This is a genomic window from Winogradskyella sp. SM1960 (genome assembly GCF_020179375.1).
Lineage (GTDB): Bacteria > Bacteroidota > Bacteroidia > Flavobacteriales > Flavobacteriaceae > Winogradskyella > Winogradskyella marina.
In genome coordinates, this window is the sequence record NZ_JAICBG010000004.1 from 346,029 (window position 1) to 396,089 (window position 50,061).

Genomic DNA, 50,061 nt, shown 5'->3' on the forward strand with positions numbered 1-50,061 from the left:
ACAAGATGAATTAGGCTGTTATTTAACACTCGATGTTACCATAACGGAACCGCAACCTGTAATCTTAAGTATTGTTCCAAACTCATTAATCCCAGAAGTTTGTACAGGTGAACTTGAAGGTGAATTTAGTATTGCTATTTCAGGTGGAACATTACCATACAGTGTCAGTTTAGATGATTATGATGGTACTTACACAACAGGAAACGCTACGCAAACCGAATTTTATTTTACAAATTTAGGCGGTGGTGATCATATTGTATTTGTAAAAGATGCTGAAGGATGTGAATCTGAATGGAATATCACGTTCCCAGAATCAGTTAGCATTTTACCAGAAGTTGTTATTGAAAATATTTGTGACAACAATATACAAGGCAATATTGTAACTGTGACTGTAGATGCTTCTATTGAAGACCCTACCCTTCTCGAATATTCTTTAAATGGTGGCCCATATCAATCTGATAATGTATTTACAAATTTACCAGAAGGTACAGGGTATTATATTGATGTAATGCACGAAAATTTATGTGTTCAACGTACCGACTTATTCGATATTGATACCGTAGCCCCTGTAACGTTAACATTGGCTGAAGGTGGATTAAATGAATTCATAGCAACTGCCTCTGGTGGTAGAGGTGATTACCAATACACGTTGAACGGAGAAGATGTTGGCTCAGAAAACACTTATATCATTACAGAGTCTGGTTTATATACTGTAATCGTGACCGATAGTAGTGGTTGTTATGCAACTGCACAAATAGAATTAGAATTTCAAGATATATGTATTCCAAATTGGTTTACACCAAACGGAGACGGAGAATTTGATACATGGGCACCAGGATGTACTGAAAATTATCCAAACCTAACCTTCGATATTTTTGATAGATACGGTCGTAAAATTGCCACATACCGTGTTGGTGAAGTTTGGGATGGAAAGTATATGGGTAATGAATTACCTACTGGAGATTATTGGTTTGTTGTTCAAACGAATGACGCTTCACACGACAAAGAGTTTGTTGGACATTTTACACTTTATAGATAATAGCTAAGCACATTTTAAAGATAACATCATGAAAAAAATCACCCTATATTTTCTTTTTTTGGTCTTCGCACAAGGTTATGGCCAAGAATTAAACTTACCAGTATTTACGCAATATTTAGCAGATAATGACTTTGTTATTTCGCCAACGTATGCCGGTATTGGAGATAATTTAAAAATTAGAGCAAACGGATTAACACAATGGGTAGGTATAAAAAATGCACCAGATAATCAATCTGTATATGCTGACTTTAGGATTTCTAATCGTACAGGTATTGGTATTTCTGCTTACAACGATAAAAATGGAAACACACGTCAAAAAGGAGTTAAGTTTTCTTTTGCGCACCATTTAACATTAGATTATAAGACAAAACAATTTTTATCTTTCGGATTATCTTACAACATTAATAGTTTTAGAATTGACATTGAGAATTTTAATACCACCTATGATATTCCAATATTAGATCCATCAATTACAGATGATAGATCGCAATCTAATAATAATTTTGATGCTGGTATTTTGTACCGATGGAAAGCCTTTTACTTAAGCTTTAATGCCAATAATATTTTGAATAAAGATATCGATGACCATTTAGGTATTGAGCCAAGTAAACTTTTAAATTATCAATTATATACTGGTCTTGTTATAAAAAGTAACAATAACAAAGATGTAGAATTTGAGCCTTCTTTATTTGTGCAAATGTTTGATAGTGACAATCGATCTAGTACAGATATCAATTTTAAATACCGAAAATTTAATAGAAAAGGAGATTATTACTTTGTAGGTGGTTCTTATCGTTTTCTTAACGATCAATTCTTTAAGCCTTTAAACGTCGGTCCAATAGGAGGTATTACTTTTAATCAATTCTTTTTTGCGTATTCCTACCAATTAACAATTAATGATTTATCTGGTTTTAATTCTGGAACACACATGGTAACCATTGGGTTAGACTTTTTACAAGGTGCTAGTAACTGTGCTTGTACAAAAGGAACAAGCCAGAGTTATTATAGGTAATAGATGACACAAAAACTAAACAATCGGTAAATGTTAGTCATCTAATTACAGGTATTTATATCGTAGAGTTAGAAACTGCTCATGGAGATAAACGCATACAGAAACTCATAATTAGATAGTTTTAATTAACGACTTTAAAAACGCAAAATCAAAATTCGATTTTGCGTTTTTTTTGCTCTAAACTAAGATTCATAAGATTAGAAAAATGGGTTTACGTTAATAAATATTGTGATTACGTTAAGTACAGAATAAAGCATTACTTACCTTGTTGAAACAACAAATAAAATAATTATGGAAATACTATTTGAATACCACGACGTAGCCGCAAGCGATAGACTTGAAGCACATGCCAAAGAAAAATTAGAAACCTTATTCACACGGTACGACTTTGTCATTAGAGCTGATGTCTTTTTTAAAACAGAGAATACAAGCAGTGATGACACCGGTAAAAAGTGTGGCATTAGATTAAGTGCACCAGGTCCTCGCCTATTCGCAGAATCTTCTCATGATAGTTTTTTAGATGCTATATCTGAAACCGTTAAGGAGTTATCACGTCAATTAGAAAAACGAAATGATAAAATGAAAACGTATTAATAAATGAAAGGCAAAATGGGAGTAATTAGTAGAGATAAAAACCAAATAAATTGTATTTATGCCAACGATTCAGACTTTGGAAAACAGCTAGAAGGCTATTTAGAAGCCTCTGGAAAAGAAATTTTAATGATTAATCTTAATAAGACGATGCTTACACCAACGCAATGGCAAGATTTAGCCACTGATCTAAATGTTGGAATAGAACAGTTTTTAGAGCTTTCTAAGGTTGAAAATGTAGACAAAATCTCAACATTTAGCGCCAATGATTATGTTACTATATTAGAAAACAACCCTAAAATATTTAAAGGAGCAATTGTAATGAATGGTGATAAAACAGCACATATTACATCAGTAACTGAAGTTTTAGAATATTTTGATATAGATAGTACAGGAATTGAAGAAAAGTCACACTCATAAAACTAAAGGACTAATAAATCTGTTGTCAAAGTCTCCTTTGTCAAAAATATTTTTACTTTTAATGTGCTATGAATAAAAGTACATTACTACGCTATAAAGGTTTCGTAAAAACACCATCTCTTTTTAAGACGAATGATTTTACTGAGTTTAGCCAAATAGAACTAGATTCAACACCAAAACCAATAGACAACACAGCTGTATTTAAAAATCAACGGTTAGGTAAACTTGTAGAAGAATTTGTATTTCACCAACTAAAACAAGACTCCTCTGTACATTGGATTGTTGAAAATTTACAAATTCAAAAAGACCGCAAAACCATTGGAGAATTAGATGCGCTCTACGATTTTAATTACCAGCCAATTCACCTAGAAGTGGTTTATAAATTTTATCTTTACGATACTTTAAAATCTTATAATAACCCACTCTCCTATTGGATTGGTCCTAATAGGAAAGACTCACTTTGTTACAAACTAGACAAGCTAAAAAACAAACAATTTCCTTTGCTTTTTAAAGATGAAACTAAGCAACAACTTCAAGAGTATAATATTGATTCAGCAGCCATTTCTCAAAAACTATGTTTTAAAGCACAACTGTTTATACCTTATGATACTTCAAAAGTACCAATGGAGTCTTTAAACGAAGACTGTGTATTTGGCTTTTACATTTCATATGCATCTATAGCTGTTTTTAAGACATTAGGGTTTTATATTCCACAGAAATTAGATTGGCTTGTTTTACCTCATAACAATGTCTCTTGGCAAGATTATGAAACTGCAAAACATAGCATAAAAGAAGCTATCGAAGAACAGCGTTCTCCTTTAGTTTGGTTAAAATATAGTGAGACCAACATTGTAAAATGTTTTATAACCTTTTGGTAAGCATGAATAAACATAGCTATTATAAACTTTACAAACCTTATGGCTACTTAAGTCAGTTTGTAAATCATCAGACTAAACGAAAGTCTAAAAAACTATTAGGAGAGATATACAATTTTCCAAAAGATACGATGGCTGTTGGTCGTTTAGATGAGAAATCGGAAGGTTTATTGTTATTAACTACAGATGGAAAATTTAGTAATTACATAACGAGTTCTGCTATTGAGAAAGAATATCACGTCATGGTCGATGGTGTTATTACACCTGAAATTATTTCGGAATTAGAAAGTGGCATTGAAATTTCGGTGGAAGGAAAACCATACAAGACAAAACCTTGTAAAGCTAATATACTAACAGATACTTCACATATTTTTGAACGTTTTGTGCGCGATGAGCGTCATGGAATTACAACTTGGCTTTCAATTACCATAACCGAAGGGAAATTTAGACAAGTTCGAAAAATGACTGCAAAGGTTGGTTTGCCAACATTGCGATTAGTACGCGTACGGATTGGTGATTATAAGTTAGAAACCATGCAACCTGCTGAAGTTTTGCCAGTTAGTTACTAGAAACCTCTTCAGTTGTACTAGCCGTTTTCTCTTTAATTGTTACTTTTTCATTTTGAAAAATAATCCTTGCTTTCACACCTGTTAGAAGATTCCATTCTTTAGATGAAATCACATTACCTTTATCATCATACACCACAAATTCTGCTGTGTTAGGTCCAGATTCACCTTGGTTTAACGCCACAATATCAACCGTATTTTTTCCATCTACTAAATTAACTTCTACGCGTCTATAACTACTTGTAAGTAATAAGTTATTCTTTACAACGGTTCCGTTTACTAAAATCTGAACACGGTCGCCATCAGGATATTGGTGATCTCTACACACAATATTTACAAATTTAGTATCTACATTATGTTCACCTAAAAACTGATCTGACATGGTTCTAACAATACCACCTTTTACAGCTTCCTTTTTCCAACGTTTTTCATAAATTTCACTAGGGCTTTTTAAACCGTCATTTTCAAACATAGAAAAGGGCTTCTCTGTTTCTCTAATTACAAATTTTTCGTCTTCGTTCTTAGAGCTACCACTCGATTTATCGTCTTTTTTTTCAAGAATTGGCGCAACTTTAACTTTAACTAAAGCAGAGTCTTTTTTCTTCTTAGATTCTTCTGCCGGAATACGAATAGATTTCGTTTCCTTATCTTTTATAACTTGGCCAAAAACCGTTGTGCTGCAAAAAATGCAGAATATAAATACGATGATATTTATAGTTTTCACTTTTATATTATGGGTTTTAAGTATTGAATAAGTAAGTTACAAAAACCGTACCTATTTCAAAATAAAGACATATAAACGTCAATCTTTACAAAAAAAAGTTAAAACTTGCCGTTGAAGCTAATTCTTAACTTTCTATTATATTCTTCAAATAGCCAATCTTTGTAGTTTTGAGTGCTATTCATTATGCAGTAGCAGTACTGTTTTATTCTAAAAGCTATTTCGTCTTGTAGGTCTTTAGTTAACTCTCTTGCATCAAAAACATCTTCACTATTATCAATACATATTTGTGAATGTTGTGCAATAGATCGTTCTATGACTGTAAATGATTTTTGACCAGAATTAATAACGTCTTTGTATTCTGCTTTTACATCAAAATTTAATGTGTACGACTTTTTAAATTTCACCTTTAAAGAATCTGGCATCTTATACACAAAATCACGTTCTAGTAGATCGTCATCTATAATATTCTCTAAATAATAATCTGGATGTTTAAATATATGTTGCCAATCTACGGGCTGATCCCAAGCGCCAAAACGCGCCTCATTATTTCCTAAGTCTATAACTTGAAATGTATCTCTATCTTTATAAATTCGGCTACCACGACCAATCATTTGAAAATATAAGGTTAACGATCTTGTGGCTCTGTTTAAAATGATAGATTCTACAGATGGTTCATCAAAACCAGTCGTTAAGATACTTACCGACGACAAAACAGCGTCTGGTGTGTTTTTAAACCATTTTAGAATGTCTTTACGCTCTTGTTTATTGGCAGTATTATCTAAATGCCTAACGTTATACCCTGCCTTTTTAAACGTATGGTAAACTTCTTTAGATGTATAAATTCCATTATTAAAAATCAGCGTTTTTTTACCTTTAGCCAATTCCTCATATGCCAATAATAATTTAGACTGCATTAAGCTATTGGTATATAAAGCTTCTGAGGATTTTACCGTATAATCACCATTAATACCTATTTTTAATGAGGTTAACCCAACATCGTAATGCGAAACTTCAGCTTTAGCTAAAAACCCATTTTTTATTAAGGTCGAAATATCATCACCAATGATTAATTTTTTGTAGTTATCTTTCATTGGTAGCTTAATATTACTACTCAATGGTGTGGCGGTTACACCAAGAATAAAACAATTTTCAAAAAACTTAAATAGTTTTCTAAACGAATTGTAATGTGCTTCGTCAATAATAACAAGACCAACATTTTTTAATTCAAAATCATTATCAGACAAGCGGTTATTTAAGGTTTCAACCATGGCTACAAAACACTGAAAATCATCTTGATCTGGAAGTGTTTTTACCTTACTATTAATGACTTTATTCTTAACATTAAAACCAGATAATACGTTAGATGTTTGTTTACAAAGTTCAATTCTATGGGTAAGAATCACCACTTTTTTCTGATGTTGCTCCACGTAACGTCTAACGATTTCAGAAAAAATAACCGTTTTACCTCCTCCTGTTGGAAGCTGATATAAGAGATTAAAATCATCAGACTCATCTCGCATTACATCAAAAATGCGATTCAGGTCCTTGATCTGGAAATCATAGAGACTTTTCTCAGTAGCATTTTGTTGAATGGTTTCGGTTTCTGACGACATAAATTGAATTTAGTTCGATATTAATTTCGCAAAAATAGCACATTGTAAAGGTTTATGGAATGAATTGTTAACAAGATTTAACAAGATTGGTACTGTTATTGTGTTTAAGATTTTATTAACATTTAAAATATATTATTATGAAATCACTTAAAAGACATTCTGTATCGGTCAATGCAGGATCTATGGCAGACATTGCTTTTTTGTTACTCATTTTCTTTTTAGTAACGACCACTATTTCTGCAGACAAAGGTATTTTACGAAAATTACCACCTATTTGTGAAACTGGAGATTGTACTGCAGATATACCAGAACGTAACCTATTACATGTTTCAATGAATGACAAACAGCAAATTATGATTAACGAAAATAGTCTAGAACTCACTGAAATTGCTTCTTTAGTGGAAGCCTTTATAGATAATAATGGAAATAACAATTGTGATTATTGCGAAGGAAAACAATCCGTAACCTCTTCAGATCATCCTAAAAAGGCCGTTATTTCTTTGAGTCATTCTGCTGCTACCAAATACGATTTGTTTGTGTCCGTTCAAAATGAAATTACAAAGGCTTATTACGATTTAAGAATGCGTTATGCTAAACAAGTCTATAATAAAACACCAGATCAATTATCAAAAGCCGAATTAATTGAAGTGCAAAAGGCCTATCCTTTTATAGTTTCAGAAATTATGGTTAAACGTTCTCATTAGAAATTGAATCATTACTTTGGATACAATATTCAATCTTAACTTTCTTTTTGCCCCAATTTTTTGCTTTGTTTACATCGTTATCCATATAAATATCAATCCGTTTTCTCCAGCGACGATTCATTTTATCTTTAACCGTGTATAGACTATCAAAACCTTGTATTTTTACTTTGGTGTTATGTACTAGGCCAGAATCTAATAAATCTCGTGAAACCGCAATGTATCGCAATCCAGGTTTTAAACTATCGCCAAAAGCGGTGATATTTGGATTAGAGTTGGTTTGGTATGCTAAGGAATTGTATGCCGTAGCAGTTACTAAAATAGTGTTTGTGATACATTTATCTTCTGCTCTTGTATTGCAGTTATACAAGCTAAGACAACAAAGAATAATAACAAAATGATGTATTTTCATAGTTATAAAGATACATTCAATTTCGTTAATATTTGTTAAAAACGTATTATGTTATGCATGGTACTGTAACAAATATAAAGTTTCGTCGTCTATTTAGTATAACCAATTAAAAAACAAACATTATGAGAACTTTAAACAACAATCAATTATCTAGTACTACGTCTGAAACAAAAAGTTTTAACTGGAATAAAAAACGACGTTACAGATAACAGCATAAGACATAATTTCATCAATCAAAAAATCAATTAATATGAGAGTTTTATCCAAAATTGTCAATACATCTAATAGTTTAGATGATGACTTAAAAACCATTAAACTTTAACATTAATAAAAGCAATTTAGAGTTTAATAAAAAGGTCAGTTTCCTGTTAAAGAAACTGACCTTTTTTTATGAATTCTATTTTGAGTTCTTATTTTTTAATAAATTTTTGTGTCATAGAACTCGTATTGGTAGATAATTTTATAAAATAAATCCCACTTTGATAGTTTGATATATTCAAAATATGAGTGTCATTACTTCTTAAATCCCCATTACTAATTTTCTTACCTAAAGTATCAAATATTTCAAAACTTACATCTTCATTTAAATTATTCAAATCAATATTTAAGTTGTTATTTACAGGATTAGGATATAAATTAATTAAACCATCTAAACTAAATTCATTAACGCTTAACGGGTCTTGTACATTGAATGTTACTGATTCAGAAGCCGTAAATTCACCACCTGAAATTATCTCATTATCATTTTCATCTCTTAAGCTATATGAGCCAGTACCATATGTACAACAAATACCATCACCTTCTTCGTCGTAAATGGTAAACGTATAACATTCATTAAAACTCGGAATGGTAATAATTTCTTCGTATGATGTAGGATTATTTGAATCAAAATAAACTCCACTATCCACAATTACCCCCGAACTATTAACAAGGTCCCATGAAGTTTCATAACCATAATTATCCGTTAAAAGGTCAAAAACGATTGTATTTGTTGCATATGCAGATGATACATCAAAATTAACGGCAAATGTGTTATTGGTTGTGTTTTCATCTGTGGTTCCATTTGGGTTTGAAACGTTAATAGTAAATATGTGATTACTTGCACTTAAATTAGAATAGACAGGTGTTGCTACCACAACACTTTCTCCATTAAGTAAATTACCTGTCCAGTTTACTGTAGTACTAGTTTCAGAATCTATAAAGTATGAAACATCTGCAGATGTTAAAGTTAAATCTCCTGAGTTTATAAGTGTTACTTGAGGTGTAAAATCTTCTCCACATAATTCTGTTGGGATACCAGCCCCAGCCGTAACTCGCGCATCATTATCATACGTTTGTAATTGAGGATACACGTCTACGAAGTTAAGACCAGTGTTCCCAGGGTCTAACCAATCTTTAAGTCGTGATGAAGCTGTAGGACCATAATCCCAAGCAACACCAAAGCGTCCATATAAATCAAAACCTCCATTATCATTTGTGCCTGAACATGAAGCAGTTCCGCCAGAAAGCATACCTATTAAATGACCATTTTCATTAAACAAACCAGATCCAGATGAACCTCCTTCAGTAACACCTAATTCCCAATCATTTATTCCCCACATTTGTGTTGTAGGATTGCCATTAAAAAAGGTCGATGTTCTAATCGCACCTTCATCGTTTCTAGATACTTTTTGAATATCACCACTTGGATGATGAATACCAAAGGTAACAGAAGGAACTTCCGTTGTAGATTTATTCCAACCTGCCCAAACTACATCTGGGTTACTGTCAAAAAAACTGGCATCTGTAATTTCAACCAATTCCATATCAGATTGAGAATTTTGAGCTCTAACTATAGAACCACTAACCGTTTGATTAAATGTTCCATTAGTACTATTAGTAAATGTACCACAAGATGGGTTTGGGCTTCTCCAGTTAAAACGAAATGCCCAGCTACCTTCTCCTCCACTACAGTGATTTGCGGTTAAAAAATAAGGAGTTCCATCGTTGTTCGTATTATTTACAAGAGTACCAGAACAAAAACTAGCACCTCCAGCAAGCAACAGTCCACCAGCTTTTTTTACTTCTTCTTTTCTAGTATCTATATCAAATGGATCTGAAGCTGGTGTAATATCACAATCCACATCGTGATTACAAGCACCTGAATCATTTAGCGCTTTTTGATACGTTTCTGCAGTTCGGTAACCATGAACAACAGAGCCAACCGTAATTTTAGCGTTACCAGAAACATTTGCAGGCTGATAATACTCTATATAAGCTACATTACCTTTAACTAACCATGTCCCTAAAACTTCTTCAGGGTTATTGTTGTGATGTGTAAAAGGTCTTAATAAATCCGTTTTATCACTATTATATACATAGAGTTTTGCTCCTTCGGGAATTTTAAATACATCGAACATAAAATTTAATGAATGTGCTCCTTTAGAGGTGTAAGCCATTCTCCAAATCTGGTCTCCATTTTCTAAAGTTGTCCATTCACCTACGTCATTAAAGTTATGGTCCACATAAAGATCATGTCCAAATCTCCAAGGAATAGATTTATTTTGGTCATTAATTTTATCTTCTTCTTGTAATTTTTTCAAATCGAAAGTAGGAAGCGTAAAAGGGGTTAAATCAGTCAATGAATTTTGACTCCAACTAGGTGGTTTAATGTCTTCTGGAAATTGTTGTGCAAAAGAAAATGAACTGACAAATAAGAATGCAAAAAGTAGTTTTAATTTCATATTTTATTTTTTTTTTAGAAATGTAAAAATACAGAATTAATAACTTTTTCAAATTATTTTTAGGTTTTTGGTATAAATGGTACCTAAAATTAAGATTTCTATAAATAAAATACAGTTTGCTTTTAGTCATATTTCTAGTTACTTTTAAAAAAACAAATCAATCATGTACAAAAAATCTATATTATATTTTAGTTTAATACTTATGATAAACACGAGTTGCAAATCAGAACCTTCAAAAAAAGATGACCTCTTAACTAATGCCCAAGCGATACATGAACGTGTGATAACATTGGATACACATTGCGATATCAATGTGAAAAATTTTACAGACTCACTTAATTACACGCAAGATTTAGACACACAAATTACCTTACCAAAAATGAAAGCTGGTGGTTTAGATGTGGCATGGTTCATTGTTTATACAGGTCAAGACTCATTAACTGAAGCTGGATATAAAAAAGCCTATGACAACGCAATGTCTAAATTTAATGCCATCCATAACTTAGTGAATGAGTATGCACCGAACGAAATAGAACTAGCGGTAACGTCTGCTGATGTGAAACAGATACATGCAAAAGGTAAAAAAGTAGCTATGATTGGAATAGAAAACGGCTATCCTATAGGATTAGATGTTAGCAATGTTGAGAAATTTTATAATCTTGGTGCGCGATATATGTCATTATCTCACAATGGACACAGTCAGCTTTGTGATAGTAATACTGGAGAAGAAGACGATGTTTGGTTACATAATGGACTAAGTGATTTAGGAAAAGAAGTTGTTACAGAAATGAATCGTGTTGGTATGATGATCGATGTTTCTCACCCTTCAAAAGAAGCGATGAAACAAATGGTAGCATTGAGTAAGGCACCAATAATTGCATCGCACTCTTCTGCAAGAGCCTTGTGCAATCATAGTAGAAATTTAGATGATGAACAATTAGGCTGGTTAAAAGAAAATGGAGGTGTTGTACAGACGGTCGCTTTTAAGTCGTATTTGAATACCGAAAAACAAAACGCTCATAATGACGCTATGGAAGCGATACGAAACAAAGTAATAGATTCTTTAGATATTACATGGTACAATAGGAGTGCCTTTAGAGCGTTAGATGAAATATCTCAAAAAGAATTTTTAGAAAACAGGAAAACTGTTATGGATATTACTAAAGAAAAAATAAATCAAATAGAAGATTTTCCAGCAGCAGTAAATGTTATTGATTTTGTAAACCATATCGATTATCTCGTTGAAAAAATAGGCATTGACCATGTTGGTATCAGTAGCGATTTTGATGGTGGTGGCGGAATCGAAGGTTGGTCTGATGCTTCAGAAACCTTTAATGTAACTTTAGAATTGGTAAAACGTGGTTATACAGAAGCCCAAATTGAACAACTTTGGAGTGGTAACTTATTGCGTGTATTAGATGATGTAGAAGCCATAGCAAAAAAGATTCAGGTAGAAAGTTAATTCCTTTATGCTATTTAAAATATAAGAGCCAGCAAATTTGCTGGCTCTTATATTATATATACTTTGCTTCTAGTATCTTAAAAGTTCTAATAAAGCCGCTTCAAACTTCCCTTTAGCCATATATTGCTCTTCTAATTGCCCAATAAACGGTATAGGTGTTTCCATACTCGCTACACGCTTTACTGGCGCATCTAAATATTCAAAACAGTTTTCCATTAACATTGCAGAAAGATCGCTAGCAATTCCGCCAAATAAAGAGTCTTCTTGAAGTATAATAGCGCGTCCTGTCTTTTTAACGGAATTAATAATAGTTTCCTTGTCTAAAGGTTGAAGTGTTCTCAAATCTATGACATCAGCCGAAATATTAGGATTTTTTTCTAAAGTATTTAAAGCCCAATGAACTCCAGATCCATAGGTAATAATCGTAACAGCGTCACCTTCTTTTAAAACGGCGGCTTTTCCAAAAGGAATCGTAAAATAATCGGTAGGTACATCTTGTCGAATACTACGATACAAAGCCTTGTGTTCAAAGAACAACACAGGATTAGGATCATTTATTGCTGTTGCTAATAAGCCTTTGGCATCATAAGGAAATGCCGGATACACCACTTTTAAGCCTGGTGTTTTAGTAAACCATGCTTCATTAGTTTGTGAGTGAAATGGCCCTGCAGCCACTCCACCACCACATGGCATTCTCACCACCACATCAGCTTCTTGTTGCCATCTGTAATGCGATTTTGCTAAATAATTCACTACAGGATTAAAGCCTGATGTTACAAAATCTGCAAATTGCATTTCTACAACCGATTTTATACCTGAGATAGATAGTCCCATAGCTGTTTCAACAATTGCCGATTCACAAATTGGTGTATTTCTAACGCGATCTTTTCCAAATTCCTCTACAAAGCCTTCTGTGATTTTAAAAACTCCACCATATTCTGCAATGTCTTGTCCCATAATTACAAGATCTTTATGCTTCTGCATGGATTGTTTTAAACCTTCAGAAATAGCGTCGATTAAGCGTAATTCTTTTGTGTTTTTATTTGGTGTATGGTGCTTATATTCAAATGATTTGTATACGTCATCTAATTCCGTAGTTTCATTAGGTATTATATCTGGTTCGGCATTGGCTGTGTCTAAAGCGGCATCAATTTCAGATTTAATTTCAGCATTATAAACCTCATCAATTTGTGCGGTTAAAATCTTTTTACTGAATAGAAAACTTCTGAAATTTTTAATAGGATCTTTTGTTTCCCATTCATCCATCAACTCTTGAGGTACATATTTTGTCCCACTAGCTTCTTCATGTCCTCGACGTCTAAAGGTTTTGAACTCTATTAAAATAGGACGTGGTCTTTTTCTAATACTTTCAGCTAATTTTTGAACTTTCGTATAGGTTTCAATAATATTATTGCCGTCTAAAATAAAAGACTCAATGCCATAACCTTTACCTCTATCTGCAATATGCTTACAATTGTACTGTTCATTTGTAGGAGTTGACAATCCGTAGCCATTATTTTCTACACAAAATATAACAGGTAAACTCCAAACAGAAGCCACATTAAGAGCCTCATGAAAATCGCCTTCACTCGTTCCGCCTTCACCAGAAAAAACAGCTGTAAGATTTCCGTTTTTCTTTAAAAGATTCCCCAAAGCTATACCATCTGCAACTCCTAATTGCGGACCCAAATGCGATATCATGCCTACAATATTGTATTCTTGAGTCCCAAAATGAAAAGAACGATCTCTACCTTTAGTAAACCCACTAGCCTTTCCTTGCCATTGACAAAATAAGCGATCTAAGGGAATCTCACGTGTCGTAAAAACACCAAGATTTCTATGCATTGGAAGAATATATTCGCTCGGTTTTAATGCCATAGTGACACCAACAGAAATGGCTTCTTGACCAATTCCTGAAAACCATTTTGATACTTTTCCTTGACGTAAAAGAATGAGCATTTTCTCTTCAATTAGTCGCGGTTTCAGCATATTATAATAAAGTTCTAATAACGTTCTGTCATTTAAACTTCGCTTATCATAAGCTATGTTACTCTTTGTGATTGTTGGCATGGAATGTTGTTTAAGTAATGTTTTATAGGTTTATGTTGTTGGATTCAAAGGTCACATAAAACATCAAAATTAATCACTTCCTTTTGTAAGAAGGTTTAGATATAGATATTTCAAATGTAAATAAAATTGCTTCAATAATTCAAATTAGACTTCAAATTGTCAATAAATCCTACCTGATTTTTTAGCACTATTATCGTTACATTTGTATATTGACAAAAATTTAAACACAAATCCCATGGATAGAATACCTAGTGTAGATTTAAAGGATTTCATTTCTGAAGATCCTCAGCGAAAACAAAAATTTATAAACGATATAGGAAAAGCTTATGAAGACATTGGTTTTGTAGCTTTAAAAGGACACTTTTTAGATGATACTTTGGTAGATAACTTATATGGTGAAGTAAAGAAATTTTTCGATTTACCATTAGAGGTAAAAGAAAGTTACGAGATTCCAGGAATTGGTGGTCAACGTGGCTATGTCTCTTTTGGTAAAGAAAGCGCAAAAGGAAAGAAAGAAGGCGATTTAAAAGAGTTTTGGCATTTTGGACAATATGTAGAAGATGACGAAGAACGCAGAAAAGAATACCCTGAAAATGTTGAAGTCAAAGAGTTAGATGATTTTAATAAAGTAGGAAAGCAAACCTACCAAATGCTCGAAAAAACAGCGAAGTACGTTTTACGTGCTTTAGCCCTTTATTTAAATTTAGAAGAAACCTATTTTGATAATTATATTCATAATGGAAATTCTATTTTACGACCAATACATTATCCACCAATTACTTCAGAACCTAAAAATGCGGTAAGAGCTGCTGCACATGGAGATATTAACTTAATCACTTTACTAATGGGTGCACAAGGTCGAGGCTTACAAGTGCAACGTAACGATGGCGAATGGATTGATGCAATAGCTGAACCAGATGAACTAATGATTAATGTTGGTGATATGTTATCGCGCCATTCTAACAATAAATTAAAATCTACGATACATCGTGTCATAAATCCACCTCGAGAACTTTGGGGAACATCGCGCTATTCTATGCCGTTTTTTATGCATCCTATCAGCGAAATGAAGTTAGATGTTTTAGAAAGTTGTATCGATGAAGATCATCCAAAACAATTTGAAGACATTACGGCTGGCGAATTTTTAAATGAACGTTTAATAGAGCTAGGACTTATTAAGAAATAGTCCGCAGTTCTCAGTCCACAGTATGCAGTCCATTATCAATACGTGATAGGCTAAAGATTGAAGACTGCCAACTGAAGACTAAAAACTGAAAAAATGGATTTACAAGATCAATTAAAAAACCTCTTTCCAGATCACACTCCAGAATCTACAGATACTACTGAAGATTCAAATGATGGTTTATGGCTGCAAGACGACCCTATAATTTGTAAGTACGAAAAACGAAAAGGAAAACCTATTACTATACTTGAAGGCTATACAGGGGCAACTGAAGATTTTAAGAAATTAGCAAAAGACTTAAAAACAAAGCTTAGTGTTGGTGGCAGTTTTAAAGATGACAGAATAATAATTCAAGGAGATTATAGAGATAAAATTATGACCATATTAAAAGAAAAAGGTTTTAATGTAAAACGTGTTGGAGGTTAATTAATATGGCAAAAAATTGTTTACATATTACAAATGGTAACAACCTCACTGTTTATTTAAGAGATTTAGATTTTAAAGAAGATATTGTAACATGGCAGGAGATGCTTTGTGAAGGCCCAACAATTCCGGCTATCGATTCAAGAGAATTTTTAAAACTTCGTATTGAGTTTTTGAAAGACTATTACGAGATTGAAGTGAATACCAGAGAAATTTTATCAGAATTATCTAAATTAGATGATATTGATGCTTACAGCGAAATAAACCTTTGGTTTGAGTATGATTTGTTTTCTCATATTAACCTAATAGGTGTGATTAATCTTTTGCACCAAAAAGAAATTAATAAACCACTTTATCTTATTTGTAGTGGACGTGTGGCAGGTGAAAAACGCTTAAAAGCTTTAAATGAACTTAATCCGGAACAATTAAAAGCACATTATAAGGATAGAATTCGATTAACAAAAGAAGATATTGATTTAGCAATTGCTATATGGAGAACCTATTGTGGTAAAGACCATAATATTTTAAAGCCATATATTGTTAAAAAGTCGAATTTTAAATATTTGAGTAATTGTTTAAAAGCACATTTAGAACGTTTTCCTAATCAAAAAAGTGGCCTTAGTGTTTTAGAAACCAATATTCTTACCATTGTAAAGGATAATTTTATAAAATCTAAAGGACACCTTTTAGGCTATAGCCTAAATTATCAAGGTTATTATGGTCTTATTGATATACAGCTATCTAGAATTATAGATAAATTAGATGTATTTTTTACTGAAAGTGAAACAGGAATTGTACTTAATAGAAACGGTTATAAAGCATTATTAGAACAAAACAATTTTGCAAAAGAAATACATAATGATATGGTTTATGGAGGTGTAAATCGCTTAGGCTTCCAATTCAATATCAAACAGAATAAACTTATAAAAACGATATTTTATGGCCATTAAAGATTCAGAACTTATATTAAATCCAGACGGTAGTGTTTATCATTTGAATTTAAAACCCGAAAATATATCAGATACCATCATTTTTGTTGGGGATCAAGATCGCGTAGAAAAAATCACAAAACATTTTGATAGTATTGAGTTTAGTACTCAAAAACGTGAATTCAAGACACAGACTGGTTATTATCAAGATAAACGATTAACAGTTATTTCAACAGGAATTGGTCCAGATAACATAGATATTGTTCTAAATGAGCTTGATGCTTTAGTGAATATTAATTTAGAAACTAGAGAGTTAAAAACAGAATTAACAAGTCTTAATATTATTAGAGTTGGTACTTCTGGTTCGTTACAAGATGATATTCCTGTAGACGCATTTTTAATTAGTACACATGCATTAGACATTAATGGAATGCTTCATTTTTATCAAATTGATGGGATTAGCAATCCTGAAATTGAAGATGAATTTATGAAACATACTCATTGGGATAAAAACAAAGCCAGACCCATTGTTATTAATAATAGTAAGTATTTAGAAAAGTATTTCGAAGGAGATAAAATTCACAAAGGCATGACTGGTACAGCTGGTGGTTTTTACGGTCCACAAGGACGTGTGCTACGTTTACCACTGCATGATCCTGATCTTAATTCAAAATTAGACAACTTTAGTTATAAGGATTTTAGAATTACAAATTTTGAAATGGAAACATCTGTAATTTATGGTCTTTCAAAATTATTAGGACACGAAGCCTTGTCTTTAAATGCTATTATTGCCAATAGAGCTAATGGGGATTTTAGTAAAGACCCTAAAAAAGTAGTCGATAAATTAATTTTATATGCTTTAGAGCGTATTGTGAATATTTAATAGTCGAAGTGCTTATTTAATTTAAAAATAAAAAATCTTGTTTAGCAGAAAAGATTCTGAAACAAGTTCAGCATAAAATGAAAAAAGTAAATATAGGTGGTGTCCCAGAACACTTTAATTTAGCGTGGTATTTAACTCTAAAAGATGGTGAATACAAAAACCAAGACATCAATCTAAGATGGCACGATTATTACGGTGGAACAGGTGAAATGAATAAAGCATTGCGTTCTGGTGAAATTGATATGGCGGTAATATTAACCGAAGGTGTTGTTAAAGATATCATTGAAGGTAATCCTTCAAAAATTGTGCAGACATTTGTAGAAACACCTCTAAATTGGGGAATCCATGTAGCTGCAGATTCAGAATTTAAAACAATAAATGATATTAAAGGAGCTAGAGCTGCCATTAGCAGATATGGTTCTGGCTCACATTTAATGGCTTATATCAACGCAAAAAATAATAATTGGAACTTAGAAAAAGACCTTAACTTTGAAGTCATAAAAAATCTTGATGGTGCAATTAAAGGCTTGACAAATGGTGATGCCGACTATTTTATGTGGGAAAAATTCACAACAAAACCTATTGTAGATGATGGTATATTTAGACGTATCGCCAATTTACCATCACCATGGCCTTGTTTTGTAATTGCAGTGAGACAAGAATTTATTGATAATAATGAAGACGATTTAAAAATCATTTTAGATATTATTAATGAAACAACTTCCGACTTTAAATCTATTCCTAGTATCGATAAAACGATAGCAAATCGTTACGAGCAAGAATTAGAAGATGTACAAGAATGGTTATCGTTAACAGAATGGTCGCAAAGTATTATGGATAAAAAGACACTAGATAATGTACAAGAACAACTATATGATTTAAAAATCATTTCTGAAAAAGTAGATTATGCGCAATTAATTCATGAAATATAACTATATCTTAATTAAAAACGTTATAAACAGTATGGCTTTTTAACATTTTAGAAAGGTTAGCTGGTTTATTATTAGGTGGTTGCGTATTTTTAGTTAAAGTGTTTTTAGATATAACTTTCAGAATTTCAAAAATTTAAGTACATTTGTTTATCAACGCTATTTATAACCCAAATAGATAAATATGATTGTTAATATTGTTCTGATTTTATCTTTCTTAGTTGCACTTAACTTTTTATTATTAATCTTTAGTTGTAATAAAACATCTAGGAAGACTGATAATAGAGTGCCACACTTTGCTAAATCAGAACCAAAAGCAATTATAGCAAAAACAAAACCTGCTATAACTGCCAATCAATTACCATCGAACCAACTTGCTCCAACCGGGAGTTAGTTTTACTAAAATGTTTATTTCCAAACCAATACCCTCTATTAGCACTTAATGGAGATGGATGGCCACTTTCTAAAACAATATGTTTAGAGGTGTCAATTAATTTCTTTTTCTTTTTAGCATATCCTCCCCAAAGTAAAAACACAACATTAGTTTTCTCTGCACTAATCGTTTTAATAACAACATCTGTAAATTGTTCCCAACCTTTCTTTTGGTGGCTTCCTGCCTCATGCGCTCTTACCGTTAAGGTGGCATTTAAAAGCAAAACACCTTGATCTGCCCACGGCATTAAATTACCACTTTTAGGATACGGAATGCCTAAATCGTGTTCCATTTCCTTGAATATATTTATTAACGAAGGAGGGTGTTTTATACCATCACTCACAGAAAAACACAAACCATTAGCTTGGCCTTCTCCATGATATGGATCTTGACCAATAATAACCACCTTCACATCGTTAAACGTACAACGGTTAAACGCATTAAAAATATCAGAACCTTTAGGAAAACAGGTATGGTTTTGATATTCTATTTTTACAAATTCAGCTAAATCTTTAAAATAAGGTTTTTCAAATTCAGGGTTCAAGTGGTTTTTCCAACTTTGGTCTATATTTATAGTCATATTTAAAAACAGATTATTTAGTATTAAAACTTAACTTTACCGACAAACAATTCAGAATGAAAACTCTAAAATTCCCTTCTGCTCAGACTATATTATTCATCATTGCAGGCTTAGTTACCCTTCTAACCTGGTTTGTTCCGGCTGGAAAATACGATACATTAAGCTATAATACAGCTACAGACAAATTTACACGTTTAAGCTTAGATGAAGAAATTGTATTACCTGCTTCTCAAGCCACACTTGAGGATTTAAACATTAAAATTCCTATTGAAAAATTTACGAATGGCGATATTTATAAACCCATTAACATTCCTGAGACTTATCAAAAATTAGAAGCGCAACCACAAAGTTTTTACGATTTTGTAAAATCACCTATAAAAGGAATTATTGAAGCAGCAGATATTATTTTCCTAGTGTTAATTATTGGAGGTTTAATAGGCATACTCAACAGTTCTGGTGCTTTTGATGCAGCTATAGGTCAGCTCGCTATAGTTCTAAAAGGTCGGGAATCTTTACTCATTGTTTTAGTCACAACTTTAGTTGCCTTAGGTGGAACCACCTTTGGCTTTGCAGAAGAAACCATTGCCTTCTTCCCTATTTTAATTCCCGTGTTTTTAGCCGCTAAATACGATGCCATGGTTGGTGTAGCTTGTATCTTTTTAGGCTCTGCCATCGGTACGATGTGTTCTACCATAAATCCGTTTTCAACGATTATTGCTAGTGATGCCGCTGGTATCAATTGGACAACCGGTTTATATGGACGTATATTTATGCTGTTTTTATGTTTAACTATTACTATACTCTACATTTTACGCTACGCAAAGCGTGTGAAAAACGATCCAAGTAAATCTCTAATTTATGATCAACGCGATCAAATTGCTAAGTTGTTCACTATGAAAGACAGCAGTCATATTGATTTTAATTGGAGGTTAAAATTAGCCTTATTTGTTTTTACGAGTAGTTTTATTCTTATGATTATAGGTGTATCTGTACTAGATTGGTGGTTTGTTGAAATGACGACGGTGTTTTTAGTTGGTGCGATATTAATAGGTTTTATTATTCAGATTAGTGAAACGGATTTTATTGAAACCTTTGTAAAAGGAGCAAGCGATTTGTTGGGTGTGGCTTTAATTATAGGAATTGCAAGAGGTGTTACCGTATTAATGACAGATGGTTTAATTAGTGATACCTTATTATATTACGCCAGTGATATGACAACAGGCATGAATAAAGGCATTTTTACTAGTGCAATGACCATGATCTATTCAGGATTGTCGTTTTTTATACCAAGTTCTTCAGGAATGGCGGTCTTAACCATGCCAATAATGGCACCTTTAGCAGATACCGTTGGTATTGGCCGTGAGATTGTGGTTAACACCTATCAATATGGTTTAGGCTTGTTTTATCTTATAAATCCTACGGGTTTAATTTTAGCATCGCTTGCGGTTGCTAAAATCAACTTTAGCAAATGGTTAAAATTTATTTTTCCATTATTTATAATTCTAATAATTGTAACCTTAGTCGTTTTAGCGGTGTCTTCATACTTGTAATAGTGTATAATATTTTAAATTTGTAATTCTAAAACGTATTCTTTTACATGATAAACATTCATGAAAAAACCCTAAAAGATCTCGAATTTTTTACGGTTTTAGATCAAATTAGCGCACATACACTTACAGCTTTAGGAAAGGAAGCTGTTTTAGCTATTCTACCGTTTAAAAAGGAAGAGTTGTTGAAACAAGAACTAATACTTGTCAGCGAATATTTATCCTCATTTGAGAATGACAATAGAATACCAAATCACGGCTTTGAAACTATTGCTAAAGAATTAAAACTTCTAAAGATAGAAAACACTTATCTCGAAGTGTCTAGTTTACAAAAGTTAGTGAGCATGTCACTTACGGTAAATTCAATTTTAAAGTTCTTAAAGAAGTTTGAAGAGTATTATCCGCAACTTCAAAAATTCAGTCAGCCAATAGAAATCAACACATCAATCATTGAGCAAGTAGATGCTGTGGTCGATCGTTTTGGAGATATTAAAGATGAAGCTTCTCCGCTACTGTCTAGCTTACGAAAAACGATAAACCAATTAAAGGGTAAAATAAATAGTAGTTTTTCTTCAGCATTAAACACGTATCATAATCTCGAGTACCTAGATGACATTAGAGAGTCTGTGGTAGAAAACAAGCGTGTGCTTGCTGTAAAAGCGATGTATCGTAGAAAAGTTAAAGGAGCGATAATGGGAGGCAGTAAAACAGGAAGCATCGTTTATATTGAACCCGAAACCACACTGCAACACACCAGAGAACTCAACAATTTAGAATACGAAGAGAAAGAAGAGGTTATTAAAATCTTGAAAGAATTAACTGACTATATTCGTGAATTTTCACCACTTCTTCATAACTACCAAGCATTTTTAACGCAAATAGATGTTATTTCTGCCAAAGCAAAATATGCGCAAAACATGAATGCTATTTTGCCAGAATTTTCAAAAGAGCGCAGTATGTATTTGCGCGATGCCTACCATCCACTACTCTATTTAACCAATAAAGAAAAAGGAGAAAAAACATTTCCTCAAACCATTGGCTTAAAAAAAGACAGTAGAATTATAGTCATTTCTGGCCCAAATGCAGGTGGAAAAAGTATTACTTTAAAAACAGTTGGCTTGCTTCAAGTGATGTTGCAAAGTGGTATGTTAATTCCGGTACACGAGCGCAGTTCTGTCTGTTTGTTTGATAGAGTTCTCAGTGATATTGGCGATAATCAATCGATTGAAAATCATCTCAGTACGTATAGTTATCGACTGAAACAGATGAATTACTTTTTAAAAAAATGTAATAATAAAACCTTGTTTTTAATCGATGAATTTGGAACAGGAAGTGACCCAGAATTAGGAGGAGCATTAGCTGAAACATTTTTAGAAGTCTTTTACGAACGTGAAGCCTTCGGAATAATAACTACACATTATTCCAATTTAAAATTACTGGCAAATGAACTGCCTCATATTGAAAATGCCAACATGCTTTTTAATGAACGTACATTAGAACCTATGTACAAACTGGTGGTTGGCCAAGCAGGAAGTTCATTTACCTTTGAAGTGGCGCAGAAAAACGGAATTCCATACAGCTTAATCAACAAATCGAAAAAGAAAATTGAGCGTGGCAAAGTACGATTTGATGCCACTATTGCGAAACTACAAAAAGAACGCAGTAAGCTTGAAAAAACCAAGTTATCACTAAAGGAAAACGAAAAAAAGAAAATCTCTGAAGCCGATAAACTTGAAGAAATCAATGCAAAAGTTCAGAAGAAATTAGAGAACTTTCAAGAATTGTATGATTCTAATCAACGCTTAATTTACTTAGGCCAGAAAGTCAATGACATCTCTGAAAAGTACTTCGAAGATAAAAAGAAGCGTGAATTAATGGCGGAATTATTCCGATTGGTTCAGATTGAGAATTCAAAACGAAAGAAGCTTTCTGCCAAACAAAAACGTGCTGAAAAACATAAAGAACGCCAAGTAAAACAGGAAGCCGAAAAGAAAGTTGAAGTCATCCGTAAGAAGAAAAAAGCGGCTAAGAAAAAAGAAGTCAAAGTAGAAAAACCAAAACCAATACTACGTGTAGGTGACCGCGTACGCATGCACGACGGAAGAGCAATTGGTAGTATAGATTCTATTGAAAAAGGCAAAGCCAATGTTAATTACGGCATGTTTACCACTAACGTTAGCTTAGACCAATTAGAATTGGTAGAAGCTGTAAAAAAGTAAAGTAATATTAGTTTTTGAGACTAATTTAGACACAACGATTTAAAGTGTTACCAGATTGAATTTGTAAAATGATAGATGAAGTTCCAAAACATAAACAACTCATTCTCTTTGATGGAGTTTGCAACCTTTGCAACTCTAGTGTGTTGTTTGTGATAAAACGAGATAAAAAGGACAAATTCTTGTTTGCTCCATTACAAAGTGACATAGGAAAAACAGTCATTCAAAAATTTAATATCGATACTGAGAAAACAGATTCAATTTTACTTTATAATCCACAAAAAAATAAACTCACCTACAAATCTACAGCTGCATTATTAATAGCTAAACATTTAGGTTTTCCAACTAACGTATTATCTATTTTTATAATTGTACCTGCGTTTATTAGAAATTGGGTTTATAATTATATCGCTAAAAACCGTTACAAATGGTATGGTAAAAAAGAAGCTTGTATGATTCCTACTCCTGAATTAAAATCTAAATTTTTAGCATAAAAAAAGCCTTTCCATAACCAGTGAAAAGACTTTTTTAAATTAACAACTTACTTAAAACTAATTTTATTTAAACAAAAATTCTAGTTTCAATTTTTTATAATGAGGGAAAATAATTAATTGATTAATAGCACTTTATTTTGTTGATGCAAATATATAGACTTCCTTAAATTGTACATAGAAAATTCGATGTAAGAACTTATAAAATTGATTTAGGTATGAAAAATGCAAATTATATCTACCAATCGCACTTTGGTAATATATTTCTTACGTACTCAATTAATGACACACAAAGTATAGTTTAGTATTCAATTAAAGATATAAATTACGAGGCAACACTAAGTGAAGTCTAAGGTTTACTAGTCGTTTGTTGTGTTTCACTCATTGCAACTATTTAAAACGTCACTTCCATCATAGTTTTGGGTTACAACTAAACTCAAACACAATGACAACCCAACAAAACATTTTAAAAACAGCCTTAGTGTTTCTATTTTTAATCGGAACACAATGCATTTATGCTTTCCAGCAATCTAGCGACATCAATACAGTAACCGTTTATTTAGATGGTGCTGAAATTAACCGAGAATCTTCAGTAAAACTAAATGCTGGCAAGTCCGAAATTACATTCAATGGCTTATCACCGCATATTGAAGAAAGTAGTATTCAAATATCAGGTTTACAAGATGCATCTATCCTTTCTATTAATTATGGCATCAATTATTTATCAAAGCAAAAACAGAACGATTCCATTTCAACCTTACAAAATCAATTGGAAACTTTGGATGCTAAGATTCAACAACAGCACCATTTAATTGCTGGTTATAACGAAGAATTAAGTTTGATACAAAGCAATAAAAAATTGGGCAATGCAACTGAAGTTGTAAGTTTAGAAAAACTAAAATCGTTTGCTACGTATTATAGAACACGGATTACTGAATTAAAAACCTTAACAAATAGCTCTAATTATGAAATTGAAAAACATCGCACTACTAAAGCAGATATAAATAAGCAGTTAGCAGAATTAAATGTTGATGAAAAAGTGCAAACTGGTGAGATTAAGTTAAAACTGAATAGTGACATCGCAACCACATTAGATTTAAAACTAAAATACAACATAAAAAATGCAGGTTGGTTTCCTATTTACGATCTAAAAGCTGATAAAATTAATAGTCCGTTAAGTTTGGAATATAAAGCGCATGTCTTTCAAAATTCGGGTTGCGATTGGACAGATGTTAACTTAGTATTGTCTACAAGTGATCCTAACACTAATAACGAAAAACCCGATGTAAAACCTAAATATTTAAACTTTATAAGTGCTTACAGCAATTACCAATCGCAACGTGCTACCAGAAGCTATAATTATAAGTACAATCCTTTGGTGAAGCATGTTTCAGGTGTCGTAACATCATCTTCTGATGGTTTACCAATACCTGGAGTTAATGTAATTGAAAAAGGAACTTCCAATGGCATACAAACTGATTTTGACGGTCGCTATTCGATAAAAACGACAATTGGTAATAGTATTACATATTCTTATGTTGGTATGAAAACAGAAGAATTACCGATTCATTCTAGCATTATGAATGTGGTTTTAGATGAAGATATTAATCGACTAGATGAAGTTGTAACAGTTGGCTATGGAACAGCCTCTAAAGAACATCAATCATTGAGAGGTGAAGTGGCTGGTGTCAATGTTGTTCAAGGTAACGGACAACCTGGTACAAACTCAACTATTAAAATGAGAGGGTTTAGCTCACTAAGTGGTAGTATTCAACCTTTATATATTGTTGATGGAGCTCCGTATTCAGGAGATGTAAGTCAGCTTAATCCAGATAATATTTCAGATATATCAGTTCTTAAAGATGCTGCTACAACAAGTATGTACGGAAGTCGTGGAGCCAACGGCGTAGTCTTAATCACGTTAAAAGACGGCTCTGAAAGCAAAATAAACGATTTAGGAATTACGGTTGAAACTGGCATCACCAACACCAGATTCGAAATTAATAAAAAACACAGCATTCCATCTGATGGAGATATTTCAGTAATAGAAATTGACAAATTCAGTGTGCCTGCAACATACAATTATTTCGCTGCACCTATTTTAAACGAAAATGTATTCTTAACTGCTAAAATTGGAAATTGGGAACAGTACAATCTATTACCAGCAGAAGCAAATGTATATTTTGAAGGGAGTTATTCTGGCAAAACAAATATTAATCCTAGTGCAACAACAGATAGTTTAACAGTTTCGCTTGGAGTAGATCCGAATATTATTGTAAAACGCAAACAACTCAATGACTTTAAAAAGACCACATTTATTGGAAATAATAAAGTGATTCAAAAAGCTTTTGAAATAGAAATTAAAAACAACAAAAAATCTGATATTCAGTTAACTATATTAGATCGCATTCCGAAAAGTCAGCATAAAACAATTAAAATAGATGATATAGAAACCGGAAATTCCAACTACGATGAAGACAAAGGTATCTTAAAATGGACCCTAAATTTAAAATCGAGTGCCACTGCAAATGTTAAACATTCATACTCCGTAAAATTTCCGAAAGAGAAACGCGTTAACTTATAGTATTACATAGCCTCAAAACAAAGTAATTTCAATTAAACCCTAACTTCTGTTAGTTGGGAATGAGTTTAATTCTCATAAGAAGAATGTCTAACTTCTTATTGGTGTCAATAATTTTGAAAGAAATGTTATTTTCGTTTTGAGGCTTTTTTTAGTGCACCATTAGTAGTCGTTACCACCAACCATCAAATTCATAACGAAATTAAATGCATTGGAACAAAGTCGTTAAACCGTTTTAAATAAACGTTTTAGGTATAATAACATGTTTTGTTCTGTAATATCAAAATCACCATCAGCAAAGAAAATGGCTTTTATATCTTCAAGTAACAGGTCGATATCATCTTTATCGTAGTTATGCTGTTCTAAGCTTGTCATAATCTTTTTAAGGCCTTGATAATCGTTATCAAGCTTAAATTCCTCATGAATATCTTTAAAGGTTTCTACATCTACTTTAGAAATAATTAAGTTGCGTTCTGCAACCGATTCTTTAAAATCTGCATTTGCAGCAAAAAGTAAAATGTAAGCGACGAGTTCGTCTTTTGTCCAATCTATTGTTTTCATTATTTAATCAGTTAAGCTACCGTATTCTGTCCATGAACCATCATAGACAACTAAATTTTTATAGTTACACAATGTTGCCGCTAAAGCTAAGATACATGCTGTTATACCAGAGCCGCAACTAAAAACCAAAGTCTTATTTTCTCTTACTAATATATTAAAGATTTTTGAAATATCGTTAACGGATTTAAATGTGTTTCCATTAAAGAGATCGGTGTAAGGTAGGTTTTTTGAATTCGGAATAGTGCCGCGTCGTAATCCTGCTCTTGGCTCGTCTACCAAACAGTTAAAACGTGGTGCTGAGCGTGCATCTACAATTAGTGCGTTGTTGTCTGTAGTAAATAGGTTCACACCTTCAAAATTCACCATTAATTCTGAATTATAATTTACCTCAATGTTACCTTTTGAATAATTTTCATGAATATAATTTTCAACCTTATAGGTCTTTGCTTTCCATTCTGGCAAACCACCATCTAATACAGCGACATTATCAAAGCCAAAAACTTTAAACAACCACCAAGCTCTCGCACAAGAATAAACACCCTTATCATCGTAAACGACAACACAAGAATCCTTGTTAATGCCTAGATTTTGAGCTTCAGATTGAAATTGTTCTTTTGAAGGTAAGGTACTTGGAAATGGTGCAGAAATATCACTAAACTTTTGTTTAATATCGAAAAATCTAGCATTCGGAATTCTCTCAGAATCTGTATCAATGACTTTATTTATAGTTGCATCTAAGACTATTAAATTAGACGCATTTTTATTGGAGTTGAGCCAGTCAACAGAAACTAAAGGAGTATTAAGTTGCAAGGTTTTCATTATGTAAACGCTAATGTAATCATGAATCTAAATCAAACGTTTGAGTTGGGTTTTCGTGTTCTTTATAATCTAACATATCTTCACCATCTGCTATGATTGAACAAACAGTAGCATCACCCGTAACATTTACAACGGTTCTAAACATGTCTAATATACGGTCTACCGGAAAAATAATGGCTATCCACGCAGGATTTAATCCAACAGAACTCAATACAATAATTAACATTACTAAGCCTGCACTTGGTATAGCTGCAGAGCCAATAGATGCTAAGGTTGCGGTTAAAACGACGGTAACTTGCTGTCCTAAAGTTAAATCTATCATATGCATTTGTGCTAAAAATATAACAGCAACAGCCTGATACATACTTGTTCCGTCCATATTAACAGTGGCTCCTATTGGAAGTACAAAACTACTTACTTTTTTATCGACACCTAAGTTCTCTTCAACACATTCCATAGTTACAGGAAGTGTAGCGGCACTACTAGAAGTAGAAAATGCTAAAGTTTGCGCAGGACTCATAGATTTAAAAAAGCCTGTATAAGGTATTTTTCGCACAAATAGTTTTAAGATGATCGGATAGATTACAAATATCATTAATAACAATCCTGCTAAAACTGTTATGGAATACCAGCTTAATCCTTTAAATATTTCTAAGACTTTTCCTATATCGTCTCCAGCCATTTTACTTACAACTCCAGCTAATAGCGCAAATACAAAAAACGGAGCACCTTGCATTACAAAATCTACCATTTTAAGAAAGACCTCATTAATTCCATTCACCAAATTTAAAACGGGTTGCGAGGAACTTGTTGGGATAAACAACAAACAAACTCCAAAGAAAATAGCGAAAAATATAATTTGAAGCATCAATCCATTATCAGATAACGAATGGAAAAAATTACTAGGAACAATATCTATTAAAGGTTGTAGAGGCGTGGTTTCTTTACGGTCGTTAACGGTTTCCATTTTATCGGCAACAGCAGCTTCTTTTAATTCACTTTTAGATAATTCTGAAATCTCTTGAGCGCGTTCAAAAAAATCTGGATCTTGAAGGTAATTGATACCATCCTTTATGTCATGACCTTCGCTATCTGCCCAAATTTCGTAACTAATACGATTGTCAATTCGGCTTTGTTCGTCTATAAGTTTCCCAGGTTTAACCACATTTACTAACAATAACCCTAAGGAAATGGCCATAATTGTAGTGAGTAAATAAATACCCAAAGTCTTTCCGCCCATACGACCTAAACTCTTTGGATCTCCAATATTAGCAACTCCACTGATGATAGAAAATAACACTAACGGAACGGCAATTAATTTTAATAAATTAATAAAAATAGTTCCAAACGGATCAATCCAATCTATAGTAAATTGACTCCAACCCATGGTGCTTGAAACTAATGCCCAAATGATTCCGAGAACCATTCCAATAATAATTTTCCAGTGTAATGCTAGTTTTTTCATATTTATTTCCTGCAAAAGCAGGAATCTTTTTAATTAAACTTAATTATGTCTTGAACTCTTTATAGACTTCTAAAGTTATGAAAACCTTTGAGGTCTTGATTATTTTACTACGAGAATCCTGCTTTCGCAAGATTCTCATAATTAATATTTATTTACTAAAACAATAATTCCCAGTATCAGATTAATATAAAACAAGATACCAAAGAATTTAGCTTCATTTGCCTGTTTTCTCTTCTTTTCAAATCCAAATTTTTCAAACCTTTTTTCTTCAAGGTCATTAAAGGACTTTGTTGGAAATAATTGATTTCTACTCTTAATTGGAAAAAGAAAAAATGTAAGCCACTCCTCTATCGTTAAAGACTTATGCTTTCTTTTTGCTTTATTTTCCTGTTCTAGATTCAAGCCATAAAACAGTTAAAATCTACTAACTCTGTCCAACAAAACATAATCCGCCAAAACCAAAGCAGCCATGGCTTCAACTATTGGTACAGCTCTTGGAACCACACAAGGATCGTGTCTGCCTTTGCCCTGCATCTCTACAATTTCGCCAGAACTATTTAAAGCATTTTGTTTTTGAATGACTGTTGCTACAGGTTTAAAAGCCACTCTAAAATAAATATCCATACCATTAGAAATACCGCCTTGTATGCCTCCAGACAAATTACTTTGGGTAGTACCATCTTCATTAAATAGATCATTGTGCTCACTACCTTTCATTTTTGCTCCACAAAACCCACTTCCATATTCAAATCCTTTTACGGCGTTTATAGATAACATGGCTTTTCCTAATTCTGCATGCAATTTATCAAAAACAGGCTCTCCTAAACCAACAGGTACATTCTGAATCACACAAGTTATAGTGCCTCCAATAGTATCACCTTGCTTTTTTATCGCTTCAACTTTAGCAATCATTTTTTCAGCTGTGGCTTCATCAGGACAACGAATAACATTAGATTCAATCTTATTAAAATCTAAATCTTGATATGGTTTATCAATAAATATATCGCCAACCGAAGAGGTAAACGCGTTTATTTTAATTTGACTCAGCATTTGCTTGGCAATGGCTCCAGCAACAACTCTAGATGCGGTTTCACGTGCAGAACTACGTCCTCCTCCTCTATAATCTCTTATACCATATTTTTTATCATAGGTGTAATCTGCATGGCTTGGACGATATACATCTTTTATATGCGAATAGTCTTTAGATTTTTGATTGGTGTTATGAATTACAAAACCAATTGGTGTTCCTGTCGTAAAACCTTCGAATACACCCGAATAGAATTCTACAGTATCTGGTTCTTTACGTTGTGTAACTATTTTAGATTGTCCTGGTTTTCTTCGATCTAGATCTTGCTGAATGGCTTCTAGATCGAGTTTTAATCCTGATGGACAACCATCTATAACGCCTCCAATTGCTTTACCGTGTGATTCACCGTAAGTTGTAAGTTTGAATAATTTTCCGAAGGAATTTCCTGCCATTGCCATTTATTTTACGCTAATGTAATTGTTATATTATAAAAACGAAAATACCATACCGTTTTTCCTAAAATTACTATTGTATATAGTTTTTAAAACCTTCATAATCTTCAACATAAAAACATTTAATATTCAGGTAATATTCTAATAACATTTTGCTCATACATAGTTAATTATGTCATAACCTGTTTCTTAAATATATTGAAGTTCTTTGTAATAATAGATTCCTTTCGTAGTGAAAATAAAACGAAAAATAGAAATTGCGGTCATTTCAGATGTACATCTTGGTACTTATGGTTGCCATGCTAGGCATTTATTAACGTATCTGAATAGTATTGAGCCTAAAAAATTGATTTTGAATGGCGATATTGTGGATATTTGGCAATTTAAAAAACGGTATTTTCCTAAATCGCATCTTAGTGTGATTAAGAAAATAATGGACTTTGCAGCCAATGGTACTGAAGTTATTTACATCACCGGAAACCATGATGAAATGCTGCGAAAGTTTACAGATACCGAAATTGGAAATGTGTCCATTGTCAATAAACTAGTTTTAGATTTAGATGGTAAAAGAGCATGGTTTTTCCATGGTGATGTTTTTGATATTTCCATTCAAAATGCAAAATGGTTAGCTAAACTTGGGGGTTGGGGTTACGATTTCCTTATTCTCATTAATCAATTAACGAACTGGATTTTAGACAAAATGGGAAAAGAGCGCTATTCGTTATCCAAAAAAATAAAAAATAGCGTAAAAGGTGCTGTAAAATATATCAATGATTTTGAAAATGTAGCTACCGATTTAGCAATAGAAAATGGTTATGATTATGTAGTTTGTGGTCATATTCATCAACCTAAAATGCTCAAAAAAGAAAACAAACACGGTAAAACAACCTATTTAAATTCTGGTGATTGGGTAGAAAACTTCACGGCATTGGAATATCAGTTTAAACGTTGGAAAATATACAATTACAACGAGGATAAAATGTCTGCTTTTTACGCTGATGAAGAATTAAAAGATATGGAATTGCAAGATTTAATCGCTGCAATTACTATTGTTGATCGTCCTAAATCTGACAAAAAGAAAAAGAAGTCTAAAGACTAACCTATAACAAAGCGTCCTTTAGTATCGAAATAGGATGTCTGGCCACACGACCAGTTCCGTCTTTAATCTGATGTCTGCAGCTGGTGCCGTTAGCTGAAATTACAGTGTTTTGAGAAGCTTTTCTAATAGAAGGAAATAAGGTTTGTTCGCCTATTTGCATACTGACCTCATAATGTTCTTTTTCGTAACCAAAACTGCCTGCCATGCCGCAGCAACCACTCGGAATAATAGTAACCTTGTAATTTTCTGGTAAGTTTAAAACATCAAAACTCGATTTCTGATTCGATAATGCCTTTTGATGACAGTGTCCATGAAACTTAATGGTTTTGTTCTCTTTTGTGAATTGTTCTGGTTTTATATGTCCCAGTGCAATTTCTTGTTGAATAAATTCTTCTATTAAAAAGCTGTGTTTAGCGATTGATTGAGCACCTTCTTTATCGTCAGCTAGTCTTATATATTCATCTTTAAATGTTAAAATAGCCGATGGTTCAATGCCAATAAGAACGGTGTTTTCTGAAATTAGATTTTTAAATTTTGCAACATTAGTATTCGCCATTTTTTTGGCATCTTCAAGCAATCCTTTTGAGAGCATTGCACGACCAGATTCAGCATGAGAAACACAAGTTACTTTGTAATTTAAATGATTTAAAAGTGTGATGGCATCCGCTCCAATTTCAGCATCAAGATGATTTGTAAATTCATCAATAAACAAAATCACTTCTTTTACATATCCACCATCAACTGTATTGCTGTTAACTGTTTGTGATATTTTACTTAAACTTTTAGTTGACAACAAAGGCAAACTCCTTTCTTTCGCAATTCCACCAACAGATTTTATAATAGACCCCGTAAACCTATTAGAAAACATAAAATTAGTTAATGCCGGAACACGACTCGCAAACCCATTAATCCTATTGTTGTAAGCAAACAATTTTGTTCTAAAAGACACGCCGTTTTCTTTCTGATATTGGTACTGAAATTCAGCTTTTAAACTAGCGACATCTACACTACTTGGACATTCACTTGCGCACGCTTTACAACTCAGACATAAATCGAAAACCTCTTTAAGTTCTTTATGATCAAACTTGTTTTCTTTTTCAGAATTGGTTAAAAATTCTCGAAGCGTATTAGCACGTCCTCGTGTGGTATCTTTTTCGTTTTTAGTTGCTCTATAACTCGGACACATGACACCTCCAAATTCGGGTAATTTTCTACAATCACCAGAACCATTACATTTTTCGGCTTCACGTAAAATACCATCAGAACGCGAAAAATCTAATAATGTTTCTATTTCTGGTTCTTTTCGATCAACTTCATAACGAAGGTTTTTATCCATGGGATAAGCATCTACTATTTTTCCAGGATTGAAAATGGTATGAGGATCAAAAGCCGATTTAATTCGTTTTAAAATTTCATAATTAGCATCACCAATCATCAACGGTATAAACTCTGATCGCACAATACCATCACCATGTTCACCAGACATTGAACCTTTGTACTTCTTTACTAATTTGGCTACATCTGTCGTAATTTTACGGAATAGCGCAACATCTTCAGTTTGTTTTAAGTCTAATATTGGCCTTAGGTGCAACTCACCTGCTCCAGCATGTGCATAATATACCGCACTTTGGTTATAGGATGCCATTAAGGCTGTAAATTCTGAAATGTAATGATCTAAATCTTCTAAGGCAACTGCAGTGTCTTCAATACAAGCAACGGCTTTTTTGTCACCAATTAGATTTCCTAAAAGCCCTAAGCCTGCTTTTCGTAATTCAACAGCGTTATTTATGGTATCTCCTTTTAAAACCGGATTTGCATAGCTCAGGTTTAAGGTCTCTACTGTTTTTAAAAAACGATCAATTAAGGTTTCAAGTTCTTGAGAACTATCCGCTTTAAGTTCACACATTAAAATAGCCATTGGATTACCTTCAATAAAAGCTCTATTTTCTTGTTGTGTTTTGTTGTGCTTTGTAAGGTTTAATATGGAATTATCCATCATTTCACAGGTATGCAAATTGTGTTGCATAACGTGTGATACAGATTTTAAACAGGTTTCAATACTATCAAAATGCAGAGCTATCATTGCACTGTCTGTAGGTGGTAAATCATCTAACTGTAAGGTGATTTCGGTTGTAAAGGCTAAGGTTCCTTCGCTTCCGGCTAACAATTGACACATGTTAAAATGTGAAGTTGAAGTTGAAAGAACATCAGATTTAATTAATTCATCAATAGCATAACCTGTGTTTCTACGATGTATATCTGGTTTCGGGAACGCTTCTTTTATCTGGTTTTGAACACGTTCTGACTTTAATTCATTGTAAATAGTGTTATAAATAGTACCTTCAAGTGTATCTAATTTTAATTTATCTTGAAATTCATCGCGTGTTACACTCGAAAACTCAGCCTCACTTCCATCGCTTAAAATGGTTTTTAGTTTTAAAACCTTATCGCGTGTAACTCCATATTGAATTGATGTGGTTCCAGATGAATTATTACCAACCATACCACCAATCATGCAACGGTTAGACGTCGATGTGTTTGGTCCAAAAAACAAGCCAAAAGGTTTTAGGTAATTATTTAATTCGTCTCTAACAACACCTGGCTGAACGGTTACCGTTTTTTCAGATTCGTTAATGTTTAAAATTTGAGTGAAATATTTTGAAACATCAACGACAATACCTTCTCCTACGCACTGACCAGCTAATGAGGTTCCTGCTGTTCTTGGAATTAAAGACGTTTGATTGTTTTTTGCAAAATCAATTAGTAATTTAATATCCTTATTACTTTTTGGTAACGCAACGGCTAAGGGTAATTTTCTATATACTGAAGCATCTGTAGCATAGAGTTTGCGCATTAAATCACTAAAAAACAGCTCACCTGCTAATTTAGAGTTAAGTGTTTTAAGATCCTCAGTGTTGATATTAGGCATTAGCGTTAACAATGGATTGATATGGATTATAATTTTGTCATAAAATTATGACAAATCTTTTTATTATGATTTAAATTTGCTCAATGATTAATGGCAACTTATAAGTTGTTAAAACTAACAATTAAAAAATCAATATTATTATGAAGAAATTATTTTTATTAAGTGTTTTTGCTATCGGATTTGTAAGCTTTTCTAGCGCACAAGAGATTGCAGAAAATGCGCTTGGATTGAGATTAGGTGATAGTGATGGCTTTGGTACAGAAGTGACATATCAACGTGCACTTGGTGACAACAATAGATTAGAAGTAGATTTAGGTTGGAGAAGTGGAAATAATTACGATGGTTTTAAACTCGCCGGATTGTACCAATGGGTATGGAATATAGATGGAGGTTTTAACTGGTATGCAGGTGCTGGTGGTGGATTAGGAACCTACAGCTATGATAATAACAATGGAGATGATTTTAACGATACTTTTGTTTTTGTAGCAGGTGATGTTGGTATTGAATACAACTTCGATATTCCGCTATTGTTATCTTTAGATTTTAGACCAGAACTTGGTTTTGGCGATTTTAATGATGATTTAGATTTTGATATCGCTTTAGGAATTAGATACCAATTTTAAAAAAAAGTTCTAAATTATATCTTTAAAGCCACCTTTTACGAGGTGGTTTTTTTGGTTAATTTTAAACCGTATGAAACAACTTGCAATCATAGGAATGGGACCACGAGGTCTATACGCATTAGAGAACCTTCTCATTGAACTGAGTAAGACAGATACACCTATTGATATCCATGTTTATGATGCTAATAGCAGCCCAGGAACCGGAAATGTTTGGGACCAAACGCAACCCGATTCTAATTGGATTAATATTACAGAACGTGCCTTAATTGGTATTAAAAAGCGACCTAAAATCACCTATGGTGATATTACCATTGAAGCCTTTCCGTCTTATCATGATTGGTGTCAGTTTTCTCAAAACAAAAAGGAACCTGATGCTTTTCCTGCAAGAAATAAATTAGGGAACTATCTTAACGAGCGCTACAAATCATTAGAAATTGCTTTAACGACATTAGAGTCTTTCAAATTTAGGAATGCTGAAGTTCAAAATATTAATTTAAAAAATCAGAAACTTCACATTGATACCGCGAACCACTCTTGGCAATGTGATGATTTACTTTTAACTATAGGACATCAACCCACAGCACTTTCTGACCAAATGAAAGAATGGCAATCATTTGCTGACTCCTTTAAATCATTATCGCTTTTTGAAGATGCTTACCCAATGACTCAGTTTAAATCTATAAAAAATCAATCAACTATTAACATAGGAATTAGAGGTTTTGGATTGGCTATGATTGATGTAATGCGTTATCTTACCATCAATAATTTTGGGAATTTTAAAGTAATAAAGCAAGATACTTTTGAAACTATTTATTATAAAGTAAAAGAACAACAGGTAAAACTAGTCCCTTTTTCTTTGGATGGCTTACCATTGGTTCCAAAACCTTTAAATGAAAGTATAGATTTATGGTACAAACCTACTGCAGAAGAATTAGATTGTTTTAAATCTGAGATTGAAGCCGTTTCTCAACAATCAATAGCAACGGATTCCATTGATTTTTTAACGGATCCTATTACGAATATCACAGCGCGCATTTTTTTAGATTTAAAAGATAAAGGGCTTTCACATTCGTTAAGCAAAGCAGAATTAAAGACACTTATTTTAAACTGGTTGAATGCTGAAAATTTTAGTCATCCGTTGATTCAAGATTCTAGTATTTCAACATATAATCTCATTCAGAATTATATTGATATGGCTTTAGGAGCTATTCCGGTATCATTAGATTTTTGCATAGGACAAGTTTGGCGTCATTGCCAGCCAACCTTATACGAAGCGTTTTCGCATGCTAAAGTGAATGATGACATAATTGAGCAAGTGATTGCGTTAGACGAACGCAGTAAGCGGTATTCTTACGGTCCTCCAATTAAAAGTATGCAACAGCTTTTAGCTCTAGTTGATGCTGATGTTTTATCGCTAGACTTTGTTGACGATCCAGAAATAGAATTGACAGCTGAGGGTTGGAACTTCACAAATGCTGACAAAGAATCTATAACGTGTTCTACTATGATAAATAGTGTTTTAGATGCTCCACAACTGCTTGAAGTTACGTCACCGCTTATTAAAAATCTACTTCAAAATGATTTAATACAACCCATTCATTCAAAGCTTGGTATTGAGACAACTGCTGATGGTTATGTCATAACTCCAGATGATAAAAATGATGTATCTATTGCTGTTCTAGGCCGTTTGGCTAAAGGTAGCGTAATTGGTGTGGATGCTATTTTAGAATGTTTTGGACCACGAATTGAAGATTGGGCAAAAGCTTATGTTAGCCAACTAAAATCTAATTAGGTTGTTTTTCGCTTAAATATTTCCAATAGCGTTTGGGCACATGTCTTATATGAAGTGTCATGTTTTTACGAGATTCAATATTAGTAGCTTTAAAATAATCTTGCCATAGTTTTTGAAATTCGAATTCTTGTTCTGCAAAAAAGGCATCATCGGTTTTTGTAAAGTCAAAATTCTCAGGAAAATCCATATTTATAAGTTCTACCTTATTTAAATCATAGAATAGTCCATAATCACGCTTTATATCATAAATCACCCATTTCTGATCGGCATAACGTCTTTTAAAATGTTTTTCTATTAAAGGCAAAACATTAAAATCGGGTTCAATACTTGCGAAATAAATAGCATCTTTAGTGAGTCTAAATCGCACAAAAGCTTCCATCCGATGTTTTTCGCGTCCTACAGATTTTGCAATTTGTGCAATTTTTAAAATAGATGGATGTGAATAATCTTTATCTACCTTCTTTTGTTGCGTAAACACATATTGTATATAATCTAAAAGTAAGTCCTCTACTCCTATGGCTTCACTTAAAAAAGCATAATACAACTGGTAACGCCCATTAGAAGATAATTTTGATTTGATGCCGCTCCAAACACGATTAGCTTTAAGTTCATCTGTATGAATGGTCTCATTTTCTAGAAATAAACGGTGTTGAACTGTAAATTCATTTTGAATCGTTACCATTTTCAATTTGTGTTCAAACGCATAGAAAACAGCAGATAAAAAACCATCAAAAGATCCGTCATATATGAGGTTTTTGGCTTGCATTTATCCAAATAAACTTAATTGATTACTCAATATTTTCTGATATTTACTTGTTGAATTCTGAAGGATTAAACCTTTAATCTTTTCTGGTGATAAATCTCGTTTTTCAAACTGATTGCTATCGCACACCATAAAGTATTGTGCTCTATTTAACGCGACGCCTATTTTTTTAAGGTGCTCCCAATTCAATTTCCTAAAACGTCTAGCGTTTATAATTTTATAAACTGATTTCATTCCTAAACCAGGAATTCTAGCCAACATACGTTGGTCTGCGGTATTCACATCTACAGGAAATTCATGGAGATTCCGTAATGCCCAACTTAATTTGGGATCCACATCTAAATCTAAATTCTGATGTTGTTCGTTTAAAATTTCACTGACATCAAAGCCATAAAAACGCATTAACCAATCGGTTTGATACAATCTGTTTTCTCGAAGCATGGGCACAGCGCTTCCTATTTGTGGTAAACGATTGTCATAACTTATAGGCACATAACCTGAATAATAGACGCGCTTTAAATTATAATTGTTGTAAAAATGATTTGAGGTTTGCATAATCTGAAAATCACTCTCTCCACTTGCTCCTATAATCATTTGCGTACTTTGGCCGGCTGGTGCAAATTTAGGAGTGCTTTTTATAATTTTCTTTTCGGCTTTATATTGAATGATTTCATTTTTCACCTTCACCATAGGTTTAATAAAATCTTCACGTTTTTTATCTGGTGCTAATTTTTTGAGTCCGGCTTCAGTCGGAATTTCAATATTAACACTTAATCGATCTGCGTAGAGTCCGGCTTCACGCATTAATTCATCTGATGCTCCTGGAATAGATTTTAAATGAATATAACCATTGAAGTTTTCTTCTTGTCGTAATTTTTTAGCGACAGCCACTAAGCGTTCCATGGTATAATCGGCACTTTTAAAAATACCAGAACTCAGAAAAAGTCCTTCAATATAATTTCTACGGTAAAAATTAATGGTTAAATCCACCACTTCCTGCACTTTAAAAGCGGCACGTTTTACATCATTGCTTTTTCGAGTAACGCAATACGCACAATCGAAAATGCAATGGTTAGTGAGTAATATTTTTAGTAGCGACACACAGCGACCATCTTCGGTGTAGGAATGACAAATTCCCATGCCAGTAGCATCTCCTAAGCCTTTGTTGCTATTGGCACGCTTGCTTCCGCTAGACGAACACGATACATCATACTTTGCGGCATCTGCTAATATTTTTAATTTTTCTTGGGTACGTTCAAAAGACAACTTAGTTCCTCCTTGTTTTAATTTTCGAATGACAAAAATACTACATATAATAGCTGCTAGTTGCTACTGTTTGTAGTAATTTAAAATTTTAACATGAATATTTAAATGGGTCAATATTTTTAGGTATTCCCTTAAACGGTTCTAGATGTAACGCTTAAATTTCGATAGTATGAAAAGATTCATAATCATATTACTAACACTACTAATTGAAAACATGAGTGCACAGCACATTATACCAGAAGACATAAGAGAGAACGTAGAAACAGCATTGCAATACTATCCACAATTAGATAATACAAATCTTGAATTTCGGTTTAAGAAAAACATTAAAAAATCGACTATGCAAGCAAGACCAAGGTTTGGTAGTTTTTTTAAAAGCCGAAAAAATCGAACCTACGTGATTCTTATTAGCGAAAAATTTAAAATTGCAGACAAGGAGTTTTTAACACGACATATTCCTGATGCTATTTTTATTGGTTGGATTGGTCATGAACTTGGTCATATTATGGACTATCAAAATCGTAATAAACTGAATTTAATATGGTTTGGTATAAAATACCTCTTATCTGACAACCATATAGTTGAAGCCGAACGTGCTGCAGATTCGTTTGCAGTGGCACATGGTATGGAACGTTATATTTTAAAAACTAAAGATTTTATTTTGAATCATGCAGATATTACGCAAAGCTATAAAGATAGAATTATAAAGTATTATTTATCACCAGAAGAAATAATGCATTTGGTGGAAGAACGGGATGCTGATTAGAGTTGTGAGATATGAGATGTGAGATGTGAGATAATAATACAATTGAACGTGATAAAAAATAGTATTTATGGATATAAATTTACACCTCTAATTCGCTTCATTTAGTAGTTTTAAATCAAAAAGGTATTTTGTTTTGCTCACTAATCTTTCAGGCGAACGATACTATTTCAATTGGTTTATAGAAACACCCCTAAAGTCCCCTCGAGGGGACAATGCTATATAAGAATAATTAAATAATGATTTACGATCCATTAATAAAAGCTTCCCAATCGGCAAATTTGTCTTCACTCATAACACGTTCCATTTTTACTTGACCACCTTTTTTCTTGTTGCGTTCGTTCCAATCGTAAAAACGTTTTGGCGAAATTACGTTGACCTTTACGCCATGTAAAGCTTTACTTCTAGCGACTTTATAATTTTTATTCGCGTTTTTCAAACTCGCATCTAAAGCGTCTGCTATGTTTTGTTCGTCGACACCTGTAAGTTCTGAACCTAAATACCAATAATGATAAAACTCATCGTCGTCACCACGTTTGGCACAAATGGTATATTCAGAAAATGTAGTATTAAACTGCTCTTCTAAGTCTCGTATGGCAGCATCCATTTTATTAACCGATAATTGAGATCCAACTGTATTTAGAAAAAATTTAGTACGACCTGTAATCTTAATTTCGGCACGTTTAATATCTGTAAACTCAATGGTATCACCTATTAAATAGCGCCAAGCACCACTTACAGTACTAATAATTAACACATAATCTTGGTCTAATTCTATTTGGTCTATGGTTAAGGCAGGAGCTTCATTTTTTAAAGATCCATCTTCATTAATGTATTCGGGTTTAAAAGGTACAAATTCAAAATAAATACCATTATCAGAATTGAGTTGCATGGCATCGGTTTCTGGTCTTATTTGTGTAGCTATGTAACCTTCGGATGCCAAATACGTATCAATAACCGTTACAGGTTTACCTAACAACGCTTTAAAACTTTTTTCATAAGGTCCAAATGCCACACCACCAGACGTATATACTTGTAGATTTGGCCAAATGTCGTGTATGTTATTAAGATTATGGTGTTCTATTACTTTTTGAAGCATTAATTCTATCCAAGATGGAATACCACTCAAGGCACCAATATCCCAATCTTTTGCACATTCGGCAATACGTTGTACACGCTCATCCCAATCTTCAATTTGTGAAATTTCAATACCTGGTTTGTAATAACTACGAAACCAATTAGGAATATTACTAGCCGAAATACCACTAATTTCACCTTCCAAATGATCTTCTTTTTCATCTAAATTAGTAGAACTGCCTAACATCATAATTTCTTTTTCAAAAAAATCTGCTGGCAGATCAAAATTCTTTAATGAGAACACCTGTTTAATTCCTGCTTCTCTTATGGCATCAATCATAGCGTTGGTTACCGGAATCCGTTTACTAGTTTTTCCTGTGGTACCAGAACTTATGGCAAAGTATGACGGATTTCCAGGCCATGTTACATCTGTTTCATCCTCATGAAGTTTGTGCCACCAGTCTTCATTGATTTTATTATAATCGAAATAAGGAATGCTATCTGCAAACGATTTTTGAATTGTTGAAGATTTTAAAAGTGCTTCAAACTGATAATGTTTTCCAAATTGAGTGTCTTTAGCCTTTTCAAGTAAAGTTTTTAAAACTTGCTCTTGCGCTTCAGCATGATTTGTTTCGGAAGAAAACGTATCCTTTAACTCTATTACTCCTTTAATTATATTTCCTAGTATGGCCATGTTTTATGTTTTGTGATTGCTCATTTCTGTTACCAAATATTATGCTGCTATTTGTTCACAACGTTCGGCGCATGTCTTACACGATTCAGCACATTTTTTACAATGGTCGTGATTATGTTCACCACAGTGGTCTGCACAATATTTGCAGATTTCCGCACATAATAAAGCATATTGCTTTACATATGGACTATCTGAAGTTATCATCTTAATCAGCACATCGCAAGCGTCTATACATTGAATACAGCATTTTGGGCAATCATTTTTACTGGCTTTACCTGCCATTTCGGTCAGGCAAATTCGGCAATCGATGATGCATTGTTGACAAGCTTTAAGTATGTCGTTATATTTAGATTTCATGATATAAAAAGTTTTAAATGATATCTGCTAATTTCAGATAAACATTTCAAATTGATTGTTGCTTTTACATAAAGGATTGATGCATTTGAAAACTAAAGCAGATTTTAAGAGGTTTATATTTTCAAACTGGTTAATTAAAATCTTGTATGGGTTAATTTCTTAAGCGTAATACATTCATATTTAAGGGAACAAAATCCTGTGTATTATGAATGAATGGTTTAAATTTTCAGCTGACGGTCTTTTTGCAATAGTATTGACAGCTATTGGAATTTATCTTGCTTTGATTCTCTTAACGCGAATAAGTGGTAAACGAAGTTTTTCAAAAATGTCTAGTTTCGATTTTGCAATGACAGTGGCTATCGGTTCTATTTTGGCAACAGTTATAATTTCAAAATCTGTTTCGCTTCAACATGGCATCACAGGCTTAGTTATAATTTATGCTATACAAATGCTGGTTGCTGAAGCTAGAAAATGGCAATTTATGAGACGTATCATAGATAACAAGCCAACTTTACTGATGCAAAACGGTAAAATTATTGAAGGTCGTCTAGAAAAATGTAAGGTTACAGAGTCGGATTTAAAGGCAAAGTTGCGAGAGGCAAACGTTATTCAATTATCTGAAGTTAAAGCGGTGGTTTTTGAATCTACTGGAGATATTTCCGTTTTACATGGTTCGGATGATAAGGGTATAGACGAATGGCTTATTGATTTTTAATAATTTCTATCTCTAACTTCTTCAATATTGACGACTTAAAAGACTGTAAACTGCAAGACGTCTTTACGATATCATTAATTATTTAAATTAAACATTTTTCAAGCTTAAAATTGAAAAGTTATTTCAACTGTTAGACACAAAAAAATATGTAATTTTGTACATTGACATAACGTTTAATATAAATTTTATCGCAATTACGGGAACACTATGAAAGATACAGCTTTATCCTCTACACACGAAGCACTTGGTGCAAAAATGGTACCTTTTGCAGGCTATAATATGCCTGTGCAATATGAAGGTGTAAATATTGAACACGAAACGGTTAGAAAAGCTGTTGGTGTCTTTGATGTTTCGCATATGGGAGAATTTTTAATTGAAGGTCCTAATGCGTTGGATTTAATTCAAAAAGTGTCTAGTAACGATGCCTCTAAATTAGTCGTTGGAAAAGCACAGTACAGCTGTTTACCAAATGATGATGGTGGTGTTGTAGACGATTTAATTATTTACAAAATCAAAGACGAGACTTACTTGTTAGTAGTTAACGCAAGTAATATTGAAAAGGATTGGAACTGGATTGCCTCTAAAAACGATGTTGGTGCAGAGATGCGCGATTTAAGTGAAGACTATTCTTTATTAGCCATTCAAGGTCCTAAAGCCATTGAAGCGATGCAGTCTTTAACTAGTCATGATTTATCTGCTATTAAGTTTTACAACTTTGTAGTTGGTGATTTTGCAGGTATAGAACATGCTATAATTTCGGCAACTGGTTATACTGGAAGTGGTGGATTTGAGATTTATTGTAAGAATTCTGAAGTGAAACAAATTTGGGATAAGGTGTTTGAAGCTGGAGCTGAATTTGGTATTAAACCAATTGGTTTAGCAGCAAGAGACACGTTGCGTTTAGAAATGGGATATTGTTTATATGGCAATGATATAGACGACACCACTTCGCCAATTGAAGCTGGATTAGGTTGGGTTTGTAAATTCAATAAAGCGTTTACCAATAGCGAAGCTTTACAAGCCGAAAAAGAACGCACACCAGAAAATAAGTTAGTTGCTTTTAAGCTTGATGAACGTGGTATTCCACGTCAAGGTTACGACATTGTTGATGGTAATGGAAAAACTATTGGTAAGGTGACATCTGGTACAATGAGTCCGAGTTTAGGCTACGGCATTGGTATGGGTTATGTACCAAAAGTATTCTCTAAAGTCGATAGTAAAATATTTATTCAGGTGCGTAAAAAAGCGATTCCTGCAACCGTTGTTAAACCTCCTTTTTATAAAGGGTAATCTTAGATATTAGACCGCTTCGCTTTTAGAATAATGAACTAAATATTTAACTCCAACAAACTGATAAACAGCTTTTTTTTTATAAAAAGTAAGGTGTTGTTTAAAAATTCTTAACGTTTTCTATTTTCAGAAGGTATGTATGACATTAGACCATTTTTTTTCGGATACTAATAATTTATAATGTAGTTTGATTAATGAAGCAGGTTGAGAAAGACGAATCACAAAAACATCGTATACTTATACTTGGAGCAAGTGGTTATATTGGCAATGCTATTTATAAAGAGTTAGGGCCTTATTTTAGAACCTTCGGAACCTATAGAACGCCAAATAAAGACTACGATAACAATCATCAATTTTTTCAGTATAACGTAGAAGAAGATGATGTTTATGAGATTTTAGAAGCTTGTAAACCATCGATAATTATTTCTGCACTTCGTGGTGATTTTAACGCACAATTTATTGCGCATCAGCATATTGAAGAATATGTTATAGCGACTAATTGTAAAATTATATTTCTATCTTCTGCCAATGTTTTTGACTCGTATAGTAAGTTTCCAAGTTACGAGTTAGATAAAACGTTAAGCCATAGTATTTATGGTCATTTTAAAATAAAAATTGAAAATTCACTTTTGCGATTAGCAAAACAGCAAGTAGCCATTCTCAGGGTTCCAATGGTTTTTGGTTTAAATTCACCTCGGATTTTAGAAATGAAGGAGGCCATTTTAGAAACTAATGCTGTTGAAGTATTTCCGAATTTAATAATGAATGTAACCTTAGATAAAAAATTAACACAGCAAATTCATTATATAATCAATAGAAATAAATATGGTGTTTTTCATTTGGGAAGTACAGATTTAGTACATCATGATGAATTTGTAAAAGATGTTTTATCACAAATAACAGAGAAAAAAGTGGTTATTAAACAGGTGTTTACCTCTAATGAAGATCGGTATTTGGCCGTCCTTCCGAAGTTTAATAAATTACCAAAACACCTTCAGGTTACCAGTGAAATGGTTCTGAATGCACTTTCTAAATAAGTTGTTAAAGAGTTAATTGGCTTTTCGACCTACTTCAAGCTTAAATTTATTAATTTTAAGCTCAACCTCTTAAAATGATATACATGAAATTAGACGATGCCACTATAGAAAAGAATTTGTTACATTTTCCTGATTGGGATTACTACGATAATGCGATTCATGCAGAATTTGAATTCGATAATTTTAAAGATTGCTTTAGTGCCATGAGCAGAATTGCTTTTGAATGTGAAGCGCAGCAGCATCATCCGAACTGGAGCAATACTTATAATGTTTTAAAAATTTCGCTATCTACACATGATGTGGATGGAGTCACTGAAAAAGATTTTAAATTAGCAGATGCTATTGAAGCTATTGTGGAGGTGGAAGAATGATGGAGTATTTGGTGTGAAGTGTAAAGTGTGAAGTGTGAAGTGTGAAGTGTGAAGTAAAAAGTACAAAGTATCTTGTATATCCTTAATTAAAATTTACCGTTTTAGGTGTTAATAGCATTGTTATAGACTAATTTCAATTCAAAAAACTAAAATGGCTTAAAACTTTGTGCCAACACTACTCTATTATTGCGATTATATTATAATTTGCTTCAATCTTACTTTTACACTTTCAATATTTTATTAAATTTGCTTTCACCTAATTTTAGGGTCTTTAATTATTTAATAATTTATAACTTTTTTTACTATGGGAAGAGCTTTCGAATTTAGAAAAGCAAGGAAAATGAAACGTTGGTCTGCAATGAGCAAAGCCTTTACACGTATTGGTAAAGATATTGTAATTGCTGTAAAAGAAGGTGGTCCGGATCCTGATAGTAATTCGCGTTTACGGGCAGTGATTCAAAATGCCAAGTCTGTAAATATGCCTAAAGATAATGTGGAACGTGCTATTAAGCGTGCTTCAGACAAAAGTCAGGGCGATTATAAAGAAGTACTTTTTGAAGGTTACGCACAACATGGCATTGCAGTACTTATAGAAACGGCGACAGACAATAATACACGAACGGTTGCCAATGTGCGTTCTTACTTTAATAAAACAGACGGAAGTTTAGGAACATCAGGTTCGGTTGTTTTTATGTTTGACCATACGTGTAATTTTAAAATTGAAGACAAGGATTTTGATCTTGAAGAATTAGAATTAGAGTTGATTGATTTTGGTGTTGAAGAAATTTTTGAAGATACTGACGAAGATGAAGACGGAAGTGAACAAAAATACATTATGATTTATGCGCCTTTTGAAAGTTTTGGTAGCATTCAATCGTATTTAGAGGAAAATGATATCGAGATTATTTCATCTGGATTTGAACGCATTCCGCAAGTGACAAAAAAGATCACAGCCGAACAAGCAGAAGATGTAGAGAAGTTATTAGAAAAGCTTGAAGAGGATGATGATGTACAAAACGTGTATCATACTATGGAGGAAAGTACTGAATAGTATGTGATTTCTATGCTTCGATAAATTATAACAAACAATTTTTATAAGTTCTTAAAGGTTGTTTGTTTTTTTGTTTTATGAATTCTCATGAATTCATATATGCTTGCCACGTGATAAGGACATATTTATCTAAATTTTTTTCTTTAATTTTAAGAAACCCATATTCGTAAACAAATAGGTAAACATCCCCTTTTTTATTTTTCCAATAATGGGTGAAAAAATTTGAATTAAAGCCTTCTTGGGTTAAAAGATTTGCCCTCACAGTTACTTTTCCGCCTTTATTATACTTCTTTAATATTTTACGATTGAGTTTTAGTTGGTTGTCCACTTTATTATAAAATCGCTTAGGCTGTTCTTTGGATTTCTTATATTGATAAGCACTCTTACATGAAGGGTCGCAATATTTTTTATCACTTCTACCTATTAATTCTTTTTTGCAAAACAAGCATCCCTTTATTAATCTCATCGTATTAATTAAATTACCCGTAGAATATACGAATATTATTCGCATAACACACATTTAAGGTTTTAATATTGAGTAATTTGATAAAAAAAATAACTCCTCATGAAACTACAAAAAAGTATTACGTTGAAACATCTATTAATAGATGGTAAGAAGTGTATTGGTCTTCAATTTAACTCTAATAAAATCATAGAATCACTTATTAAAACATTACCAAATCTCGCTTGGAATAAAGAGGTTCAGTTATACTATTTACCTAATAATAAACGTAACTTAGATTTGATTTTTAAAGCTTTTTATGGTGTTGCATGGATAAACGGTAACTATTTTTTTAAAGATAAAATCATCAATGAAAATAACCCAGAATTAAATCTTGAACGCTATAGAAAACGGGCTCCTAAAGCCGGATTTAAACCTTGTCCTGAAGCGTATTTACTAAAACTAGAACTTAAACGATACTCTAATAACACGGTTAAGAACTATGTGTGTAGTTTTGAGTCTTTTATAAACTATTACTATAACGAGGATCCAATTACACTAAACGAAGTAGATATTAGAAAATATTTACAAAAGCTTATTCAGGATGGTAAATCCAATTCTTATATTAATCTTACAATTAACAGCATTAAGTTTTTTTATGAGGTTGTACATGAAATGCCAAATCGATTCTATTCCATTGAGCGGCCACGTAAAGAAAAGCAACTTCCAGAGGTATTATCAAAGGAAGAAATTGTACAAATTATAAACCACACAAACAATCTCAAGCACCGATGTATCGTAGGTCTGCTCTACTCTGCTGGATTAAGAAGGAGTGAATTATTAAACCTTGCCATAACAGATATTGATAGTAAACGCATGGTTATTAAAGTGAACAACGCCAAGGGAAATAAAGATCGTATTACTGTACTGAGTCCAGTAATCTTAAAAGATTTAAAGGAGTATTATAAAGCCTACAGACCAAAAGAATATTTATTTGAAGGTATTAGAGGCGGAAAATATAGTGCAACTAGTGTATTAAGTATTGTATCTAACGCTGCAAAAAAAGCAGGTATAGTAAAGAAAGTTTCTCCCCATATGTTAAGACATAGTTTTGCTACTCATTTGTTGGAAAACGGTACTGACCTTAGACATATTCAGCTTTTATTAGGTCATAATTCTACCAAAACTACCGAAATCTATACTCACGTTGCTAATAAATCATTTATGGAAATAAAAGATTTATTATCTTAGCGACATAACCGATATATAATCAATAACCTATATTCGGTTGTTGGCAGTAATACAGGAAAATCGTTTTTCAAATAAACATTTAGTAAAAAAATTGTATTTTTGATTAAATACGCAAATTATGGACTTACAAACTCGAAAACTCAATTTAATAACTTATCTAGCCCAAATTAAGGACGAGATATTATTTGACAAATTGGAAAATTATATCCTAAAAAGAGAAATTGAACATAACCCTGAATTAAAACCATTTACTGTCGAGGAATTAGTTAATCGAATTGAAAAATCTGAATTGGATTTCAAAAATGGGAATGTAAAAAGCCAAGAAGATTTAGAGAGAATATCAGCAAATTGGTAACAATGAAAATAGTTTGGACTGATTTCGCTATAAGAAATTTAAAAGATATTTTTGATTATTATTCTATTGAAGTAAATAAAAAACTTGCTCATAAAATCAGAAAGCAAATACTTAAATCCTCGAAACAATTAATAAAAAATCCGAATTCTGGTCAAGTAGAACCTAATTTGACAATTCTAAATAAAAATCACCGATACCTAATAAGTGGACATTATAAACTTATTTACAGAATTGTAGATAATGAAATTATAATTAATGATGTCTTTGACACACGACAAAATCCGACTAAAATGAATGATGAAAATCGGATTGAATAATAAAGTACTACTGCCAACACCGTGTATAATTAATTGCTAGGTTTTAGCTTACTTACGAAAATACTCACGTATTTTCTATTCGGTTTTTATTTGCTAACTTATTCGCTAAACCACGCAACTAATCATACACAAAAACGTTAGCTACAATTTGAATGAACATACGAACTACTTTCATAATACTTCTTACTTTAGTCTATTTTGAATCTTTTTCTCAAAGTATTTTTTCTGCTTTACGTCACGACGATGCTATCGATTTAAGAACAGATTCTAAAGTAAAGGAGCTTACTAAAACAACGATTTTCTACAACAAAAGCGGAACTGAAACCAAAAAGGATATTATAGTTGTAAATCAGCAAAACAAAATAACATCGGAATTGAGATATGGCGAAAACGGAAAATTAGAAACACGTCTTTCTCGGACTTTCGACTCTACTGGAATTAGAAGTTTACAAAGAAAAATAGAACGTTGGCATCCTGTTATTGGATATAGCTCTGAAATAGCAACTTACGAATATGATGAAAATGGTTTTATGATTAAAATAACTGACCGAAATCAAAATAAACAAATTATTAGAGAGACATTCCTAAAGAACAATGAAAAAGGACATCCAATCGAATTAAAGTTAAATACGGGAAATTCTAACTCTTATGGAATTGAAGTTGCGGAATATGACTATTCGAATAATATGGCATTCACAAAGGTTCTTGACGAAAACGGAAAAATACTTTCTGAAAGCAAACATAAAATTGACTTTTCAATTAAAGATTTAGATAATTCAGAATATGACGAAAATGGAAATTTAATTAAATCTAAAAATTACGAATACGAATATAAGTACGACAAGAAACTGAATTGGAAAAAGAAAACCATTTACAAAATCGAAAATGGTAAGCGAAAAAAATATCAAGTCTTGACAAGGAAAATCAAATACGAAAAATAAAAACTGTAGCTAACACCGTATATAAAAAATTGCTATATTGTGCTTAATCAAAGGTCGTTGCACGTTTGTTACGTCTGATTTTCCTTCGGAAAATCCTCGCACGCAAACACGCAACTTTCCATATACAAACACGTTGTAAGTAATTTGAGAAAAACGCTAATCATATTGATATCATTGAGTTTTGGACTTTCATCTTGCGAG

General features: G+C 32.7%; 47 protein-coding genes (1 of these 47 cut by a window edge). 31 read left to right on the top strand and 16 right to left on the bottom strand.

The features are described from left to right. The 7 genes from K1X16_RS12210 to K1X16_RS12240 form a co-directional block, all read left to right on the top strand. Nucleotides 1-1,039 carry the 3' end of a T9SS type B sorting domain-containing protein gene (locus K1X16_RS12210; protein WP_225036486.1) on the top strand. The gene continues 7,172 nt to the left of window position 1, outside the view, so 1,039 of the gene's 8,211 nt are visible here — the last part of the coding sequence; its start codon lies beyond the left edge, outside the window; the stop codon is at nt 1,037-1,039. Between the two features lie 28 nt (nt 1,040-1,067). Beyond that, nucleotides 1,068-2,051, top strand: a complete 984-nt coding sequence (locus K1X16_RS12215; RefSeq protein WP_225036488.1) for a type IX secretion system membrane protein PorP/SprF — start codon at nt 1,068-1,070, stop codon at nt 2,049-2,051. Then, entirely contained in the window at nt 2,051-2,170 is a 120-nt protein-coding gene (locus K1X16_RS18095; RefSeq protein ID WP_225036567.1) for a T9SS type A sorting domain-containing protein, read from the top strand. The genes K1X16_RS12215 and K1X16_RS18095 overlap by 1 nt, the downstream gene beginning before the upstream one ends. A gap of 172 nt (nt 2,171-2,342) precedes the next feature. Beyond that, the gene (gene hpf / locus K1X16_RS12225) at nt 2,343-2,645 is read left to right on the top strand and encodes a ribosome hibernation-promoting factor, HPF/YfiA family (protein ID WP_225036489.1); all 303 of its coding nucleotides are present in this window, start codon (nt 2,343-2,345) and stop codon (nt 2,643-2,645) included. A gap of 3 nt (nt 2,646-2,648) precedes the next feature. After that, a complete protein-coding gene (locus K1X16_RS12230) occupies nt 2,649-3,062 on the top strand; it encodes a hypothetical protein (protein ID WP_225036490.1) in 414 nt (137 codons plus the stop codon). 68 nt (nt 3,063-3,130) lie between these two features. Beyond that, entirely contained in the window at nt 3,131-3,940 is an 810-nt protein-coding gene (locus K1X16_RS12235) for a DUF1853 family protein (RefSeq protein ID WP_225036491.1), read from the top strand. Between the two features lie 2 nt (nt 3,941-3,942). Next, entirely contained in the window at nt 3,943-4,506 is a 564-nt protein-coding gene (locus K1X16_RS12240) for a pseudouridine synthase (RefSeq protein ID WP_195871914.1), read from the top strand. On the opposite strand, the gene K1X16_RS12245 is transcribed toward K1X16_RS12240, so the two are convergent. Together K1X16_RS12245 and K1X16_RS12250 are read right to left on the bottom strand one after the other, a co-directional pair. Beyond that, nucleotides 4,496-5,227, bottom strand: coding sequence for a hypothetical protein (locus K1X16_RS12245; protein ID WP_195871915.1), 732 nt, complete (start codon nt 5,225-5,227; stop codon nt 4,496-4,498). The genes K1X16_RS12240 and K1X16_RS12245 overlap by 11 nt on opposite strands. 98 nt (nt 5,228-5,325) lie before the next feature. Next, a complete protein-coding gene (locus K1X16_RS12250) occupies nt 5,326-6,840 on the bottom strand; it encodes a DEAD/DEAH box helicase (RefSeq protein ID WP_195871916.1) in 1,515 nt (504 codons plus the stop codon). Nucleotides 6,841-6,977: 137 nt separating this feature from the next. Between K1X16_RS12250 and K1X16_RS12255 the strand changes: the two genes are divergently transcribed. Continuing rightward, a complete protein-coding gene (locus K1X16_RS12255; protein ID WP_225036492.1) occupies nt 6,978-7,544 on the top strand; it encodes an ExbD/TolR family protein in 567 nt (188 codons plus the stop codon). Here the strand turns inward: K1X16_RS12255 and K1X16_RS12260 are convergent. Continuing rightward, nucleotides 7,528-7,953: a 3D domain-containing protein gene (locus K1X16_RS12260; protein ID WP_225036493.1), complete on the bottom strand. Its 426-nt coding sequence runs from the start codon at nt 7,951-7,953 to the stop codon at nt 7,528-7,530. The genes K1X16_RS12255 and K1X16_RS12260 overlap by 17 nt on opposite strands. Nucleotides 7,954-8,363: 410 nt before the next feature. Next, a complete protein-coding gene (locus tag K1X16_RS12265) occupies nt 8,364-10,676 on the bottom strand; it encodes a T9SS type A sorting domain-containing protein (RefSeq protein ID WP_225036504.1) in 2,313 nt (770 codons plus the stop codon). Nucleotides 10,677-10,839: 163 nt separating this feature from the next. On the opposite strand from K1X16_RS12265, the gene K1X16_RS12270 reads away from it, so the two are divergent. Next, nucleotides 10,840-12,138, top strand: coding sequence for a dipeptidase (locus tag K1X16_RS12270; protein WP_225036505.1), 1,299 nt, complete (start codon nt 10,840-10,842; stop codon nt 12,136-12,138). Between the two features lie 69 nt (nt 12,139-12,207). Here the strand turns inward: K1X16_RS12270 and K1X16_RS12275 are convergent, their stop codons facing one another. Beyond that, the gene (locus K1X16_RS12275) at nt 12,208-14,208 is read right to left on the bottom strand and encodes a thiamine pyrophosphate-dependent enzyme (RefSeq protein ID WP_225036506.1); all 2,001 of its coding nucleotides are present in this window, start codon (nt 14,206-14,208) and stop codon (nt 12,208-12,210) included. Nucleotides 14,209-14,443: 235 nt separating this feature from the next. Here K1X16_RS12275 and K1X16_RS12280 point away from each other — a divergent pair, with 235 nt between their 5' ends. The 5 genes from K1X16_RS12280 to K1X16_RS12300 all read left to right on the top strand — a co-directional run bounded on the left by K1X16_RS12280 (nt 14,444) and on the right by K1X16_RS12300 (nt 18,558). Beyond that, the gene (locus K1X16_RS12280; protein WP_195871920.1) at nt 14,444-15,394 is read left to right on the top strand and encodes an isopenicillin N synthase family dioxygenase; all 951 of its coding nucleotides are present in this window, start codon (nt 14,444-14,446) and stop codon (nt 15,392-15,394) included. Nucleotides 15,395-15,487: 93 nt separating this feature from the next. Further along, a complete protein-coding gene (locus K1X16_RS12285) occupies nt 15,488-15,817 on the top strand; it encodes a translation initiation factor (RefSeq protein WP_225036507.1) in 330 nt (109 codons plus the stop codon). Between the two features lie 5 nt (nt 15,818-15,822). Beyond that, a complete protein-coding gene (locus K1X16_RS12290) occupies nt 15,823-16,764 on the top strand; it encodes a DUF1835 domain-containing protein (RefSeq protein WP_195871922.1) in 942 nt (313 codons plus the stop codon). Continuing rightward, nucleotides 16,754-17,626, top strand: a complete 873-nt coding sequence (locus tag K1X16_RS12295) for a nucleoside phosphorylase (RefSeq protein WP_225036508.1) — start codon at nt 16,754-16,756, stop codon at nt 17,624-17,626. Before K1X16_RS12290 ends, K1X16_RS12295 begins: the two co-directional genes overlap by 11 nt. 77 nt (nt 17,627-17,703) lie before the next feature. Beyond that, nucleotides 17,704-18,558 carry a substrate-binding domain-containing protein gene (locus K1X16_RS12300; RefSeq protein WP_225036509.1) on the top strand — a complete coding sequence of 285 codons (855 nt, stop codon included), beginning with the start codon at nt 17,704-17,706 and terminating at the stop codon, nt 18,556-18,558. Nucleotides 18,559-18,896: 338 nt separating this feature from the next. Here K1X16_RS12300 and K1X16_RS12305 read toward each other — a convergent pair whose 3' ends face one another. Then, a complete protein-coding gene (locus tag K1X16_RS12305) occupies nt 18,897-19,568 on the bottom strand; it encodes a uracil-DNA glycosylase (RefSeq protein ID WP_225036510.1) in 672 nt (223 codons plus the stop codon). Nucleotides 19,569-19,624: 56 nt separating this feature from the next. On the opposite strand from K1X16_RS12305, the gene K1X16_RS12310 reads away from it, so the two are divergent. The 4 genes from K1X16_RS12310 to K1X16_RS12325 all read left to right on the top strand — a co-directional run bounded on the left by K1X16_RS12310 (nt 19,625) and on the right by K1X16_RS12325 (nt 26,406). Then, nucleotides 19,625-21,118: a YfcC family protein gene (locus tag K1X16_RS12310; protein ID WP_225036511.1), complete on the top strand. Its 1,494-nt coding sequence runs from the start codon at nt 19,625-19,627 to the stop codon at nt 21,116-21,118. 47 nt (nt 21,119-21,165) lie between these two features. Continuing rightward, a complete protein-coding gene (locus K1X16_RS12315) occupies nt 21,166-23,334 on the top strand; it encodes an endonuclease MutS2 (protein ID WP_225036513.1) in 2,169 nt (722 codons plus the stop codon). Between the two features lie 68 nt (nt 23,335-23,402). Continuing rightward, the gene (locus K1X16_RS12320; RefSeq protein WP_225036515.1) at nt 23,403-23,825 is read left to right on the top strand and encodes a thiol-disulfide oxidoreductase DCC family protein; all 423 of its coding nucleotides are present in this window, start codon (nt 23,403-23,405) and stop codon (nt 23,823-23,825) included. A gap of 442 nt (nt 23,826-24,267) precedes the next feature. Continuing rightward, the gene (locus K1X16_RS12325) at nt 24,268-26,406 is read left to right on the top strand and encodes a DUF4139 domain-containing protein (protein ID WP_225036517.1); all 2,139 of its coding nucleotides are present in this window, start codon (nt 24,268-24,270) and stop codon (nt 26,404-26,406) included. 222 nt (nt 26,407-26,628) lie between these two features. Here K1X16_RS12325 and K1X16_RS12330 read toward each other — a convergent pair whose 3' ends face one another. The 5 genes from K1X16_RS12330 to aroC all read right to left on the bottom strand — a co-directional run bounded on the left by K1X16_RS12330 (nt 26,629) and on the right by aroC (nt 30,727). After that, the gene (locus K1X16_RS12330) at nt 26,629-26,964 is read right to left on the bottom strand and encodes a hypothetical protein (RefSeq protein WP_195871930.1); all 336 of its coding nucleotides are present in this window, start codon (nt 26,962-26,964) and stop codon (nt 26,629-26,631) included. Between the two features lie 3 nt (nt 26,965-26,967). After that, nucleotides 26,968-27,783 carry a sulfurtransferase gene (locus tag K1X16_RS12335; protein WP_225036519.1) on the bottom strand — a complete coding sequence of 272 codons (816 nt, stop codon included), beginning with the start codon at nt 27,781-27,783 and terminating at the stop codon, nt 26,968-26,970. 19 nt (nt 27,784-27,802) lie between these two features. Further along, nucleotides 27,803-29,248, bottom strand: coding sequence for a dicarboxylate/amino acid:cation symporter (locus K1X16_RS12340; RefSeq protein WP_225036520.1), 1,446 nt, complete (start codon nt 29,246-29,248; stop codon nt 27,803-27,805). Between the two features lie 141 nt (nt 29,249-29,389). Continuing rightward, nucleotides 29,390-29,650, bottom strand: coding sequence for a hypothetical protein (locus tag K1X16_RS12345; RefSeq protein ID WP_225036522.1), 261 nt, complete (start codon nt 29,648-29,650; stop codon nt 29,390-29,392). 12 nt (nt 29,651-29,662) lie between these two features. After that, entirely contained in the window at nt 29,663-30,727 is a 1,065-nt protein-coding gene (gene aroC, locus K1X16_RS12350) for a chorismate synthase (RefSeq protein WP_225036524.1), read from the bottom strand. Nucleotides 30,728-30,959: 232 nt separating this feature from the next. Here aroC and K1X16_RS12355 point away from each other — a divergent pair, with 232 nt between their 5' ends. Then, nucleotides 30,960-31,826: a UDP-2,3-diacylglucosamine diphosphatase gene (locus K1X16_RS12355; RefSeq protein ID WP_225036526.1), complete on the top strand. Its 867-nt coding sequence runs from the start codon at nt 30,960-30,962 to the stop codon at nt 31,824-31,826. Between the two features lies 1 nt (nt 31,827). On the opposite strand, the gene K1X16_RS12360 is transcribed toward K1X16_RS12355, so the two are convergent. Next, nucleotides 31,828-34,755: an FAD-binding and (Fe-S)-binding domain-containing protein gene (locus K1X16_RS12360; protein ID WP_225036528.1), complete on the bottom strand. Its 2,928-nt coding sequence runs from the start codon at nt 34,753-34,755 to the stop codon at nt 31,828-31,830. Nucleotides 34,756-34,895: 140 nt separating this feature from the next. Here K1X16_RS12360 and K1X16_RS12365 point away from each other — a divergent pair, with 140 nt between their 5' ends. Both K1X16_RS12365 and K1X16_RS12370 read left to right on the top strand, forming a co-directional pair. Then, nucleotides 34,896-35,378: a hypothetical protein gene (locus tag K1X16_RS12365; RefSeq protein ID WP_225036530.1), complete on the top strand. Its 483-nt coding sequence runs from the start codon at nt 34,896-34,898 to the stop codon at nt 35,376-35,378. 70 nt (nt 35,379-35,448) lie between these two features. Further along, nucleotides 35,449-37,170 (top strand): FAD/NAD(P)-binding protein, encoded by a 1,722-nt coding sequence (locus K1X16_RS12370; protein ID WP_225036531.1) that lies wholly within the window; start codon nt 35,449-35,451, stop codon nt 37,168-37,170. Here the strand turns inward: K1X16_RS12370 and K1X16_RS12375 are convergent. Together K1X16_RS12375 and K1X16_RS12380 are read right to left on the bottom strand one after the other, a co-directional pair. Next, the gene (locus K1X16_RS12375; protein ID WP_225036533.1) at nt 37,163-37,936 is read right to left on the bottom strand and encodes a TIGR03915 family putative DNA repair protein; all 774 of its coding nucleotides are present in this window, start codon (nt 37,934-37,936) and stop codon (nt 37,163-37,165) included. The two genes, K1X16_RS12370 and K1X16_RS12375, sit on opposite strands and share 8 nt — an antisense overlap. Beyond that, nucleotides 37,937-39,199 carry a putative DNA modification/repair radical SAM protein gene (locus K1X16_RS12380; RefSeq protein WP_225036534.1) on the bottom strand — a complete coding sequence of 421 codons (1,263 nt, stop codon included), beginning with the start codon at nt 39,197-39,199 and terminating at the stop codon, nt 37,937-37,939. It abuts the gene before it with no gap. A 169-nt stretch (nt 39,200-39,368) separates the two neighbouring features. Between K1X16_RS12380 and K1X16_RS12385 the strand changes: the two genes are divergently transcribed. Further along, complete coding sequence (locus K1X16_RS12385) at nt 39,369-39,965, top strand: hypothetical protein (protein ID WP_225036535.1); 597 nt, start codon at nt 39,369-39,371, stop codon at nt 39,963-39,965. 241 nt (nt 39,966-40,206) lie between these two features. Here the strand turns inward: K1X16_RS12385 and K1X16_RS12390 are convergent, their stop codons facing one another. Further along, nucleotides 40,207-41,733 (bottom strand): GH3 auxin-responsive promoter family protein, encoded by a 1,527-nt coding sequence (locus K1X16_RS12390; RefSeq protein ID WP_225036536.1) that lies wholly within the window; start codon nt 41,731-41,733, stop codon nt 40,207-40,209. A 562-nt stretch (nt 41,734-42,295) separates the two neighbouring features. Here K1X16_RS12390 and K1X16_RS12395 point away from each other — a divergent pair. From K1X16_RS12395 to K1X16_RS12415, 5 genes are all read left to right on the top strand, one after another. Then, on the top strand, nt 42,296-42,805 hold the full coding sequence (locus K1X16_RS12395; RefSeq protein ID WP_225036537.1) for a DUF421 domain-containing protein: 510 nt from the start codon (nt 42,296-42,298) through the stop codon (nt 42,803-42,805). 207 nt (nt 42,806-43,012) lie between these two features. Then, nucleotides 43,013-44,095, top strand: a complete 1,083-nt coding sequence (gene gcvT, locus K1X16_RS12400; RefSeq protein WP_225036538.1) for a glycine cleavage system aminomethyltransferase GcvT — start codon at nt 43,013-43,015, stop codon at nt 44,093-44,095. Between the two features lie 194 nt (nt 44,096-44,289). Then, a complete protein-coding gene (locus tag K1X16_RS12405; protein ID WP_225036544.1) occupies nt 44,290-45,132 on the top strand; it encodes a sugar nucleotide-binding protein in 843 nt (280 codons plus the stop codon). A gap of 83 nt (nt 45,133-45,215) precedes the next feature. Beyond that, complete coding sequence (locus tag K1X16_RS12410; protein WP_195871944.1) at nt 45,216-45,503, top strand: 4a-hydroxytetrahydrobiopterin dehydratase; 288 nt, start codon at nt 45,216-45,218, stop codon at nt 45,501-45,503. A 304-nt stretch (nt 45,504-45,807) separates the two neighbouring features. After that, nucleotides 45,808-46,554, top strand: a complete 747-nt coding sequence (locus tag K1X16_RS12415; RefSeq protein ID WP_195871945.1) for a YebC/PmpR family DNA-binding transcriptional regulator — start codon at nt 45,808-45,810, stop codon at nt 46,552-46,554. An 85-nt stretch (nt 46,555-46,639) separates the two neighbouring features. Here the strand turns inward: K1X16_RS12415 and K1X16_RS12420 are convergent, their stop codons facing one another. Continuing rightward, nucleotides 46,640-47,065: a hypothetical protein gene (locus K1X16_RS12420; RefSeq protein WP_410530011.1), complete on the bottom strand. Its 426-nt coding sequence runs from the start codon at nt 47,063-47,065 to the stop codon at nt 46,640-46,642. Between the two features lie 54 nt (nt 47,066-47,119). Between K1X16_RS12420 and xerA the strand changes: the two genes are divergently transcribed. From xerA to K1X16_RS12440, 4 genes are all read left to right on the top strand, one after another. Continuing rightward, a complete protein-coding gene (gene xerA / locus K1X16_RS12425; RefSeq protein ID WP_225036547.1) occupies nt 47,120-48,247 on the top strand; it encodes a site-specific tyrosine recombinase/integron integrase in 1,128 nt (375 codons plus the stop codon). A 118-nt stretch (nt 48,248-48,365) separates the two neighbouring features. Then, complete coding sequence (locus tag K1X16_RS12430) at nt 48,366-48,602, top strand: hypothetical protein (protein WP_147865303.1); 237 nt, start codon at nt 48,366-48,368, stop codon at nt 48,600-48,602. A gap of 2 nt (nt 48,603-48,604) precedes the next feature. Next, nucleotides 48,605-48,919: a type II toxin-antitoxin system RelE/ParE family toxin gene (locus K1X16_RS12435; protein ID WP_225036549.1), complete on the top strand. Its 315-nt coding sequence runs from the start codon at nt 48,605-48,607 to the stop codon at nt 48,917-48,919. A gap of 152 nt (nt 48,920-49,071) precedes the next feature. After that, a complete protein-coding gene (locus K1X16_RS12440; RefSeq protein WP_225036551.1) occupies nt 49,072-49,860 on the top strand; it encodes a hypothetical protein in 789 nt (262 codons plus the stop codon). Nucleotides 49,861-50,061 lie beyond the last annotated feature (201 nt).

Excerpts from the sequence above, each read along its gene's own strand:
- K1X16_RS12215 (WP_225036488.1), top strand. The coding sequence starts at position 1,068 with ATGAAAAAAATCACCCTATATTTTCTTTTTTTGGTCTTCGCACAAGGT.
- hpf (WP_225036489.1), top strand. The coding sequence starts at position 2,343 with ATGGAAATACTATTTGAATACCACGACGTAGCCGCAAGCGATAGACTT.
- K1X16_RS12230 (WP_225036490.1), top strand. The coding sequence starts at position 2,649 with ATGAAAGGCAAAATGGGAGTAATTAGTAGAGATAAAAACCAAATAAAT.
- K1X16_RS12235 (WP_225036491.1), top strand. The coding sequence starts at position 3,131 with ATGAATAAAAGTACATTACTACGCTATAAAGGTTTCGTAAAAACACCA.
- K1X16_RS12240 (WP_195871914.1), top strand. The coding sequence starts at position 3,943 with ATGAATAAACATAGCTATTATAAACTTTACAAACCTTATGGCTACTTA.
- K1X16_RS12250 (WP_195871916.1), bottom strand. The coding sequence starts at position 6,840 with ATGTCGTCAGAAACCGAAACCATTCAACAAAATGCTACTGAGAAAAGT.
- K1X16_RS12255 (WP_225036492.1), top strand. The coding sequence starts at position 6,978 with ATGAAATCACTTAAAAGACATTCTGTATCGGTCAATGCAGGATCTATG.
- K1X16_RS12260 (WP_225036493.1), bottom strand. The coding sequence starts at position 7,953 with ATGAAAATACATCATTTTGTTATTATTCTTTGTTGTCTTAGCTTGTAT.
- K1X16_RS12265 (WP_225036504.1), bottom strand. The coding sequence starts at position 10,676 with ATGAAATTAAAACTACTTTTTGCATTCTTATTTGTCAGTTCATTTTCT.
- K1X16_RS12270 (WP_225036505.1), top strand. The coding sequence starts at position 10,840 with ATGTACAAAAAATCTATATTATATTTTAGTTTAATACTTATGATAAAC.
- K1X16_RS12275 (WP_225036506.1), bottom strand. The coding sequence starts at position 14,208 with ATGCCAACAATCACAAAGAGTAACATAGCTTATGATAAGCGAAGTTTA.
- K1X16_RS12280 (WP_195871920.1), top strand. The coding sequence starts at position 14,444 with ATGGATAGAATACCTAGTGTAGATTTAAAGGATTTCATTTCTGAAGAT.
- K1X16_RS12285 (WP_225036507.1), top strand. The coding sequence starts at position 15,488 with ATGGATTTACAAGATCAATTAAAAAACCTCTTTCCAGATCACACTCCA.
- K1X16_RS12290 (WP_195871922.1), top strand. The coding sequence starts at position 15,823 with ATGGCAAAAAATTGTTTACATATTACAAATGGTAACAACCTCACTGTT.
- K1X16_RS12295 (WP_225036508.1), top strand. The coding sequence starts at position 16,754 with ATGGCCATTAAAGATTCAGAACTTATATTAAATCCAGACGGTAGTGTT.
- K1X16_RS12300 (WP_225036509.1), top strand. The coding sequence starts at position 17,704 with ATGAAAAAAGTAAATATAGGTGGTGTCCCAGAACACTTTAATTTAGCG.
- K1X16_RS12305 (WP_225036510.1), bottom strand. The coding sequence starts at position 19,568 with ATGACTATAAATATAGACCAAAGTTGGAAAAACCACTTGAACCCTGAA.
- K1X16_RS12310 (WP_225036511.1), top strand. The coding sequence starts at position 19,625 with ATGAAAACTCTAAAATTCCCTTCTGCTCAGACTATATTATTCATCATT.
- K1X16_RS12315 (WP_225036513.1), top strand. The coding sequence starts at position 21,166 with ATGATAAACATTCATGAAAAAACCCTAAAAGATCTCGAATTTTTTACG.
- K1X16_RS12320 (WP_225036515.1), top strand. The coding sequence starts at position 23,403 with ATGATAGATGAAGTTCCAAAACATAAACAACTCATTCTCTTTGATGGA.
- K1X16_RS12325 (WP_225036517.1), top strand. The coding sequence starts at position 24,268 with ATGACAACCCAACAAAACATTTTAAAAACAGCCTTAGTGTTTCTATTT.
- K1X16_RS12330 (WP_195871930.1), bottom strand. The coding sequence starts at position 26,964 with ATGAAAACAATAGATTGGACAAAAGACGAACTCGTCGCTTACATTTTA.
- K1X16_RS12335 (WP_225036519.1), bottom strand. The coding sequence starts at position 27,783 with ATGAAAACCTTGCAACTTAATACTCCTTTAGTTTCTGTTGACTGGCTC.
- K1X16_RS12340 (WP_225036520.1), bottom strand. The coding sequence starts at position 29,248 with ATGAAAAAACTAGCATTACACTGGAAAATTATTATTGGAATGGTTCTC.
- aroC (WP_225036524.1), bottom strand. The coding sequence starts at position 30,727 with ATGGCAGGAAATTCCTTCGGAAAATTATTCAAACTTACAACTTACGGT.
- K1X16_RS12360 (WP_225036528.1), bottom strand. The coding sequence starts at position 34,755 with ATGCCTAATATCAACACTGAGGATCTTAAAACACTTAACTCTAAATTA.
- K1X16_RS12365 (WP_225036530.1), top strand. The coding sequence starts at position 34,896 with ATGAAGAAATTATTTTTATTAAGTGTTTTTGCTATCGGATTTGTAAGC.
- K1X16_RS12370 (WP_225036531.1), top strand. The coding sequence starts at position 35,449 with ATGAAACAACTTGCAATCATAGGAATGGGACCACGAGGTCTATACGCA.
- K1X16_RS12375 (WP_225036533.1), bottom strand. The coding sequence starts at position 37,936 with ATGCAAGCCAAAAACCTCATATATGACGGATCTTTTGATGGTTTTTTA.
- K1X16_RS12385 (WP_225036535.1), top strand. The coding sequence starts at position 39,369 with ATGAAAAGATTCATAATCATATTACTAACACTACTAATTGAAAACATG.
- K1X16_RS12390 (WP_225036536.1), bottom strand. The coding sequence starts at position 41,733 with ATGGCCATACTAGGAAATATAATTAAAGGAGTAATAGAGTTAAAGGAT.
- K1X16_RS12395 (WP_225036537.1), top strand. The coding sequence starts at position 42,296 with ATGAATGAATGGTTTAAATTTTCAGCTGACGGTCTTTTTGCAATAGTA.
- gcvT (WP_225036538.1), top strand. The coding sequence starts at position 43,013 with ATGAAAGATACAGCTTTATCCTCTACACACGAAGCACTTGGTGCAAAA.
- K1X16_RS12405 (WP_225036544.1), top strand. The coding sequence starts at position 44,290 with ATGAAGCAGGTTGAGAAAGACGAATCACAAAAACATCGTATACTTATA.
- K1X16_RS12410 (WP_195871944.1), top strand. The coding sequence starts at position 45,216 with ATGAAATTAGACGATGCCACTATAGAAAAGAATTTGTTACATTTTCCT.
- K1X16_RS12415 (WP_195871945.1), top strand. The coding sequence starts at position 45,808 with ATGGGAAGAGCTTTCGAATTTAGAAAAGCAAGGAAAATGAAACGTTGG.
- K1X16_RS12420 (WP_410530011.1), bottom strand. The coding sequence starts at position 47,065 with ATGCGAATAATATTCGTATATTCTACGGGTAATTTAATTAATACGATG.
- xerA (WP_225036547.1), top strand. The coding sequence starts at position 47,120 with ATGAAACTACAAAAAAGTATTACGTTGAAACATCTATTAATAGATGGT.
- K1X16_RS12430 (WP_147865303.1), top strand. The coding sequence starts at position 48,366 with ATGGACTTACAAACTCGAAAACTCAATTTAATAACTTATCTAGCCCAA.
- K1X16_RS12435 (WP_225036549.1), top strand. The coding sequence starts at position 48,605 with ATGAAAATAGTTTGGACTGATTTCGCTATAAGAAATTTAAAAGATATT.
- K1X16_RS12440 (WP_225036551.1), top strand. The coding sequence starts at position 49,072 with ATGAACATACGAACTACTTTCATAATACTTCTTACTTTAGTCTATTTT.